The sequence below is a fragment of the Saccharopolyspora indica genome, assembly GCF_027853965.1.
In the GTDB taxonomy this organism is placed as follows: domain Bacteria; phylum Actinomycetota; class Actinomycetes; order Mycobacteriales; family Pseudonocardiaceae; genus Saccharopolyspora; species Saccharopolyspora indica.
The window spans coordinates 167869-223171 of sequence record NZ_JAQGLB010000014.1; the positions used below are offsets into that span (position 1 = coordinate 167869).

General features: G+C 72.0%; 56 protein-coding genes and 1 rRNA gene (1 of these 57 cut by a window edge). 36 read left to right on the top strand and 21 right to left on the bottom strand.

The annotated features are described in order from the left end of the window. Positions 1-116, bottom strand: partial view of an FGGY-family carbohydrate kinase gene (locus OU416_RS27330; protein WP_270929890.1) — the 5' end (the start) only. 1354 nt of this gene lie to the left of the window's left edge; the window shows 116 of its 1470 coding nt (coding positions 1-116); its start codon is at positions 114-116; the stop codon falls past the left edge of the window. A 155-nt stretch (positions 117-271) separates the two neighbouring features. On the opposite strand from OU416_RS27330, the gene OU416_RS27335 reads away from it, so the two are divergent. After that, a complete protein-coding gene (locus tag OU416_RS27335; RefSeq protein WP_270929891.1) occupies positions 272-976 on the top strand; it encodes an HAD family hydrolase in 705 nt (234 codons plus the stop codon). A 31-nt stretch (positions 977-1007) separates the two neighbouring features. Beyond that, positions 1008-2450 carry an FGGY-family carbohydrate kinase gene (locus OU416_RS27340; RefSeq protein ID WP_270929892.1) on the top strand — a complete coding sequence of 481 codons (1443 nt, stop codon included), beginning with the start codon at positions 1008-1010 and terminating at the stop codon, positions 2448-2450. Here OU416_RS27340 and OU416_RS27345 read toward each other — a convergent pair whose 3' ends face one another. After that, on the bottom strand, positions 2451-3239 hold the full coding sequence (locus OU416_RS27345) for a nuclear transport factor 2 family protein (RefSeq protein ID WP_270929893.1): 789 nt from the start codon (positions 3237-3239) through the stop codon (positions 2451-2453). A 62-nt stretch (positions 3240-3301) separates the two neighbouring features. Here OU416_RS27345 and OU416_RS40375 point away from each other — a divergent pair, with 62 nt between their 5' ends. After that, positions 3302-3595: a helix-turn-helix transcriptional regulator gene (locus tag OU416_RS40375; protein ID WP_456300281.1), complete on the top strand. Its 294-nt coding sequence runs from the start codon at positions 3302-3304 to the stop codon at positions 3593-3595. Beyond that, positions 3592-4278: a helix-turn-helix transcriptional regulator gene (locus OU416_RS27350; RefSeq protein ID WP_456300282.1), complete on the top strand. Its 687-nt coding sequence runs from the start codon at positions 3592-3594 to the stop codon at positions 4276-4278. Before OU416_RS40375 ends, OU416_RS27350 begins: the two co-directional genes overlap by 4 nt. Before the next feature lie 6 nt (positions 4279-4284). Here the strand turns inward: OU416_RS27350 and OU416_RS27355 are convergent, their stop codons facing one another. Both OU416_RS27355 and OU416_RS27360 read right to left on the bottom strand, forming a co-directional pair. Next, the gene (locus OU416_RS27355; protein WP_270929894.1) at positions 4285-5073 is read right to left on the bottom strand and encodes a DeoR/GlpR family DNA-binding transcription regulator; all 789 of its coding nucleotides are present in this window, start codon (positions 5071-5073) and stop codon (positions 4285-4287) included. A 105-nt stretch (positions 5074-5178) separates the two neighbouring features. Next, entirely contained in the window at positions 5179-5649 is a 471-nt protein-coding gene (locus OU416_RS27360; RefSeq protein ID WP_270929895.1) for a gamma-glutamylcyclotransferase, read from the bottom strand. Between the two features lie 306 nt (positions 5650-5955). Between OU416_RS27360 and OU416_RS27365 the strand changes: the two genes are divergently transcribed. The 4 genes from OU416_RS27365 (at position 5956) to OU416_RS27380 (ending at position 10244) form a co-directional block, all read left to right on the top strand. Then, positions 5956-7359, top strand: coding sequence for an NAD(P)H-quinone dehydrogenase (locus OU416_RS27365; RefSeq protein ID WP_270929896.1), 1404 nt, complete (start codon positions 5956-5958; stop codon positions 7357-7359). A gap of 222 nt (positions 7360-7581) precedes the next feature. After that, a complete protein-coding gene (locus OU416_RS27370; RefSeq protein WP_270929897.1) occupies positions 7582-7980 on the top strand; it encodes a thiol-disulfide oxidoreductase DCC family protein in 399 nt (132 codons plus the stop codon). Between the two features lie 233 nt (positions 7981-8213). Further along, the gene (locus OU416_RS27375; RefSeq protein ID WP_270929945.1) at positions 8214-9242 is read left to right on the top strand and encodes a tetratricopeptide repeat protein; all 1029 of its coding nucleotides are present in this window, start codon (positions 8214-8216) and stop codon (positions 9240-9242) included. 204 nt (positions 9243-9446) lie between these two features. Beyond that, positions 9447-10244 (top strand): inositol monophosphatase family protein, encoded by a 798-nt coding sequence (locus OU416_RS27380; protein ID WP_270929898.1) that lies wholly within the window; start codon positions 9447-9449, stop codon positions 10242-10244. Between the two features lie 170 nt (positions 10245-10414). Here OU416_RS27380 and OU416_RS27385 read toward each other — a convergent pair whose 3' ends face one another. Then, entirely contained in the window at positions 10415-11101 is a 687-nt protein-coding gene (locus OU416_RS27385) for an MBL fold metallo-hydrolase (protein WP_270929899.1), read from the bottom strand. A gap of 407 nt (positions 11102-11508) precedes the next feature. Here OU416_RS27385 and OU416_RS27390 point away from each other — a divergent pair, with 407 nt between their 5' ends. The 9 genes from OU416_RS27390 to OU416_RS27430 all read left to right on the top strand — a co-directional run bounded on the left by OU416_RS27390 (position 11509) and on the right by OU416_RS27430 (position 19994). Continuing rightward, positions 11509-12690, top strand: a complete 1182-nt coding sequence (locus tag OU416_RS27390; RefSeq protein ID WP_270929900.1) for a macrolide family glycosyltransferase — start codon at positions 11509-11511, stop codon at positions 12688-12690. 204 nt (positions 12691-12894) lie between these two features. Further along, positions 12895-13650: an SDR family oxidoreductase gene (locus OU416_RS27395; RefSeq protein WP_270929901.1), complete on the top strand. Its 756-nt coding sequence runs from the start codon at positions 12895-12897 to the stop codon at positions 13648-13650. 90 nt (positions 13651-13740) lie between these two features. After that, positions 13741-14919 (top strand): low temperature requirement protein A, encoded by a 1179-nt coding sequence (locus OU416_RS27400; protein ID WP_270929902.1) that lies wholly within the window; start codon positions 13741-13743, stop codon positions 14917-14919. A gap of 1 nt (position 14920) precedes the next feature. Then, the gene (locus OU416_RS27405) at positions 14921-15793 is read left to right on the top strand and encodes a LysR family transcriptional regulator (RefSeq protein WP_270929903.1); all 873 of its coding nucleotides are present in this window, start codon (positions 14921-14923) and stop codon (positions 15791-15793) included. Between the two features lie 231 nt (positions 15794-16024). Continuing rightward, positions 16025-16336: an L-rhamnose mutarotase gene (locus OU416_RS27410; protein ID WP_270929904.1), complete on the top strand. Its 312-nt coding sequence runs from the start codon at positions 16025-16027 to the stop codon at positions 16334-16336. After that, positions 16333-17301 carry an aldo/keto reductase gene (locus OU416_RS27415; RefSeq protein WP_270929905.1) on the top strand — a complete coding sequence of 323 codons (969 nt, stop codon included), beginning with the start codon at positions 16333-16335 and terminating at the stop codon, positions 17299-17301. Before OU416_RS27410 ends, OU416_RS27415 begins: the two co-directional genes overlap by 4 nt. 91 nt (positions 17302-17392) lie before the next feature. Further along, positions 17393-18268 (top strand): dihydrodipicolinate synthase family protein, encoded by an 876-nt coding sequence (locus OU416_RS27420; protein ID WP_270929906.1) that lies wholly within the window; start codon positions 17393-17395, stop codon positions 18266-18268. 96 nt (positions 18269-18364) lie between these two features. Beyond that, positions 18365-19195: an NAD(P)H-binding protein gene (locus OU416_RS27425; protein ID WP_270929907.1), complete on the top strand. Its 831-nt coding sequence runs from the start codon at positions 18365-18367 to the stop codon at positions 19193-19195. Positions 19196-19247: 52 nt separating this feature from the next. Continuing rightward, entirely contained in the window at positions 19248-19994 is a 747-nt protein-coding gene (locus OU416_RS27430) for an arginase family protein (protein ID WP_270929908.1), read from the top strand. 215 nt (positions 19995-20209) lie between these two features. Here OU416_RS27430 and OU416_RS27435 read toward each other — a convergent pair whose 3' ends face one another. The 3 genes from OU416_RS27435 to OU416_RS27445 form a co-directional block, all read right to left on the bottom strand. Then, positions 20210-20500: a putative quinol monooxygenase gene (locus OU416_RS27435; RefSeq protein ID WP_270929909.1), complete on the bottom strand. Its 291-nt coding sequence runs from the start codon at positions 20498-20500 to the stop codon at positions 20210-20212. A 182-nt stretch (positions 20501-20682) separates the two neighbouring features. Beyond that, complete coding sequence (glpK, locus tag OU416_RS27440) at positions 20683-22188, bottom strand: glycerol kinase GlpK (protein ID WP_270929910.1); 1506 nt, start codon at positions 22186-22188, stop codon at positions 20683-20685. Positions 22189-22223: 35 nt separating this feature from the next. Continuing rightward, entirely contained in the window at positions 22224-22979 is a 756-nt protein-coding gene (locus OU416_RS27445; protein ID WP_372907264.1) for an MIP/aquaporin family protein, read from the bottom strand. A 301-nt stretch (positions 22980-23280) separates the two neighbouring features. On the opposite strand from OU416_RS27445, the gene OU416_RS27450 reads away from it, so the two are divergent. After that, positions 23281-24108, top strand: coding sequence for a DeoR/GlpR family DNA-binding transcription regulator (locus tag OU416_RS27450; RefSeq protein WP_270929911.1), 828 nt, complete (start codon positions 23281-23283; stop codon positions 24106-24108). Positions 24109-24305: 197 nt separating this feature from the next. Continuing rightward, positions 24306-26042 carry a glycerol-3-phosphate dehydrogenase gene (glpD, locus tag OU416_RS27455; protein WP_270929912.1) on the top strand — a complete coding sequence of 579 codons (1737 nt, stop codon included), beginning with the start codon at positions 24306-24308 and terminating at the stop codon, positions 26040-26042. A 57-nt stretch (positions 26043-26099) separates the two neighbouring features. Here the strand turns inward: glpD and OU416_RS27460 are convergent, their stop codons facing one another. The 8 genes from OU416_RS27460 to OU416_RS27490 all read right to left on the bottom strand — a co-directional run bounded on the left by OU416_RS27460 (position 26100) and on the right by OU416_RS27490 (position 31760). Next, entirely contained in the window at positions 26100-26891 is a 792-nt protein-coding gene (locus OU416_RS27460) for an ESX secretion-associated protein EspG (protein WP_270929913.1), read from the bottom strand. Beyond that, positions 26888-27742: a PPE domain-containing protein gene (locus OU416_RS27465; protein ID WP_270929914.1), complete on the bottom strand. Its 855-nt coding sequence runs from the start codon at positions 27740-27742 to the stop codon at positions 26888-26890. Before OU416_RS27465 ends, OU416_RS27460 begins: the two co-directional genes overlap by 4 nt. Before the next feature lie 7 nt (positions 27743-27749). Then, positions 27750-28121 (bottom strand): hypothetical protein, encoded by a 372-nt coding sequence (locus OU416_RS27470; protein WP_093157164.1) that lies wholly within the window; start codon positions 28119-28121, stop codon positions 27750-27752. A 244-nt stretch (positions 28122-28365) separates the two neighbouring features. Beyond that, a complete protein-coding gene (locus OU416_RS27475) occupies positions 28366-29019 on the bottom strand; it encodes a DUF3558 domain-containing protein (protein WP_270929915.1) in 654 nt (217 codons plus the stop codon). Between the two features lie 27 nt (positions 29020-29046). After that, on the bottom strand, positions 29047-29424 hold the full coding sequence (locus tag OU416_RS27480) for a DUF1707 SHOCT-like domain-containing protein (protein ID WP_270929916.1): 378 nt from the start codon (positions 29422-29424) through the stop codon (positions 29047-29049). A 114-nt stretch (positions 29425-29538) separates the two neighbouring features. Beyond that, positions 29539-30864: a dicarboxylate/amino acid:cation symporter gene (locus OU416_RS27485; protein WP_270929917.1), complete on the bottom strand. Its 1326-nt coding sequence runs from the start codon at positions 30862-30864 to the stop codon at positions 29539-29541. A gap of 90 nt (positions 30865-30954) precedes the next feature. Then, the gene (locus OU416_RS40325; RefSeq protein ID WP_351115210.1) at positions 30955-31044 is read right to left on the bottom strand and encodes a putative leader peptide; all 90 of its coding nucleotides are present in this window, start codon (positions 31042-31044) and stop codon (positions 30955-30957) included. Between the two features lie 80 nt (positions 31045-31124). Continuing rightward, positions 31125-31760: a Maf family protein gene (locus OU416_RS27490; protein WP_270929918.1), complete on the bottom strand. Its 636-nt coding sequence runs from the start codon at positions 31758-31760 to the stop codon at positions 31125-31127. A gap of 472 nt (positions 31761-32232) precedes the next feature. Between OU416_RS27490 and OU416_RS27495 the strand changes: the two genes are divergently transcribed. Beyond that, entirely contained in the window at positions 32233-33378 is a 1146-nt protein-coding gene (locus tag OU416_RS27495) for a S1 family peptidase (protein ID WP_270929919.1), read from the top strand. A 235-nt stretch (positions 33379-33613) separates the two neighbouring features. Then, positions 33614-34306: a heparin lyase I family protein gene (locus OU416_RS27500; RefSeq protein WP_270929920.1), complete on the top strand. Its 693-nt coding sequence runs from the start codon at positions 33614-33616 to the stop codon at positions 34304-34306. 42 nt (positions 34307-34348) lie between these two features. On the opposite strand, the gene OU416_RS27505 is transcribed toward OU416_RS27500, so the two are convergent. Next, entirely contained in the window at positions 34349-36250 is a 1902-nt protein-coding gene (locus OU416_RS27505; protein WP_270929921.1) for a Xaa-Pro dipeptidyl-peptidase, read from the bottom strand. Between the two features lie 317 nt (positions 36251-36567). Between OU416_RS27505 and OU416_RS27510 the strand changes: the two genes are divergently transcribed. The 4 genes from OU416_RS27510 to OU416_RS27525 all read left to right on the top strand — a co-directional run bounded on the left by OU416_RS27510 (position 36568) and on the right by OU416_RS27525 (position 39604). After that, complete coding sequence (locus tag OU416_RS27510; RefSeq protein WP_270929922.1) at positions 36568-37395, top strand: biotin--[acetyl-CoA-carboxylase] ligase; 828 nt, start codon at positions 36568-36570, stop codon at positions 37393-37395. A 64-nt stretch (positions 37396-37459) separates the two neighbouring features. Next, the gene (locus tag OU416_RS27515; protein ID WP_270929923.1) at positions 37460-37981 is read left to right on the top strand and encodes a PH domain-containing protein; all 522 of its coding nucleotides are present in this window, start codon (positions 37460-37462) and stop codon (positions 37979-37981) included. A gap of 34 nt (positions 37982-38015) precedes the next feature. Beyond that, the gene (locus tag OU416_RS27520; RefSeq protein ID WP_270929924.1) at positions 38016-38966 is read left to right on the top strand and encodes a hydroxymethylglutaryl-CoA lyase; all 951 of its coding nucleotides are present in this window, start codon (positions 38016-38018) and stop codon (positions 38964-38966) included. Continuing rightward, a complete protein-coding gene (locus OU416_RS27525) occupies positions 38963-39604 on the top strand; it encodes an adenosylcobinamide amidohydrolase (protein WP_270929925.1) in 642 nt (213 codons plus the stop codon). Before OU416_RS27520 ends, OU416_RS27525 begins: the two co-directional genes overlap by 4 nt. Here OU416_RS27525 and OU416_RS27530 read toward each other — a convergent pair. Continuing rightward, a complete protein-coding gene (locus tag OU416_RS27530; RefSeq protein ID WP_270929926.1) occupies positions 39601-40044 on the bottom strand; it encodes a MaoC family dehydratase in 444 nt (147 codons plus the stop codon). The genes OU416_RS27525 and OU416_RS27530 overlap by 4 nt on opposite strands. Before the next feature lie 249 nt (positions 40045-40293). On the opposite strand from OU416_RS27530, the gene OU416_RS27535 reads away from it, so the two are divergent. From OU416_RS27535 to OU416_RS27555, 5 genes are all read left to right on the top strand, one after another. Then, positions 40294-40752 carry a YbaB/EbfC family nucleoid-associated protein gene (locus OU416_RS27535; RefSeq protein ID WP_270929927.1) on the top strand — a complete coding sequence of 153 codons (459 nt, stop codon included), beginning with the start codon at positions 40294-40296 and terminating at the stop codon, positions 40750-40752. 2 nt (positions 40753-40754) lie between these two features. Further along, positions 40755-41075 (top strand): WXG100 family type VII secretion target, encoded by a 321-nt coding sequence (locus tag OU416_RS27540; RefSeq protein ID WP_270929928.1) that lies wholly within the window; start codon positions 40755-40757, stop codon positions 41073-41075. A gap of 5 nt (positions 41076-41080) precedes the next feature. Beyond that, complete coding sequence (locus OU416_RS27545; RefSeq protein ID WP_270929929.1) at positions 41081-43486, top strand: TNT domain-containing protein; 2406 nt, start codon at positions 41081-41083, stop codon at positions 43484-43486. After that, a complete protein-coding gene (locus OU416_RS27550) occupies positions 43483-43788 on the top strand; it encodes a hypothetical protein (RefSeq protein WP_270929930.1) in 306 nt (101 codons plus the stop codon). Before OU416_RS27545 ends, OU416_RS27550 begins: the two co-directional genes overlap by 4 nt. Positions 43789-43886: 98 nt before the next feature. Then, positions 43887-45737 (top strand): DUF2339 domain-containing protein, encoded by a 1851-nt coding sequence (locus OU416_RS27555; protein ID WP_270929931.1) that lies wholly within the window; start codon positions 43887-43889, stop codon positions 45735-45737. Positions 45738-45940: 203 nt separating this feature from the next. On the opposite strand, the gene hisN is transcribed toward OU416_RS27555, so the two are convergent. Further along, positions 45941-46714, bottom strand: coding sequence for a histidinol-phosphatase (gene hisN / locus OU416_RS27560; RefSeq protein ID WP_372907109.1), 774 nt, complete (start codon positions 46712-46714; stop codon positions 45941-45943). Between the two features lie 114 nt (positions 46715-46828). Between hisN and OU416_RS27565 the strand changes: the two genes are divergently transcribed. Beyond that, positions 46829-47503: a response regulator transcription factor gene (locus OU416_RS27565; protein WP_093157139.1), complete on the top strand. Its 675-nt coding sequence runs from the start codon at positions 46829-46831 to the stop codon at positions 47501-47503. 6 nt (positions 47504-47509) lie between these two features. Continuing rightward, positions 47510-48784: an ATP-binding protein gene (locus OU416_RS27570; RefSeq protein WP_270929933.1), complete on the top strand. Its 1275-nt coding sequence runs from the start codon at positions 47510-47512 to the stop codon at positions 48782-48784. A gap of 98 nt (positions 48785-48882) precedes the next feature. Here OU416_RS27570 and OU416_RS27575 read toward each other — a convergent pair whose 3' ends face one another. Together OU416_RS27575 and OU416_RS27580 are read right to left on the bottom strand one after the other, a co-directional pair. Further along, positions 48883-49410: a GtrA family protein gene (locus tag OU416_RS27575; protein ID WP_270929934.1), complete on the bottom strand. Its 528-nt coding sequence runs from the start codon at positions 49408-49410 to the stop codon at positions 48883-48885. A 62-nt stretch (positions 49411-49472) separates the two neighbouring features. Continuing rightward, entirely contained in the window at positions 49473-51869 is a 2397-nt protein-coding gene (locus OU416_RS27580; RefSeq protein ID WP_270929935.1) for a sigma-70 family RNA polymerase sigma factor, read from the bottom strand. Positions 51870-52158: 289 nt separating this feature from the next. Between OU416_RS27580 and OU416_RS27585 the strand changes: the two genes are divergently transcribed. The 4 genes from OU416_RS27585 to OU416_RS27600 all read left to right on the top strand — a co-directional run. Further along, the gene (locus OU416_RS27585) at positions 52159-52857 is read left to right on the top strand and encodes a hypothetical protein (RefSeq protein WP_270929936.1); all 699 of its coding nucleotides are present in this window, start codon (positions 52159-52161) and stop codon (positions 52855-52857) included. 62 nt (positions 52858-52919) lie between these two features. Then, entirely contained in the window at positions 52920-54104 is a 1185-nt protein-coding gene (locus tag OU416_RS27590) for a 5-(carboxyamino)imidazole ribonucleotide synthase (RefSeq protein ID WP_270929937.1), read from the top strand. A 51-nt stretch (positions 54105-54155) separates the two neighbouring features. Further along, positions 54156-54644 (top strand): 5-(carboxyamino)imidazole ribonucleotide mutase, encoded by a 489-nt coding sequence (purE, locus tag OU416_RS27595; RefSeq protein WP_093157346.1) that lies wholly within the window; start codon positions 54156-54158, stop codon positions 54642-54644. Between the two features lie 566 nt (positions 54645-55210). Next, positions 55211-55303 (top strand): 16S ribosomal RNA (locus OU416_RS27600); the annotation flags it as partial.

Here is a 55303-nt window from a genome sequence, read left to right on the forward strand (position 1 = left end):
GGCCGGGGGTGCTCGACCCGGGTCGGGCGGCGGGCGACCGCCAGCTCGGTCCCGTCCGCCGCGTAGGCGACGCTCTTCACCACCGAGGTGCCGGCGTCGATGCCGATGGTGATCACGGGCGTTCCCTCCAGATCCCGCCTGCCGGGTCGGCCGGTGCGCGACCCGAGAACATCACAGCATTGAGTGTTAAAAATTTCAAGATAGGTGTTATGTTTGCGATGGGATGTGACACCACGATCCCGGTAGTGGACCACCACCGGAAGGACGCGCCGTGCCGCCTGAACCCACCACCGGCCGCATCGACCTCGTGCTGCTCGACGTCGGCGGCCCGGTCTACGACGACAGCGCCTACCGCGACGCGCTGCTGCGCGCCACGCGCGAACTCGCCGCCGAGGACGGCCGCGGTGCGGTCGGCGAAGCCGAGTTCCAGCAGGTCTACGACGAACGCCGGCAGGCGCAGGGCGGCTCGCTGCGGACCGCGGTCGCCGAGCGGTTCCTGACCGCGGGCGACCGCCAGCGGCTGTCCGATCGCGCTGAGCAGTACTGGGAGTACCCGCCGTCGGCGCTGCACGACGACGTGCTGCCGACGCTGCGGCAGCTCGCCGGGCGCTACAAGATCGCGATCGTGGCGAACCAGCGCGCGGTGGTCGTGGACGCCCTGCGCCGGGACGGCGTGTCCGACTTCGTGGACGTCTGGGCGATCTCCGAGGTCGTCGGGGCGGAGAAGCCGGACCCGCGGATCTTCCAGCACGCGCTGCGCGAAGCCGGTGTCGAAGCGGCGAACGCGGTGCACGTCGGCAACCGGCTGGACACCGATGTGCGCGGTGCCAAGCGGGTCGGCCTGCGGACGGTGTGGGTGGTGCGCGGCGAGGCCCCGCCGGAGCCGACGCCCGAGCAGCTCGCCGAGCCGGACGTCGCGGTGCTCTCGATGGCCGAGCTGCCGGAAGCGCTGGAGAAGCTGCAGGCCGCTGGGTGACCAGCGGTTCACGCTCCGGGGAGGGGTGCTGATGGGAGAGCTCGTCGCAGGAGTGGACATCGCGACCGCGAACGTGCGGGTGCAGGTCCACGACCGGGCCGGTGCCGTGGTGGCCTCGGCCTCCCGGCCGCTGCCGCAGCCGGTGCGCTCGTCGGGCGGCCGTTCCGAGCAGGACGCGAGCACGTGGTGGCCCGCCGTCCGGGACTGCCTGGCCGAGTGCACGACCGCGCTGGGCGCGCGCCGCACCGAGATCACCTCGCTGGCGATCTCGGCGACCTCGGGCACCGTGGTCCCGGTCGACGGCGACGGAGACCCGCTCGGCCCGGCGCTGATGTACGACGACCGGCGCGCCGGGGCCGAGGCCCGCACCGCGGTCGAGGTCGGCGCGGCGCGCTGGGAGCGAACCGGCATCACGCCGTCGGCCGGATCGGGCCTGGCCAGGATCGCCTGGCTGGCGCGCCACCTCCCGGCGGGGACCGAGCTGGTCTGCCACACCCCGGACGTCATCGCCCGGAAGCTGGTCGGGCGGCCGGTCGCGACCGACACCAGCCACGCGCTGAAGAGCGGTTACGACGCGGTGGCCGGGGAATGGGCCACCGAGGTCTTCGACGCCCTGGAGGTGCCGTCCCGGCTGCTCCCGGAGGTCGTGCGGCCGACGGTCGTCCTGGGCGCGGTCGACGCCGCGGCCGCGGCGGAGACGGGGCTGCCCGCGGGCTGCGAGGTGCGAGCCGGGATGACCGACGGCTGCGCGGGCCAGCTGGCGTGCGGGGCCGTCGACATCGGCCAGTTCGTGACCGTGCTGGGCACGACGCTGGTCCTCAAGGGCGTGTCGGAGGAGCTCGTGCACGACCCGGCCGGGGCGGTGTACAGCCACCTGCACCCGGACGGCGTGTGGCTGCCCGGCGGGGCGGCCAACATCGGTGGCTCCGCCCTGTCCGATGTGGACCCCGCAGAGCTGGCCGAACTGGACCGCGCGGCCACCGGCCGCGGCCCGGCGAGCGTGGTCGGCTACCCGCTGCGCGGTACGGGCGAGCGGTTCCCGTTCCTGGCCGAGCGGGCCACCCGGTTCGTCCTCGGCGCGCCGCAGGACAGGGTGGACGAGTACCGCTCCCGGCTGGAAGGCGTCGCCTTCTGCGAGCGGCTCGCGCTGGAGCGCCTGGCCGAGATCGGCGCCCCGGCGGCAGGGCCGGTGCGCACGGCAGGTGGCGGTGCCCGAAGCCTCGCCTGGTGCCGGATCAGAGCATCGGTCATGGACCGCCCGGTCCTGCGCGTCCAAGGCGCGGGCACGGCGCTCGGCGCGGCACTGCTGGCGGCCAGCGGTTCGATCCACCCGGACCTGAGCACCGCGGCGGCGGCGATGGTGCCCGAGGGCGAACTGGTCGAACCGGTGCGCTCGGAGGTGTCCCAACTGGACAGCAGCTACCAGCGCTTCCTCGGCGAACTCCGCACCCGCGGCTGGCTCGCAGCAGCCTGATCAGGAGCCGCCGAGGGCTTCGGCGATGCTGAGGCTGTCCTCGTACACGGCGTACCGGGTGATCAAGCCGTCCGCGAAGGTCAGGTGCAACGCGCACAGCGCGGTGTACGACCTGCGGGTGGCCCGCACAGTCTGCCGGATGTCGCCGAGCACGACCGCGTCCGCGCCGTCGACGAGGACCCGGGACGCCGATCCCGCTGCCTCCTCGGGCAGGTGGAAGTCGGCGAGCGCGCGGAAGTGGTCGGCGACCTCCGCCCTGGTCGAGCGCGGCCGGATCCACGGCACCGCCGGGTGGCCGCCGCTCGGCCAGTCCAGCACCCAGTCGACCTCCTCGGCGAACAGGTCGGCGATCCGGTCCGGGTCGCCCTCGGCGAGCCTGCGGAGGAACTCCTCCGCACCGGCGCGGGTGCTCCCGCCGATGGCGGGCACGGTGAACTGGTGCTCGGACCGGATGCGCCCGTCGGCTCCGAGCACCGCGCACACCCGGCCGGTCCAGGTGCTCTCGCCGCCGTCGACCGGCACCAGGTGGGTGGTGAAGGCGACCGCACCGTGGTGCCCGGTCACGTCGTCGGCGGGCCGGAAGACCAACCCCGTGCCGCGCACGAACTCGGCGTGGGCTGCAGCGATGCGGGCTTCGATCTCGTCGTGGCCCCGGTGCTCGGCCGACTCGGTGAACTCGATGCCGTCCTCGGCCCACAGGGCGGCGACGGCGCTGCGCCGCGCCACCGGATCGGCTTCGTTCCACACCGCGGCGTACCGGTCCGCGAACTCCTCGATGTCGATGTTCATGGGCGGACGCTAAACAGTCGTCCCTGCCATCTCCTGTCAGTGGATCCCGGCAGACTCCGGCCATGCGCGCGAGCCGCCTGCTGACGATCCTCCTGCTGCTGCAGACGAGGGAGCGGATGACCGCGCAGGAGCTGGCCGACGAGCTCGAGGTGTCCGTGCGGACCGTCTACCGCGACGTGGAGTCCTTGAGCGAGGCGGGAATCCCGCTGTACGGCGAACCGGGGCACCGGGGCGGGTACCGGCTGCTCGACGGTTTCCGCACCCGGCTGACCGGGCTGACCACCGGTGAAGCGGAATCGCTGTTCCTGACCGGGCTGCCCGCGGCCGCCGCCGAGCTCGGGCTGACGAGGTCGTGACCGCGGCCCACCTCAAGCTCATGGCCGCGCTCCCCGCGGATCTGCGGGACCGGTCCGGGCGCATCGCCGACCGGTTCCACCTGGACACCCCGGCTTGGTACGACGACGCCGATCGCACACCGCACCTGACCGAGGTCGCCGACGCCGTGTGGCACGACCGGACCGTCCGGATGAGGTACCTGCGCTGGGCCGAGCCGCACGAGACGAGCCGCACCGTGCAGCCGTACGGGCTGGTCCTGAAGGCCGGTCACTGGTACCTGGTGGCGGGTGCCGGCGAGCGGATCCGCACGTACCGCATCTCCCGGATCGTCGACCTGCACGTCCTCGACGAGCGCTTCACCCGGCCCGCCGGATTCGACCTGGCCGGTCACTGGGAGACCTACCTGGAGAGCTTCGACGCCCGGCGGCACAGCGGCGAAGCCGCGGTCAAGCTCTCGCCGCGCGCCTTCGACCGCCTGCCCCACCTGGTGGAACCGGTCGTGGCGCGAGCAGCGCGGAGAACCGCCCGAGCCCCCGACGAACGGGGCTGGATCCAGGTGAGGGTCCCGATCGAATCCGTCGACCAGGCGCTCCCGGAGTTCCTCAAGCTCGGCGCCGACGCCGAAGTCCTCGCGCCGGTGGAGCTGCGCGACCGGCTCACCGCGACGCTGGGCGAGTTGACCCGCCTGTACGGCGCGGGTTGAGCGAGGTCAGCGCTCGGCGACTTCCAGCGCCACGCCCGCCGACCGCAGCTCGTCGAGCAGTCGAGCCGGCGTGCCCGCGTCCACCACGACCAGGTCGAACTCGGTCAGCGGGGCGAGCTCGTGCACCGCGCGCCGGTCGAACTTGGAGTGGTCCAGCAGCAGCACCCGCTTGCCGGTGGTCTCCATCAGCGCCCGCTTGACCTGGATCGTCTCCTGCGAGCGGTGCAGGCAGTGCCCGCCGACCACGGCGGTGGTGGACATGAACAGCACGTCCGAGCGCGTGGTGCGGGCGGTGGTGGCGGTGTGCAGCCCGAGGAAGGCGTCGTAGGACGGCTGGTAGTCGCCGCCGAGCCCGATCAGGTGCAGGCCGGGCTCGCCGCTGAGCAGGTTGATCACCGACAGGAAGTTCGTCACGACGGTCAGCGGGGCCAGCGCGGGCAACCGCTCGGCGACCGCGAGCGCGCTGGTGCTGTCGTCCAGGGCCACGACCTGGCCGGGAGTCACGAGCCGCACGGCGTGCTCGGCGATGCGCGCTTTGTCCTCGGCGGCGTCGGCGATCCTGGCCCGCACCGAGGTCTCCAGTAGCGCGGTCGGCGTCGAGGTCGCCCCGCCTCGGACCTTGCGCAGCCAGCCCTGCTGCTCCAGCACGTCCAGATCGCGGTGGATCGTCATGCCGCTGACCCCGTGCGCGGCGGCGAGCTCCTCGATGCGCACGAACCCGCTGGCCAGCACTTCCTGGCGGATCTCCTCGCGCCGGTCCTGCTGGCTGACCGGTGTGCCGCCTGCCTCGGCCACGCCACAACCCCTCACCTCAGGGCCCGCCGCAGTCCCACCAGGCGCACAGCGGACGACCACGTGTGCAATCGGAGTGATTGTCACACGTGCGGCGTGATGTTCGGGTCAGATGTCACGTGCGGAGCCGGGCCCGACGTTGTGGCAGGGCCGCTTCCGCAGCTTCTCGACGTAGTCCTCGGGCGCTCCGGCGGCCTCGGCCGCATCGGCCATCACACCGAGGTAGCGCGCCGACGGCAGCCCGCCCTCGTAGGCGTCGAGCACGTACAGCCAGGCCAGCACCGGCCCGTCCAGCGTCTGCACCCGCAGCCGGAGCTTCTTGTGCATGCCCAGCTCGGCGCCCTCCCAGTTGTCGAGCTGCCGCTCGTCCTCCGGGCTGACGTCGTAGAGCACCGTGAAGACCTGCTCCCCGGGGTGTTCGACGATGGTGGCGAGGGCGCCTTCCCAGCCGTAGTCCTCGCCGCCGAAGGTCAACCGCCAGTCCACCAGCCAGCCCGAACCCGCCAGCGGCGAATGCGGAGCTCGCTTCAACATCTGGGCCGGATCCATGTTGGACCCGTACGCGGCGTACAGAGGCACGCCCAACAGGGTAGCGATCGACAGGCCGCGCGGCGGAGCGGACCGCGTCACAAAAGTGGGTACTCACGACCGTCTTCGGCCGTCGAGTCCGGTTTGCGCGGTACCGGGGCGGTCCTTCCGCGGCGACGCGGCCGCGGCCACCGATCAGAATGGAGGCGACCCGGCGCGTCGGTGACCCTCGGTCGCCGCTGCGCTGTGGGGCGCGCCACGGTGGTCAATTCGGGCGACACCACCCGAATTGACCGGACTACGCGCAGCGTACGGTGAGTCTGGCGCCCACACGGCAGGCATCGGGAGGAACGCGAAGTGACCCGCATCGTGATCATGGGAGGCGGCCCGGCTGGCTACGAGGCAGCACTGGTCGCCGCGTCGAACGGGGCGGACGTCACGCTGGTCGAGCCGGAGGGCCTCGGTGGGGCTTGCGTGCTCTACGACTGCGTGCCGTCGAAGACCTTCATCGCCTCCGCGGGCGCGCGCTCGGCGTACCGGGACGCCCGCGAGCTCGGCATCCGCGCGAAGACCGAGGACTCCGACGTCGACGTGGCGGTCGTGCACGGCCGGGTGAAGGGCCTCGCGCTCGCCCAGTCCGCCGACATCCGCTCCCGGGTCCGCCGCGAAGGTGTGAAGATCCTGCCCGGTCGCGCGCGCTTCACCAACCCGGCCAAGGGCATGGCCGTGCACCAGGTCGGCGTCGACCTCGCCGACGGCACCTACCAGGAGCTGACCGCCGACGTGGTGCTGATCGCCACCGGCGCCACGCCGCGTGTCCTCAAGGGCGCCGAGCCGGACGGGGAGCGGATCCTCACCTGGCGGCAGCTCTTCGACCTGCCCGAACTGCCCGAGCACCTGGCGGTGATCGGGTCCGGCGTCACCGGTGTGGAGTTCGCCTCCGCCTACACCGAGATGGGCGTCAAGGTCACCATGATCTCCAGCCGCGACCGGGTGCTGCCGCACGAGGACGCCGACGCGGCCGCGGTGCTGGAAGAGGTGTTCGCCGAGCGCGGCACCGAGGTCGTCAAGCACGCCCGCGCGGAGAAGGTGGAGCGCACCGACTCCGGAGTGCTGATCCACCTGGCCGACGGTCGCCAGGTCGAGGCCAGCCACGCGCTGATGACGGTGGGCTCGGTCCCCAACACCGACGACATCGGGCTGGAGCGGATCGGCGTCGAGACCGACCGCGGCGGCTACATCCCGGTCGACCGGGTGTCGCGGACCTGCGTGCCGGGCGTCTACGCGGCGGGCGACTGCACCGGTCTGCTGCTGCTGGCCTCGGTGGCGGGCATGCAGGGCCGGATCGCGATGTGGCACGCCCTCGGCGAGGGCGTCACGCCGATCAAGCTCAAGACGGTCGCCGCGAACGTCTTCACCCACCCGGAGATCGCCACCGTCGGCATCAGCCAGCAGGCGATCGACAGCGGCGAGGTGCCCGCGCGGACCGTGATGATGCCGCTGGCCACCAACCCGCGCGCGAAGATGGAGGGGCTGCGCCGCGGTTTCCTCAAGGTCTTCTGCCGCCCGCAGACCGGCGTGGTGGTGGGCGGTGTCGTGGTGTCGCCGAACGCCAGCGAGCTGATCCTGCCGATCGCCCTCGCGGTGCAGAACCAGGTGACGGTGGACAACCTGGCCAACACGTTCTCGGTGTACCCGTCGCTGTCGGGTTCGCTGACCGAGGCCGGCCGGCTGCTGATGCGCCACGACGACCTGGACTGACGCGGACTTCCCGGTCGGCTGCTGATGTGGCACGACGACGTGGACCGAGGCGCGTTTCCCTGCCCGGAAGGAGCGGTCGGGACATCCCTCGTGCCAACCTGGGTCCTGCTCAACCGCACCTCAGGGGACCGTGATGCAACCCAGCCACGAGCAACCGCAAAACGCGAGAACAATCCCCAGCGCAACCACCACTGAGAATCGCGGAGAGGCGGGACAGCGCGCGTGGCCGAACTTCCGGTGCTGATCTACGACGGGGACTGCGGCTTCTGCACCCGCAGCGTCCGGTGGGCTGAGCGGCTGCCGGTGCGGATGCGCGTGCTGGCCTGGCAGGAGGCCGACCTCGCGGCCTACCGGACGACTCCGGACCGGGCGCGGCACGAGGTGCTGTGGGTGGCGTCGTCCGGGCGGGTCTTCGGCGGGGCGGCCGCGGTCGCCGAGCTGCTCAAGAGCTGCCGCCTGCCGTGGCCGGTCGCGGGCCTGGTGCTGTCCGCGCCGGTGGTGCGCACGCTGGCCGAGCTCGCCTACCGCGGGATCGCCGCGAACCGCTACCGGCTGCCCGGCGGCACTCCGGCGTGCCGGCTGCCGGAGGCGGAGCGCCCCGGCCGGTCGACCCGTCCCTGACCTTTTCGGCCTCGGCCGAAAGTACGAGGCGAGCCCTCCGCTTCCTGGCCGATCGGTCGACTCCGCCTGACAGATCGGCTGATCCGCTGAACCCCCGCCGCGCCATAGCTTGGACGTCGTCGGGGGTCGACAAGGGCCGGTTCTCCCGTTCCAGGGGATCGACGGGTGAACCGGCCCGCAGCGAGATTGGTGCGTCTTGGCACCAAGCGGTTGGGAAGCACGAGGTGGCCGAGATGTACGGCAAGGCGTTCGCACCGGAGTTCCAGGGGGCGCTCCGGAACCTGTCGGTGAACACGAACTACGAGGACGCGCTGGCGCAGGCCCGCGCGGAGGTGGAACGCGCGACGGAGGAGGACAACGGTCTGGCGCTCGCCCAGGCGCGGCTGGTCGAGTCCGAGGCGTGCCGGCGGTTGGGCCGGATCGCCGAGGCCGACGCGGCCTGGCGCGCCAGCTTCCGGGCGGCCAAGGCGGCGGACGAACCGGGTGCGATGGCGTGGGCGCTGTGGAACGGCGGCACCCTGGCCCGGCAGCGCGGGCAGATGACGGCCGCGCTGCGCTGGCTCGGCCTCGCCCGCGATGCGGCGACCCGGGCCGGTGACATCGTGGCGCTGGGGTACTCGGTGGCGGGGATCGCCGAGACGCTGCGGATCCGCGGTGACTACGCGGAAGCCCGCGACCTGCACGAGAAGCTGCTGGCCGAGGCGCGCAAGCGCGGGGAGACCAGGCACACGGTGTGGGCGCTGGAAGGGCTGGCGCAGCTCGACCGGAACGCGGGCGACCTGGACGCGGCGTGGGAGCGCTTCTCCGAGGCCGCGCAGATCGCCGAGGGCGGCGGCGACGAGCGGGGGCTCGCCTGGGCGCTGCGCGGTATGGCCGACGTGCTGTCGTTGCGCGGGGAGCACGACGAGGCGTTGCGCCTGCTGGCAGAGGGCGAGAAGATCTGCCGCCGCATGGATCTGTCCAGCGCGCTGGCCTACAACCGGAAGATGCGCGGCAACATCCTGTTCCGCGCCTGCTGGTACGGCGAGGCGACTCGCACCTACGAGGAGGCGCAGAAGATGTTCCGCGCCATCAACGAACCGCGCGGTGCGGCGCTGGCCGAGCTGGGCTTGTTGAAGAGCCGCGACAAGCTGGGCCGGCCACGGCCGGCCACCGAGCGCGACCTGATCGCCCTCCGGGACACATTGGACACCCGGGAGCTGCGGCACACCAGGAAGATGGTGCAGGACGCGCTGGACGAGCTGTTGGAGCTGGTTGCATGACACGAGACCGGTCCGACCGCTGACCACGATCGGCGATCGGTCCGCAGAACGGGGCTGCGGATCGATCGCACCGGTCGTGAACGTGGGCGCGACGACGAACAGGCCACGCTGCGAAGGCGCCGCATGCGGTGTGGGAGCCGAGCTGGTGCTGTTGAGCGGGAAGGTTCGCCGGGGAGAAGATTCCTGCCCGATAGCCTGCAAGACGTGATCAACGCACCTGGGGTTTCCGGCGATGTGGACGTTGCGATCGCTGGGGCGCGTGCCGGCGCGGACGTGGTTCGCAGCATGTGCGGTCAGCGGCTCGACCACATCGACAAGGGCGCCGGGGACTTCGCCACCACCGCCGATGTGGAGGCAGAGAGGGCGATCCTCGACGTCATCGGTGCTGCGCGGCCCGACGACGCGGTGCTCGGTGAGGAAAGCGGTCGGCGGGGCGCCGTCGACGCCGGGCGGCAGTGGCTGGTGGATCCCTTGTGCGGCACGCTGAACTACGCCGTCGGCACCATGCTGGTGGCCGTCAACGTGGCGCTGCGCGATGGGGCGGCGGCGGTGGCCGACCCGTTCAGCGGTGAGGTCTTCTTCACCGACGGTGCGACCTCCTGGGTGCGCAACGCCGGGAGCGATGCGAGGCTGACGCCCACGCCCGCCACGCGGTTGGTGGACGTCAACCTGGATCCGCCGTTCCCGAGCGCACCCGGATTCCGGGCCGTGGATCTGCTGTCGAACCCCGACTTCGTCGAGCACTTCCGGCCGCGGGTGGTGTCGACGACGCTCGCGCTGGCCTGGGTCGCAGCGGGCAAGCGAGCCGCGTACGTCACCGATGGCGGCGACCTGTCCAGGAGCGTGCACTTCGCCGCCGGTATCGCGTTGTGCCGGGCTGCGGGCTGCACCGTCACCGGGGTGGACGGTGCCCCGGTCGGCGAGACGGGCCGCGGGCTCGTGGTCGCTGCCGACGACGAGACCCACGGGCTGCTGATGTCGATGATCCGCAGCCGAAGTTAGGGCACGGCTTCCGCTCGGCTCGGTCATCCCGCGAATCGGGTGGACCTGCCGTCCCAGCCTCGTCGCTGACCCGTGCATGCTCACAGCGTCGGGGCGCGAGCGCGCCCGGATGACGGGAGTTGCGGCTCGGCAGCTGCACCGCTGTGGAGAGCCTGATGCTTCCGGAATGGTCAACCGGTGATTTTCGCCGCTGCCGCGCGGAGTTTCGCGCCCGCGTCGCCGATCAGCGGGTCGCCGTGGCCGAAGCAGGCGATCTCGGTGCCGAGTTCGGCGAGGCGGCGGAACGACTCGATCGCCTTCGCGCGGTCCACGTTGAACACGCCGAGCATGAGCTCGTCGACGTTGGCGATGGTGTCCCCTGCGAACAGGACTTCGCTCCTCGGCAGGTGAATCGCGACGCTCCCGTCGGTGTGCCCGGGGATGGAGAGCACGCGGGCACCGCCGCCGAAGTCGAGCACGTCGCCTTCGGCGATCTCCTGGTCGACGGGGCAGGGCGGGTTCGGCGGCACGTTCGAGGCGATGCTGTCGAACAGCGGCCTCTCCCAGTCGAGCAGCACCGGGGGCGGCATGGGGCGCTCGCCCCGGATGGCGGCGGCGTCGCCGGCGTGCGCCAGCACCGGTGCACCGGTGGCCGCGCGGAGTTCCGCAGCGGATCCCGCGTGGTCTTGGTGGCCGTGGGTGATGACGATCCGGTCGAGGTCGGCGTCGAGCTCGGTCAGCAGGGCGGTGATGGCCGGGCCGGAGCCGACGATGCCGGTGTCGACGAGGGTCGCGGAACGTCCGTCCAGCCACAGGTAGGCCTGGCCGAATTCGGGTCGAAGGCAGTACAGGCCGGGTACGACGAGGTCGACGTCCATTCCCACACGCTAGGCGCGAATCGGGTTGTGGTGGGTCCGTTTCGTCGCGGGCGAACGGATCGCCGCCGGGCTCGCGGAAAAGGGTGCGACAACGAGTCGTGGGATGCGTTAGCCTGACCGCATGATGCAGACGCCGCTCTACCTCTGATCTCGCTCGCGATGCCGGCACCGCGCGGCGGATTCGTCCCGCCCGCTCAGCCGCGCATTCTCGCGCGCCCACATCGATCCGGCTCGACGGTGTTCTCCGTCGGCTGATCCACACCTCCGTGCTGTGCTCGCACGCCGCGAGCAGGCTCCGGCTGCTCGAAGCCGGAGCGACGTGAGGTTCTCGCCTGGGCGCGATCACCGACATCGTTGAGCCGTCCCTCGTTGCGGCGAGGGCATTTTCGATCAGGAGCAGTCAGCAGATGGCCAATTCTGCCCAGCACGCGCACCGCGCCGAGCCCGCGCACATCGGGTTCTTCACCATTCCGGCGCACGGGCACATCAATCCGACGCTCGGCCTGGTCACCGAGTTGGTGAACCGCGGTCACCACGTGTCCTACGCGGTGACCGACCCGTTGGCCGAGCTGGTCGCCGAGGCCGGGGCCACGCCGGTCCGCTACACCTCGACGCTGCCCGGCTCTCCCACCGCCACCCGCCAGGAGTGGCCGGACGAGGAGGTCGAGGCGAGGTTGATGTTCCTGGAGGAGACGAAGACGGTCCTGCCGCAGCTCGAACAGGCATACGCGGCGAACCGGCCCGACCTCGTCGTCTACGACCTCCCGGACTTCCTCGCGCTGGCCGAGAAGTGGGGCGCTCCGGAACTCCAGCTGTGCCCGACGCACGTCTACACCCCGGGGCTGGAGTCCGTCCTGGACATGACCCCGACCCCCGAGAAGGCAGCGGTGGTGGACGCTTATGACGCGTACTTCGCCGAGCAGGGCCTGACCTTGCGGGAGAAGGACTTCATGCACCCGCGCCGCTGCATCGTGACCCTTCCGCGGAGCTTCCAGTACTTCGGGGACCAGGCGGCGGACGCTTACACGTTCGTCGGTCCGATGCTGACCGACCGGGCCTTCCAGGGGGACTGGCAGGCACCGGACGACCGGCCGGTCCTGGTGATCTCGCTGGGTTCGGCCTACAACGACCGCCTGGACTTCTACCGCACGTGCCTGCGCGCGTTCGCCGATCTCGACTGGCACGTGGTGCTGTCGGTCGGGAAGGCGGTCGACCCGGCGGAGCTCGGTGAGGTTCCGGCGAACTTCGAGGTGCACCAGTGGATTCCGCAGGTCCGGGTGCTGTCCCAGGCCAGCGCGTTCATCACGCACGCCGGGATGGGCGGCACGATGGAGGGACTGCACCACGGGGTCCCGCTGATCGCGGTGCCGCAGGCCGTCGACCAGTTCATGAACGCGGCCCGGATCGAGGAACTCGGCCTGGGCGTGCAGCTGGACGGTGCGACGGCCACCCCGGAGCAGCTGCGCGCCGCGCTGGAGAAGGTCACCTCGGATGAGGCGATCCAGAACCGGGTGGCTGACATGCAGCGCGAGATCGAGGAGGCCGGCGGTCTGGCGCGGGCCGTCGAGATCGTCGAAGCGCTGCTGTGACCGCACTGCGGTCCACCCGCCGGTTCACTCCGGCGGGTGGACCGCGCGGACCGGTGCGACCGCTCTCAGCTGGGGGTATCCACTGCGGTTGTGACCGCACGCGGATGTTCTGTTTCCCGCCGCCCCCGGCAGCCGCTTACGGTCGGAGCACGACCTCAACCAGGTCGTCTGACCAGCAGTGATGCCGGAAGGGGCGGGAGAACCATGACGGAGCGGAGCCTGCGGGGCAAGGTCGCGGTCATCGGCGGCGGGGGCAAGAACCTGGGCGGCCTGCTGTCCAAGGCCTTCGCGGACGAGGGCGCGAAGGTCGTCGTGCACTACAACAGCGACGCGTCCGCCGCCGAGGCGGAGAAGACCGTCAACGCGGTGCGGGAGGCCGGCTCCGAGGCGATCCCGGTGCAGGGCGACCTGACGCAGGTCGGCGAGGTGCGACGGCTGTTCGACGCCGCGGTGGACACCTTCGGCGGGGTCGACGTCGCGGTGAACACGACCGGGATGGTGCTGCGCAAACCGATCCTGGAGACCTCCGAGGAGGAGTTCGACCGCATGTTCGCGGTCAACGCGAAGGCGGCGTACTTCTTCATCCAGGAGGCGGGGCGCCGGCTCAACGACGACGGCAAGATCATCAGCCTGGGCACTTCGCTGCTCGCGGCGTTCACCGACGGCTACTCCACCTACGCCGGGGGCAAGGCGCCGCTGGAGCACTTCACCCGCGCCGCGGCCAAGGAGTTCGCCGACCGCCGGATCTCGGTGAACGTGGTAGCGCCGGGGCCGATGGACACGCCGTTCTTCTACCCGCAGGAGACCCCGGAACGGGTCGAGTTCCACCGGTCCCAGGGCATGGGCAACCAGCTCACCCGCATCGAGGACATCGTCCCGGTGATCAAGTTCCTGGCCACCGACGGCTGGTGGTTCACCGGGCAGACGATGTTCCCGAACGGCGGCTACACCACCCGGTGACCGGCTTGGGTGCGGCAGGCGGCCCGGGGGAGGAGGCCGCCTGCCGCACCGGATGTCCGAGCACGATCGGGTGGCGCGGAGGAGGTACTGGTGGTGAACCCGGCGAAGATCCGGTGGCGGGCGATGCGGGGGCGGGACCCGGACGAGGAGCACCGCGTCTCGACGCCGCTGGAGCTGTTCTTCGACCTGTGCTTCGTGGTGGCGGTGGGGCAGGCGGCCGCCCAGCTGCACCACGCGCTGGACGAGGGGCATCTCGGCAGCGGGCTCGTCGGGTACCTGGCGGTGTTCTTCGCGATCTGGTGGGCGTGGATGAACTTCACCTGGTTCGCCTCGGCCTACGACACCGACGACGTGCTCTACCGGCTGCTCACGCTGTTGCAGATGGCCGGGGTGCTGGTGCTGGCGGCCGGGGTGCCCGCCGCGTTCGAGCACTACGACTTCACCGTCGTGGTCATCGGCTACGTGCTGATGCGGATCGGGATGATCTGCCAGTGGTTGCGGGCCGCCGTCGAACACCCGGAGGGCCGGGCCACCACGCTGCGCTACGCGGCCGGGATCGCCGTGGTCCAGGTGGGGTGGATCGCGCGGCTGTGGGCACCGGGCACCTGGGCCTACCTCACCTTCGTGGTGCTGGTGGCCGCCGAACTGGCGGTCCCGGCCTGGGCCGAGGCCCGCGGCCGGGCCACTCCCTGGCACCCGGAGCACATCGCGGAGCGGTACGGCCTGTTCACCATCATCGTGTTCGGCGAGGTCGTGCTCGGTTCGCTCGCCGCCGTGCAGTCGGCGTTGACCGAGTTCGGGGTGTCGGCTTCGCTGATCCTGATCGCGGCCGGTGGCCTCGTCATCGTCTTCGTCCTGTGGTGGATCTACTTCACCGGCGGGGAGGCGCGCTTGAAGAACCTGCGCGTCGCGTTGACCTGGGGCTACGGTCACGTCGTGGTGTTCGCTTCGATCGCGGCGCTCGGGTCCGGCATCGAGGTGGCCGTGGACACCGCCGGGCACCGCTCGCACGTCGGAGAGCAGGCTGCCGCGTTCGCCGTCGCGGTGCCGGTCGCCCTGGTCCTGATCGCGCTGGGCGCGCTGCACCGCCTGGCGAACACGGGCGCGGTGCGGAGCTCGGCGTTCGTCGCGGCCGGTGCGGTCGTGGTGCTCGCGCTGCCGTTCAGCACGCCGCTGCTCGGTCTGGGCGGAGCGGTGGTGGGAATGGCGGTGGCGACCGCTGCGACCCTGGTCGTCAACCACACCGGCGCCGTGGAAAGCAGGTCGTGACGTGGGACTGGACCTGCACAAGCTCGGGCATCTCGTCGCGGTGGCGGAGGAGGGCAGCTTCACCCGCGCCGCGGCGCGCCTGCACCTGTCCCAGCAGGCGCTGTCCACCTCGATCCGCGCGCTCGAACGCGAAGTCGGCGTCGACCTGCTCGAACGCACCACCACCGGCGTGACCGTGCTGCCCGCCGGTGAGGCGCTGCTCGCCGATGCGCGCGTGCTAGAGGGCGTGGCCCGTTCGGCGCTGCAACGGGCGCGGCGGATCGGTCGTGGTGAGTCGGAGGTGTTGTGCATCGGGCACACGCCTGCCGTCACCGGCGACGAGGTCACCGCGCTGCTCCGCCGAGCGCACGCCGATCACCCGGATCTGGCCACCGACGTCAACCAGCGGTACCCGGCCGAGCTCGCGGAGCAGCTGCTCGCCGGCGAGCTCGACCTGGGGCTGTGCCGCGCGATGACCCCGGCCCACGGCCTGAACCGCGTCACGCTCGTCCACCAGCGGCTCCAGATCGCGGTTTCCGCGGAGCACCGCTTCGCCGACCGGGACGTGGTGGAGCTGACCGAGCTGGCCGACGAGACGATCGTCGTGTGGGGCCATCCCGGTCGTTCCGGCTACACCGACCTGCTCGTCGAGCACTGCAGGCAGGCCGGGTTCGAGCCGCGCACGCACCGCAACCCCATCCAGGGCACTCCGCCGGTCACGGCGGTCCTCGGCACCGGTGACATCGCGTTCGTGACCGCCGAGCCCGGCCCGGCAGCCAACGGGAAGGTCCAGGTCGTCGCGCTCCGGCCGCTGATCGAGGTGCCGCTGCACGCCCTGTGGCCCGCGCACACGACCTCCGACGCTCGCCACGCCTTCCTGAACACCTTCAGCTGAGCACCGGCGATCTTGGCTTTCCGCGCACCGGCCGCTATACCTGTGGTCGGCGTGCGCGGAAGCGAGGTGCCCGATGACAGCGCTGCGGATACCGGACCGGAGAGCCGCGGGTCCAGCGGCGCGCAGGCCACCGCTACCGGCACTCCGGCGTCCTGTGTGGCCGCTCGGCGCCCGACCGCGCTGGACGTGTCGCGAGCACTGCGATCAGGACGGGATGGCGGAGGAGCCCGGATGCAGCGAATAGCCTTGCGCACCAAGCTGGAACCCGGCCGCGAAGCCGAGTACGAGCAGGTCCACGCGGTGATCCCCGCCGAGCTGGACGCGGCGCTGCGCGAAGCGGGAGTGCGCAGCTGGCGGATCTGGCGCGACGGCCTGGACCTGTTCCACGTGGTGGAGGTCGAGGACTACCAGGCGATGCGGCGGGCGTTGCGCGACCACCCGGCGAACGTGGCCTGGCAGGCCCGGATGTCCGAGCTGCTGGCGGTGGCGGACGACTACTCGGGCGGGGACACCGGTCTCCGGCAGGTGTGGGAGCTGCCGTGAAGCTCGGCCGCTCGGACGTGGTGGTCTCCCCGCTGGGGTTCGGCGGCGCGGTGATCGGGAACCTCTACCGTGCGGTCGACGAGGAAACCGCGCTCGGCGCGGTGGACGCGGCCTGGGACGCCGGGATCAGGTACTTCGACACGGCGCCGCACTACGGGCTCGGGCTGGCCGAACGCCGCCTCGGTGCGGCGCTCGCCGGACGGCCCAGGTCGGAGCTGGTCGTGTCGACGAAGGTCGGCAGGCTGCTGGTGCCGAGCCCGGCGACCGCGGACGCGCGCGATGCCGCGGGTTTCGACGTGCCCGCCGACCAGGAGCGGGTGTGGGACTTCAGCGCGGACGGGGTGCGGCGATCGCTGGAGGCCAGCCTGCGGCGGCTCGGCATGGACCGGGTCGACCTGGTGCTGATCCACGATCCGGACGAGCACTGGCAGCAGGCGGTCGACGAGGCCTACCCGGCCCTGCACGAGCTGCGCGCGCAGGGCGTGATCGGCGCGATCGGTGCCGGGATGAACCAGTGGCCGATGCTGGAGCGGTTCGCGACCGAGACCGATGTGGACGCGGTGATGCTCGCCGGCCGCTACACGCTGCTCGAGCAGTCCGCGGCGGAGACCATGCTCCCGGCGTGCCTGCGGCGGAACGTGTCGGTGCTGGCCGCCGGGGTGTTCAACGGCGGTGTCCTGGCCACCGACGAACTCGGCCCGGAAGCGATGTTCGACTACTCGCCCGCCGCGCCGGAGCTGCGCGCGAGGGTGGCCGGGATCGCGGCGGTGGTCCACCGGCACGGTGCGAGCCTTCCGCAGGTGGCGATGGCTTTCGCCGGTGCCCACCCGGCCGTCGCCAGCGTCGTCGTGGGCGCGCGATCCGCGGCGGAGGTCCGCCGCAACGCCGAGCTGTTCGAGCGACCGGTGCCCGCCGAGGTGTGGGCGGAGCTGGCCGAGGCCGGGCTGCCGGTTCCCGGGGCGTAGGCGACCACCGGACGCGAATTGGACTTGGCCGGAGATCACCCGCGGACGGACGATGGGGTGGACGGACACGCACCGAACAGGGAGGAAGTGCATGTTCACCGGCCTCAGCGCCTTCCCGCTCACCCCGACGAGCGAAACCGGGATCGACGAACGGGGATTCCGGAAGCTCGTCGCGCGCTTGGCCGCGGCGGGCGTCGATTCGATCGGCGCGCTCGGCTCGACCGGCGGCTACGCCTACCTCACCCGCGAGGAGCGCTTCCGGGCCGCCCGGATCGCCGTGGACGCGGCAGGCGATGTCCCGGTCATGGTGGGCATCGGCGCGCTGCGCACCTCCGAGGTCCTGGCCCTGGCCGAAGACGCCCAGAACGCGGGCGCGTCCGCGGTGCTGCTCGCTCCGGTGTCCTACCAGCAGCTCACCGATGACGAGGTCTTCGGGCTGTACGAGGACGTCACCGCGGGGCTGTCCGTTCTGCTGTGCGTGTACGACAACCCCGGCACCACGCACTTCCACTTCAGCGACGAGCTGCACGGGCGCATCGCGGCCCTGCCCGACGTCGGTGCGGTGAAGATCCCGGGCATTCCCGAAGAGCAGGCGCCGACCAGGGTCGCCGCGCTGCGGAGCGCGCTGCCCGAAGGGGTCGCTCTCGGCGTCAGCGGCGACCAGTTCGCCGCCGGCGGGCTCAACGCCGGTGCCGACGTGTGGTTCAGCGTCATCGGTGGCCTCCTCCCCGAGGAGTGCCTGGCGATCACCCGCGCCGACGCCGACCGAGCGGTGGAGCTGTCCCAGCGCATGACACCGCTGTGGGAGCTGTTCGGGCGCTACGGCAGCCTGCGCGTCACCTCCGCCGCGGCCGAGCACCTCGGGCTCATCGGCTCCCCGAACCTGCCCCGGCCGCTCCGCGGCCTCCCGGCCGGGGCCCGGCGCGAAGTCGCCGACGTGCTCGAATCCCTGGGCGTGCGCGCGTGAACGGCTCGCCGCCGGGCGGGCCGCGAAAGCCGTTTGACCTCGAGTGCGCTCGAAGTCCTAGTGTGGAGCCGATTCCGATCGGTTGAGGAGATCTCGATGACGGTGCTGGTGACCGGGGCGACGGGAAACGTCGGACGCTGCGTGGTCGACCGCCTGCTGGCCTCCGGTGCGGAGGTGCGGGCGCTGACCAGGGATCCGGGCTCGGCGGGCCTGCCCGCCGAGGTGGAGCTGTTCGCCGGTGGGCTGGGCGATGCGGAGCCGCTGGCGGAGGCGCTGGCCGGGGTCGACCGGGTTTTCCTGTTCCCGGTACCGGAAAGCACGGCCACCTTCGTGGCGCGGGCAGCGGCCGCGGGCGTCCGGCGCGTCGTGGTGCTGTCGTCGATGGCGGTGGAGTTCGGCGCCGGCAACGCGATCGGGCAGCGTCACCGGCTGGTCGAGCAGGCGGTCGCCGGCGGTGGTTTCGAGTGGACGTTCCTGCGACCGGGTGCGTTCGCCACCAACACGCTGGCCTGGGCGGAGCCGATCCGCGCGGAAGGCGTGGTCCGGGAGCCGTTCCCGGATGCGCAGCAGACGTCGATCCACGAGGACGACATCGCCGCGGTGGCGGTCGCCGCGCTGCTGGAGGACGGGCACGCCGGGAAGTCGTACGTGCTGACCGGCCCGGAGCGGGTCAGCACGGCCGACCAGGTGCGCGCGATCGGCGCGGCGATCGGCCGCGAGGTGCGCCTCGAAGCGGAGCCGCTGGAGCAGGCGAAGGCGCGCATGGTGGCCGGGGGAGTACCGGCAGCCGTCGTGGACACCCTGTTGGACCTGCGCGGAGCGGACCAGGACCTCGACGAGCCGGTGCCGACGGTCGAGCAGGTGACCGGGCGTCCGGCCCGCACCTTCGCCCAGTGGGCTGCCGACCACGCCGACGACTTCCGCTGAGCAGCGCGGAAATCGGTCGCCCGCAGGACGGTTCGGCGGCTAATCTCCCGCCATGACCGCCATTTCCGTGCCCTACCACCTCGATGAACTGCTCCCCGAATCCGCTCTGGGGGTGCGCACCACGACCCAGGTGGTGCGCCGGTTGCCGGACGGGGACGTGTGGCAGCGCCTCGGCGCGCTGTACCCGGACGTCGCCGACGAGGTGGCGGCCGCGGTGCGCCGGGGCGAGCTGCCGTCGGTGATCTCCGGGGACTGCACGGTCTCGCTGGCGGTGCTCGCCGGACTGCAGCGGGCGGAGGTGCAGCCGTCGATCGTCTGGTTCGACGCGCACGGCGACGTGCAGCGCCCGGAGACCACGGAATCCGGCTACCCGGGCGGAATGCCGCTGCGCATGGCGGTCGGCGACCACCCGGAACTGCTGGCCGGGGCCATCGGCCTGCGCCCGCTGCCGGAGTCCCGGGTGCTGCTGGTCGGCGCGCGCGATCTGGACCGGGCCGAGGTCGAGTACCTGGAGAGCTCGGAGATCGCCCGGTCCGAGGTCGAGCGGGCCGCCGAGGAACTCCCCGACGGGCCGCTCCTGCTGCACATCGACCTCGACGTGATCGACGCGGCCGAGCTGTCCGACCTCCGCTTCCCGGTGACCGGCGGGCCGTCGGCGGCCGCGGTGCTGGACGCCGCCCGGCGGATCCTGGCGACCGGCCGGGTCCGGGCCCTCGACATCGCTTGCACCTGGTACCCGGAAGGCCCGATGGCCAACCGCACCCGGATCGTCGAGGAGCTGCTGGCCGCGGCCGACTAGCGCCGGAGGCAACCTCACGTCCGGTCGCGCGTCCCATCAGCAGGAGCGAGATCGGACCGCACCGGTCTCGCGGCAGCGGAACGACCTCCTGGCGGCGGGGAATCCCTCGGCCCGCCGCCCACCGCTGCCGAGGGCGGGCAGCGCGGGGCAGGGCTGTCCGCCCGCTCCCTCGAGCGTGGTTCCCCGGCCCGCACCGGGGAACCACGCCGGGTCGCTCAGTCGAACGGCGGGCGCATGTCGGTCACGCTGAACTTCATCACGGCGTCGCTGATGACGGCGATCCCGGTGTCCGGTGCGTCGGCGACAGCCCGCCACGCTTCGAGTGCTTCCTCGGATTCCCACCGCTCGAAGTTGTTCACCCGCGCCGGGTCCACGGGATCGGCCGTGATGGCCACGTCGAGGCATCCGGGAGCTCGTCGAGCCCGGCGGACGAGGTCGCGGAGCTCGGCGACGAACGCATCGCGCTGAGCGGGGTCCACCTCCAGGTGACCGGCAATGATCAGCATGTTCCCTCCAAGTTTCGCGGCATGCGTAGAGGTGGACGGTGCGATGCCGCGAAACCCATCGGTCCGGCGCCAGTGTTCCCGGGTCGAATCGGGCGCGGGTTGAGAAGGTGACCTAGGAATCCACAGTGGACGCGAAGCGGCCCGCCCCCCGCAAGAGGGGACGGGCCGCTGTTCTCAGGTGCTCAGTCGACCCAGTCGAGGGTCTTGGACACCGCCTTCTGCCACTGCGCGTACTCCTTCTCGCGCAGCTCGGTCGGCATCTTCGGGTCCCACTGCTTGTCCTTGGCCCAGTTGGAGCGGATGTCCTCCTCGCTCTCCCAGAAGCCCACCGCCAGCCCGGCCGCGTAGGCCGCGCCCAGCGCCGTGGTCTCCGCGACCACCGGGCGGATCACCGGCACGCCGAGGATGTCGGCCTGGAACTGCATCAGCAGCTCGTTGCCGACCATGCCGCCGTCGACCTTCAGCGACTTCAGCGGCACGCCGGAGTCGGCGTTCATCGCCTCGATGACCTCGCGGGTCTGGAACGCCGTGGCCTCCAGCACCGCGCGGGCCAGGTGACCGCGGTTGACGTAGCGGGTCAGCCCGACGATCGCGCCGCGCGCGTCGGAGCGCCAGTGCGGTGCGAACAGCCCGGAGAACGCCGGCACGAAGTAGGCGCCGCCGTTGTCCTCCACGCTGCTGGCGACCTGCTCGATCTCCGGGGCGCTGGCGATCAGCCCGAGGTTGTCCCGCAGCCACTGCACCAGCGAACCGGTGACCGCGATCGAACCCTCCAGGCAGTACACCGTGTCGTTGCCGCCGATCTTGTACCCGACGGTGGTGAGCAGCCCGTTCTCGCTGATCACCCGCTCGGTGCCGGTGTTGAGCAGCACGAAGTTGCCGGTGCCGTAGGTGTTCTTGGCCTCGCCGGGCGACAGGCAGGCCTGGCCGAAGGTGGCCGCCTGCTGGTCGCCGAGGATGCCGGAGATCGGGATGCCCGCGAACACGCCGCGCTCCCGGAACTTGCCGTAGACCTCCGAGGAGGAGCGGATCTCCGGCAGCATCGCCATCGGAATGCCGAGCTCGGCGCAGATGTCGGCGTCCCACGCCAGCCGCTCGAGGTCCATCAGCATGGTGCGGGAGGCGTTGGTCGGGTCGGTGACGTGCAGTCCGCCGTCCGGGCCACCGGTGCAGTTCCACAGCACCCAGGTGTCCATGTTGCCGAACAGCAGCTCGCCGCGCTCGGCGCGCTCGCGGGTGCCCTCGACGTTGTCCAGGATCCACTTCACCTTGGGACCGGAGAAGTAGGTCGCCAGCGGCAGCCCGGTCTTGCGCTGGTACCGGTTCTGCCCGTCCTCGCCCGCGGCGAGGGCGTTGACGATCTCGTCGGTGCGGGTGTCCTGCCAGACGATCGCGTTGTACACCGGCTTGCCGGTGGCCTTCTCCCAGACCACGGTGGTTTCCCGCTGGTTGGTGATCCCGACGGCGACGACGTCGGAGGACACCAGGTCGGCCTTGGCGAGCGCGCCCGCGCACACCTGCCGGGTGTTGGTCCAGATCTCGACCGGGTCGTGCTCGACCCAGCCGGCCTTCGGGAAGATCTGGCGGTGCTCGACCTGGTCGACCGAGACGACCCGACCGGAGTGGTCGAAGATCATGCACCGGGTCGAGGTCGTGCCCTGGTCGATGGCGGCGACATAAGAGGCCATCTGTCGTTCTACCTTCCTATGTGGACTGGGTCTGGTCAGCTGGCGATGGGCAGTGCGAGGGCCAGCGCACCCGCCAGCACACCACCGAGGATCGGGCCGGCGATCGGCACCCAGGAGTATCCCCAGTCCGCCGAGCCCTTGCCGCGGATGGGCAGGATCGCGTAGGCGATGCGCGGGCCGAGGTCGCGAGCCGGGTTGATGGCGTAGCCGGTCGGGCCGCCGAGCGAGTTGCCGATGCCGATCACGATGAAGGCGACCGCGGCGTAACCCAGCGCGGAGTTGCCGAAGGTCGGCACGCCGTCCGCGCCGCCGGGGCCGGCCTGCGGGCTGAGGATGATCCAGAAGACCAGCACGAAGGTGCCGATGGTCTCGGTCACGAGGTTCCACGGGGCGTTCCGCACCGTCGGGGCGGTGGAGAAGATGCCGAGCGTGTTGCGCGGGTCGTCGTGGGTGTCGAACTGCAGCTTGTAGACGGCCCAGCACAGCACGGCGCCCAGGGTGCCGCCGACGAGCTGCGCGATGATGTAGACCGGCACGTCCGACCACGCGGTCTGGCCGTTGATCGCCAGCCCCAGGGTGACCGCCGGGTTGATGTGCGCGCCGGTGGGCTCGGCGATGCTGGCGCCCGCGAAGACCGCGAAGCCCCAGCCGAAGTTGACCATCAGGAAACCGGTGTCGTGCCCGCCGGTCTTGCGCAGGACGTTGTTGGCCACGACGCCGCAGCCCATCAACGTCAGTACCGCCGTCCCCATCATCTCCCAGAGGAAGATCTCCCCGAGACTGATCGTCATTGCGTTCCCCTCTTCATGCCGCCGTTGGCACAGGCGGGACTTCACTGTCCGACATGGAGTGAGTCGGGACGGTACTGCCGCATGTCAACACGTGTCCATGCATGCCGCCAGTCGTGGGTACCGGGTTGCTCCGTACCGCCCAGTGCCCCGGCTCGGCCCCGCGGGCCGGATTCCGCCCGCAGCGCGACCCGACGTCGCTCCATACTGTGCGGTAACATTAGACTTGGGGAAAACAACGCTGCAAGACGCCTCCGATGGTGTTTTTATCGAGTTGGCTGGTTCGGGAGTGAGGGGGACGATGATGTCCGCTCGGCGTCCGTCCGAGAAGCAGCAGGACCGCAGGCGCAAGATCACCGAGCTGGTGATGGCCGAGGGCACGCTGCGCATCGACGACCTCGTCACGACCATCGGCGCCAGCGCGATGACCGTCTACCGCGATCTCGCCGACCTGGAGTCGCAGGGACTGGTGCACCGCAACCGCGGCAACGTCTCCGCGGCGTCGTCGCTGCTGTACGAGGCGGCGTCGGAATTCCGCCTGCCGCAGAACAAAGCGGAGAAGGAAGAGCTCGCCCGCGCCGCCGCCGAACTGGTCGAACCCGGCCAGGCGCTGGTGCTGGACGACTCGACGACCGGCGTCTACCTGGCCCGGCTGCTGCCGGAGCGGGCCCCGCTGACCGTGGTCACCAACCACCGCGGGGTGTTCGACGAACTGCGCAACGCACCGGGGATCAGCCTGATCTGCGTGGGCGGCGACTACCTGCCGTGGGCGGACGCCTTCGTCGGCGGCATGGCGCTGGACGCGCTGCGCAACCTGCGGGTGGACCTGGCGATCATGTCGGTCTCCGCGGTCACCGACGGGATCTGCTGCTACCCGCAGCAGGAGATGGTGCAGATAAAGAAGGCCATGCTCGCCTCCGCGCGGCGCCGCGTGCTCTACGTCGACCACACCAAGTTCCAGCGGCGGGCGCTGCACGCGGTGGCACCGGTGGAGGACTTCGACATCGTCATCGTCGATTCGAAGACCACCAGCGCGGACGTCGAGGTGCTGCGCGAGCGCGGCGCGCTGGTCGAGCAGGCGGGGAGAACGCGCGGTGTCGCGGCGGGCACGCAGCGTGCTGGTCGGGCATGATGACCATTCGTCGAGGCCCGGTTCCCGCGTGGGCGGTGGTGCGGGGCGGCCTGCGCGATCACCTTCGGCGGCCCGGGGGCGTCCTCGCGCGAAGGCCGAGCGCGCGCAGCGGGGAAAGCTGAGTCCCACCCCGCGAGCGGCTGCCGCCGCTGTTGGAAGACCTGATGGTGGGACGCGATTCGAGCGAGGAGGACGCGGTGTCCGAAGACAAGACCGAGAACCGGTTGAAGGGCACGTTGGGCCCGGCCGAGCGGGCCGAGGACTGGCGGCGGCTGGGCGCCGAGGAGTTCGACGTGGTGGTGATCGGCGGTGGCGTGACCGGCGCCGGTGCTGCGCTGGACGCGGCGACCCGCGGTCTGAAGGTGGCGCTGGTCGAGGCCCGCGACCTCGCTTCGGGAACCTCCAGCCGCTCCAGCAAGCTGTTCCACGGCGGCCTGCGCTACCTGGAGCAGCTGGAGTTCTCGCTGGTCCGCGAGGCGCTGCGGGAGCGCGAGCTGATGCTCACCCGGATCGCGCCGCACCTGGTGAAGCCGGTTCCGTTCCTGTACCCGCTGACCCGCCGGGTGGTGGAGCGCCCGTACACCGCGGCCGGGCTGTTCCTCTACGACACGATGGGCGGTGCCCGCTCGGTGCCGGGCCAGAAGCACCTCTCCCGCGCCGGTGCGCTCCGGATGGTGCCCGCGCTCAAGCGCAGCGCGCTGATCGGCGGCATCCGCTACTACGACGCGCAGGCCGATGACGCCCGCCACACCATGACCGTCGCCCGCACCGCGGCCCGATACGGCGCGGTGGTGATGAACTCGACGCAGGTCACCGGGTTCCTCCGGGAGGCCGACCGGATCGCCGGGGTCCGGGTGCGCGACGTGGAGACCGGCGCCGAGACCGAGGTCCGCGCGCAGGCCGTGATCAACGCGACCGGGGTGTGGACCGACGAGCTGCAGAAGCTCTCCGGCGGCCGCGGCCGGTTCCGGGTGCGCGCCAGCAAGGGCGTGCACATCGTGGTGCCGCGCGACCGGATCGTCGCCGAGACCGGGATGATCCTGCGCACCGAGAAGTCGGTGCTGTTCGTCATCCCGTGGGGCAACCACTGGATCGTCGGCACCACCGACACCGACTGGAACCTCGACCTGGCGCACCCGGCCGCGACGAAGTCGGACATCGACTACATCCTCAAGCACGTCAACACGGTGCTGGCCACCCCGCTGAAGCACGACGACATCGAGGGCGTCTACGCGGGGCTGCGCCCGCTGCTGGCCGGGGAGAGCGAGGAGACCTCGAAGCTGTCCCGCGAGCACGCGGTGGCGCGGGTCGCCCCGGGCCTGGTGGCGATCGCCGGCGGCAAGTACACGACGTACCGGGTGATGGCCGCCGACGCGGTGGACGCCGTCGCCCCGGACATCAACGGCCGGGTGGCCTCCTCGTGCACCGACCAGGTCCCGCTGGTCGGCGCCGACGGCTACCACGCGCTGATCAACCAGGCCGACCAGCTCGCCACCGCGCACGGCCTGCACCCGTACCGGATCCGGCACCTGCTGGACCGCTACGGCTCGGAGATCCACGACGTGCTGGCGCTCGCCGCGGACCGGCCGGAACTGCTCAAGCCGATCCCGGCCGCGCCGAACTACCTGCAGGCCGAGGCGGTTTACGCGTGCACGGCCGAAGGCGCCCTGCACCTGGAGGACGTGCTCACCCGCCGCACCCGCATCTCGATCGAGTACCCGCACCGCGGCGTGGACTGCGCCGAACCGGTGGCGCGCCTGATGGCCGGTGTCCTCGGTTGGGACGAAGAGCAGATCGAGCGCGAGGTCGAGGTCTACACGCAGCGCGTGGAAGCGGAGCGCGACTCCCAGACCCAGCCCGACGACCAGGCGGCGGACGCCAAGCGCTCGGCGGCCCCGGAAGCCCGCACCCGCCTGGAAGAACCCCTGGTCTGAGACCGGTTCTCGCTGTCGGCGCGCCAACTTCGGCGCGCCGACAGCGCTTTTCGGCGATCAGTCGTCGGTGGTGATCTCGGTGAGGAGTTCTTCGAGGTGGCCGGTCAGGCGGCGGGCGTCGGCCGGGGCGACCGTGCTCCACACGTCGCCGGACGGTGACTCCCGGCGCAGCTGGGCGTAGCGGCCGTGCGCCGTGTCGAAGAACCCCACCACCCGGTCGGCCCGCACGCGGCGGCCGAACCGGTCGCGGGCGGCGGCGCCGAACTGCCCGCGGGCGGCCACTCCGGCGACCATGCCGGTCAGCGTTTCCGCGTCGTCCGCGCGGACTCCCCGGCGCTGCAGGGCGGCGACCAGCTGCTCGACGTTGTTCCCGGCCTCCTCCGCCGCGGCGTCCAGATCGCCGCTGCGCAGCGAGACCGATCGGCCGGGGCCGGGCGGCAACTGCGGCAGCACCGAGATCGCTTCGCGCGGCAAGCCGCTCGCCGACGCCGACCGCAGGCTCAGCTCGTCGCCGTCCTTGACGACCAGCACCGCTTCTTCGCCGACCGACGCGGCGAGCACCCGCACGCTGCGCTCCAGCCAGAGCCGGCCGTCGACCTCGCGGTCGGGGTGGGACAGCAGCCGCAGCACCCGCTCCAGCTCCGGGTCGACCGCGGTGGGCCGCCCGAGCCCGCGCGTGCCCAGCGAACGCCACGCCGACTCGACCAGCTGCGCGCGTTCGGCGTGGGTGCGCCCGGGGGAGGGGACCTTGAGCACCAGCGGCATCGTCTCGAGCCCGAGGTGCTCGACGAGCACGTCGAGTTCCAGCGCGGACAGGCCGATCCGCTGGGCGGTGGCGGGGAACGTCATTGCCCGGGCTCGCCGCCGATCACCGGCCGCGACGGCGATTCCACCAGGTCGAAGAACCCGCCCCGGTTGCCGGTCTGCTCGGTGACCTTCCGGTCCACGGACTCGTCGCGGTCCCGCTTGACCCGGCTGCCGCCGCCACCGGAGCGGACCTCGCCGCCGCGCACCGGGGCGCCGCCGGGCCTGGTGGTCCGCTGCGCGGTGCGCTGCGCCACGCTCGCCGAACCGGAGCCGCGCGGTGCGGGCACGCTGGTGGGGCCCCAGCTGATGGTCACGTTCTGCTGACCACCGGAGACGGTCGAACCGCCCCGGACCGGCGCGTCCACCACGACCTGCGGCGGCGGTGCGAACGAGGCCAGCGATGTCGTGTTCTCCTGCGTGGAAGCCTCGTAGGTGCGCATCACGTCGAACGCGCGCTGCTCGGCCGCGTGCTGCTCGGCCTCCTGCACCTCGTAGTCGGTCTGCCCGCCGAAGAGGTGCGTCAGCAGGGTCTGCGCTGCGCCCGGTTCCTCGGCGGTGACCTGCACCGGAGGCGGCATGTCGCGGCGCGCCTTGCTGATGAACTCCGCCTGCTGCTCGGCCCGCTCCCGCATCACGGTGGTGGCCTCCTGGGCCAGCGCGGCCCAGTTGCCCAGCGGCCGCAGCCCGTCGTGGGCGCTGTCGGCGGCGATGCCGCTCCAGCCGCCCATCGCCGAGGTCACCGCGGAGGCCAGCCCGGCGTCGATGTCACCCAGCGCGCGGGTCAACTCGCTCCAGCGCCGGACGCTGTCGGTCGAACCGTCCGGGCCCGGGCCCTCGTTGATCTGGGCGTACAGCTCGGGGTGTCGGTAACCCTGCCATCGGTGTTCGCTCATGGCCTTCTCAGCAGCCCCCGATGCCCATCGCGCTCTCGCCGTCGATGCGCGAGTACTGGCGGTTGGCGCGCTCCAGCGACTCGGCGGCGGCCTGCAGCTGGTCGCGGTAACCGCACAGCGCGGTCAGCGCGTCCTCACCACCGCCGAGGGAGCGCCGGTTGAACTCCTCGGCGGCATCGGCGCTGATCGGGTCGCCGGCCCACGGCCGGATGCGGAGTTCGGTGATGGCGTGCTCGATCTGCAGGCCGACCGCGTCCAGCGATTCCTGCAGCGCGTTGACCAGCCTCGGAATGGCGGCGGGCTCGACCTGCATCGAGCCGCCGGACACACCCGGCAGGGCTTCGGTCGAGCTGTCGCCCCACGGAGCAGTAAGCGGCACGTTTTCCCCTCCCACAGGTAAGGGCCCAGATCATGGGTGCAGGCCCTCGTGCTCGAACGCGCGGTTGCGGCGGGGCCGCCCACGAGCCAGGTGCGTGCGGGACACCTGACCGAGCGCGGAGCACCCGCGCGCTCAAGCTACTAAACGTCCAGCGAACACTGTAGTCACCAGAAGTCACGCTGGGGAGTGCTCCATAAGCGGTGAGTATCACTCCTCGCCCGGGTTTTCCGGTCGCTCTGCGTGATCAACCGGGCTGCGAGGTCTGGGTCCGGGTCTCCGACGTCGGTTCCGGATCGGCCAGCGTCGCCACCGCGTCCTCGGCGACCCGCTGGGCTCCGGCGCACAGCTGGTCCACCGGGGACGGCGGCTGCGCGCCGTCATCGCGGTAGAGCACGTCGAGGTGCTGGCCCTCGGCCACGTCCACCGCCACGTTGCAGGACAGGTCCAGCCCCGGGGTCTTGATGACCAGCGCGGGGAACTCGCCGACCATCACCGGGGTGGCCTCCACCTGCGCGGTGTCGTCGGTCCACACGCCCATGCCCTCGGTGGTGATCAGCGCGAGCCGGGCGCCCACCTTGGCGGTGGTGTTGCGGTAGCTGCAGGTCGCCGCGTTGCCGAAGCCCGCTTCGGAGTCGGGCATCGGGTCGCGGTCGAAGCCGAGCTGGTTGCGCTGGGAGGTGGTGAGCAGCGAGCACGCGGACACACCGTCGAGGCCGAGCTCGTAGGGCCGCGGCGGCGGTGGCGGCGGCGTGCTCGTCGTGGGCAGCGGCATCGGCGGCGGGGCCGCGGTGTCCGCGGTCGGGTGCGACTGCCACAGGCTGCATCCGGTGAGGGCTAACGCGCCGACGGCGAGCAGCGCGCTCAACCGCCGAGCCCCGGTGATCCGCGAACGGTGCATGTCAACACCGTAACGAAGTGTCGGCGTTCACCGGCGCCAGCTGAACCAGAGCACGGCGATCAGCGGGATCAGCAGGAGCAGCGCGGCCTGCCGGGCGACGACCAGCAGCAGCACCGCCAGCACGGCAACCCCGACCGCGAGCGCGACCTTCGCAGGCACCGGTCGCGTGCGGCTCGCGGGCGGCTGCGCCGCCGGGACCGCGCGTTCGGGCCGGGGCGCGGGCAGGTCGTCGAACAGCCCCTCCAGCTCGGACCGGAACCGGGCGGTGGCGACCAGCCTGCAGCGCTCGTCGTACTCGCCGACGTCGAGGCGCCCGACGGCGAAGTGCTCGCCGAGCAGCCGCATCGCGAGTTCGCGCTCGGGATCGCCGATCCGGAGATCTCTGCCCCGCCGTCCCTTCTCCACCCCACCATCCTACGGTCGGCGGACCCCCGGACGAGCCAGCTCAACCAAGGGTTCAGGTAAACGTCAGAGGGCGCCGCCGACTCGTGCCGGCGACGCCCTCCGCTCAGGGGATGGTCAGGCGTTGGCGAGCTCGCGGTCGCCGAGCGGGGTGCTCGGGCGGGCCAGCACCTCGTCGTCGAGGATGCCCTCGCTGCGGGCCACCACGGTGGGCACCACGATCTGGCCTGCGACGTTGGTGGCGGTGCGCATCATGTCCAGGATCGGGTCCACCGCGTAGGCGATGGCGATGCCGGTGGCCACCACCTCGGCCGGGAAGCCGAGCGCGGCGGTGGTCAGCGTCAGCATGGTGAACCAGCCGGTCACGCCGGCGGTGGCGAAGGAGCCGAACACCGCGACCGCGACGATCGTCAGGTACTGCACCGGGCCGAGGCTGATGCCGAAGAGGTTCGCGATGAAGATCGAGCCGACCGCCGGGTAGATCGCGGCGCAGCCGTCCATCTTGGTGGTGGTGGCCAGCGGCACCGCGAAGTTCGCGTAGGACGCGGGCACGCCCAGGTCCTCGGTGGTCTGGCGGGTCATCGGCAGGCTGGCACCGGAGGAGCGGGAGACGAAGGCGAACTGCAGCACGTTCCACGACTTGGCGAAGAACCGGATCGGGCTGACCTTGGCCACCAGGCCGAGCAGCAGCGGGTAGACCACGAACAGCACCAGCGCGCAGGCCACGTAGGTGGAGCCGATCAGCTTCAGCAGCGGCGCGAAGAACTCGTTGCCGTAGCTGGCGACGGCGTTGCCGATCAGGCCGAGGGTGCCGATCGGGGCGAGCCGGATGATCCAGCCGAGGACGCGCTGGATGACCTCGAAGGCCGCCTTGTTGAAGTCGACGAACGGCGCCGCCTTCTCACCCAGGCTGTAGGTGGCCGCACCGATGATCAGCGCGACGAACACCACCTGCAGCGTCTCGCCCTCGGCGAAGGCGCTGATCAGGTTGCTGGGCACCAGGCCGGTGATCAGGTCGAGCCAGGAGCCCTGGGTCTTCTCGCCGATGGACTGCAGCTTCTCCGGGTCGGGTTCGATGATCAGGCCGCGGCCGGGCTGGAACAGCGAGCCGACGGCGAGGCCGATCAGCACCGCGATCAGCGAGGTGATGCCGAACCACAGCGCGGTCTTGCCGCCCAGCCGCGCCGCGGCCCGGCCGCCGCCGAGACCGCGGAGGCTGTTGATGCCCACCACGATGGCGGTGAAGATCAGCGGCAGCACGGTGAAGGTGAGCAGCTTGGTGAAGGTCGAGCCGATGGTCTTCAGCGTGGTGGCGAGCCATTCGGCATCGGTCTGCTTGGCGACGTAGCCGAGCAGGGCGCCGAGCACCAGCGACGCGAGGACGGCTACGGCGAACAGCTTGGGGTTGAAGCGCAGGCGCGATCGCCCAGCAGTGGTGGACACAGGGGTCTCCCGGAGTGAGGTTCGAAGGCAGTGCGGTTCGAGCGGCGCGCGACGATGCGCGAACTCATGAAGCGGCGGTGCCGCGCTCGATCACAGACAGACGGAGCTGGCCTGCCGTCGAAGATCGACGTGCAGGCGCGAAGTCAGATACAGCCGTCGGGTGGTGCCCATCGCGAACATTTGTAACCAGCCGCGCGGGGAAAACCATCCGGGGGTAACCGAATTGTGTTCGTATTCACTCGGGTGCCCGGAACCCGGTGTCACTCCGCGGTCGGCGCGCTCCACAGCGTCACCACGCTGACGCCGACCTCGGCGAGCAGCTTGCGGGTCAGCGGCAGGCTGATCCCGAGCACGCTCGACGGATCGCCGTCGACGCCCTCGATGAACCAGCCGCCGAAGCCTTCGAGGGTGAACCCGCCCGCCACCTGCAGCGGCTCACCGGTCGCGATGTAGGCCTCCAGCTCGGCCTCGCTCGGCTCGCCGAAGCGCACGGTGGTGCCCAGGTGCCCGTTGGCGCGCGCGGTGACCTCGCCGCCCTGCAAGCGGACGATCGCGTGCCCGGTCAGCAGCTCGCCGCTGCTGCCCGCGTTCTGCGCCCACCGCTTGGCGGCGGCCTCGCGGGTGCCGGGCTTCCCGGCGATCTCGCCGTGGGCCATCAGCAGCATCGAGTCGCAGCCGACGATCACCGCGTCGGGCTCCTCGGCGCCGATCTCCGCGGCCACCGCGTCGGCCTTGGCCTGCGCCAGCGCGCTGACCAGCTCGGCGGGCGCGGGATCGCCCAGCGAAGCGGTCACCGCGTCCTCGTCGACGCCGGAAACCCGCACCAGCGGCTCGATCCCGGCCGAGCGCAGCACGGACAGGCGAGCGGGCGAAGCGGAAGCAAGCACGAAGCGCACGCCGCCGATGGTAGAGCCGCCCCGGACCGGCGCCCGCTCGGGCTGTGCGCAACGGCCCGGCGCGGCGGTGTCTTCCGCGATCTCGATGGGGAATCAGACGCCTGATTTCCGTCGAAGTTGCGCTCCGGTGAAGCGGAGGTGTCCTCGCCGGTTGCGCGGGGGTCGTCCGCTCGGCGTACCCGGAGTGCTGCCGTTGGCCGCGTCGAAGATGAAAGTTCTTGGCATGGCGGGGTTTTCGCGCCCCAGGATGCTCCGAAAGGTGGTGTCCGGTTCGGGTACCGGCTCCTTAATGTCCTTCTACGCGAACCGCCGCGGTGCGGTTCACCCCCTCCTACTCCTCGCCGCCACGGGACCCGGGCGGCACCACCTCATCCCCGGCATGCGGGTGCCGGGGATCCAGCTCCCGCGCAACGCGGCCGGATCGGCCGTGCGCGGGTGATCCCTGCCCAATTTCGGATCGAGGGAGACGACCATGAGTCGGAGCAGAACCATCCGGTTGCTGGGTGCAGCCGTGCTGGCGGCGGGCACGCTCGCCGCGGTGGCGGTGCCGTCCACCGCCGCACCGGCACCGGATCAGGCGGCCCCGGAGCTGCTCGCCGCGATGCAGCGGGACTTCGGCCTGACCGCGCAGCAGGCGCAGGACCGGCTGGCGAAGGAAGCCGGCGCGATCCAGCTCGACGAGGAGCTGCGCGGGAGCGCGGGCGAGGCCTTCGCCGGTTCCTACTTCGACGCGGCGAGCGGGAAGCTCGTCCTCGCGGTCACCGACGGGCGCGCGGCGCAGGCGGCGCGCGACGCCGGTGCGGACGCCGTGGTGGTGTCCAACTCCGCGCGCGAGCTGGACGCGACGAAGTCCACTTTGGATGGAATGGAAGCGGCTGCGCCGCAGTCGATCACCGGTTGGTACGTGGACGTGCGGTCCAATTCGGTCGTGGTGTCGGTAGACCGCACCAAGGCGGACGCCGCCACCGAGGACTTCCTCGCGCAGGCCCGCGGCCTCAGCGACGCGGTGCGGGTGGAAGAGGTCGCCGAATCGCCGCGGACCTTCTACGACCTCCGCGGCGGAGACGCCTACTACATGGGCGGGCGCTGCTCGGTGGGCTTCTCGGTGCGCACCTCCTCCGGCGCCGCGGGCATGGTCACCGCCGGGCACTGCGGTCGCCCGGGCACCGCGGTCTCCGGGTACAACCAGGTCGCGATGGGCACGTTCCAGGGCTCGTCGTTCCCCGGCAACGACTACGCGTGGGTCTCGGCCAACTCCAACTGGACGCCCCGCGCGCTGGTGAACATGTACAACGGCAGCACCCGCGCGGTGTCCGGCGCGACCGCGGCCCCGGTCGGCTCGTCGATCTGCCGCTCCGGTTCGACGACCGGCTGGCGCTGCGGATCGGTGCAGGCCCTGAACCAGACCGTGCGCTACGCCGAGGGCACGGTCACCGGGCTCACCCGCACCAACGCGTGCGCCGAGCCGGGTGACTCGGGCGGCTCGTTCATCAGCGGCACCCAGGCGCAGGGCATGACCTCGGGCGGTTCGGGCAACTGCAGCTCCGGCGGGACGACCTTCTTCCAGCCGGTGCAGGAGGCGCTCAGCGCCTACGGCCTGCGCCTGGTCACGGGCTGATCTGAGCTCCGTCACCCGGGCTGGTGTCAATTTCGCACGAAATTGACCATCACCCGGGTGACGGTCAATTTCGTGCGAAATTGACGCCCAGCTGCCCGGACGCTCCGCCTGTTGGTCCACTGTGGAGTGAGGGTGCTGCGGTTCGGGTGAATGCCCTGGACGGCGGGCCGCGGGTTCCGGTACATCTGGGTCTCCGCCGCCGGAAGGGAAGATCATGGTCGGGAGAACTCCCGCCGTGGCCCTGTTGGCGGCGATGCTGCTCGTGGCATCGGCTCCTTCGGCCTCCGCGGCGGTCATGTGGGACGGCGACGCCTCCAACGGCACCGGCGTGTTCGCGCACATCGGTTCGGAGTGCGCGGATCCGGGCGGCGTCACGGCGGTCGACGATCCGGAGCAGGGCGCGGTGTGGCGCTACGACAAGCCGGCCGGGCTGCGGCGGTGCGAGAGCCGCGGCATCAAGGTCGACGGCCAGGAGTACGACTTCCAGAACGGCTCCACCTACTACCTGGGCTGGCGCAGCAGGTTGTCCAGCACCGTGGACAACAACGCGACCTTCCAGTGGAAGTCCTACGGCAGCCACATCCAGAACTACCCGGTCGTGCTCAAGGTGATCGACGGCAAGCTCTCGCTGCTGCAGCGCCAGCCGGACGAGACCCGGGTCATCTGGGACCAGCCGATCCAGGCCGGGCAGTGGCACAGCATCGTGCTCGGCCTGCACCTGTCCGACGAGACCACCGGCGGCTGGGTCGAGCTCTGGTTCAACGGCGAGCAGCAGACCTTCAGCGACGGCTCGCAGCGCTGGGCGTGCCGCACGTTCGACAGCGAGAACCACCCGAAGTGGGGCGTCTACGGCGCCGAGGGCGATGACGTGGTCAACGAGATCGACGCGTTGAAGATCGGCAGCGAGTACGCCGACGTCGCGCCCTGACCAGCAGGGGGCGGTCCGGCGCGGGACCGCCCCCTGCGCACGTCAGCTGCCCGGCAGGACGTCCCGGTTGAGCTGGACGTCCGGTCGCGCCGGAACGCGGTCCGGCCGGACGCTCGGCTTGTCCGGCCCGGCCGCGGTCAGCGGCGGGAGTTCGCCGACGACCGGCAGCGCCACCGAGGTGGCGGCCAGGTCCAGGCCGATCTCGCCGGGCTGGCGCGGCGCGACGATGAACGCGCTGTCGGTGCCGCCGATGATCAGCGCCAGCCGGTGGCCCGCGGGCACCACGTGGTCGGTGGTGGCCAGCCGGAAGGTCATCGTCCGCGGCTCGCCCGGCGCCAGCGGCCGCTCCTCCGACAGCGACTCGTGGTTGGCCAGGTCGGCCCAGCCGCGCGCGATGATCTCGAAGTCCACGTCGGCCGTGGTCGCTTCGGTGTCGAAGTAGCAGGCGTCGTCGCCGGGGCGGTTCTCGCCCCAGCAGGACTCGGTCTGCAGGGTGCGGATGCCCTCGCCCCGGCCCAGGTAGTCGCGGGTGGTGGCGGGCCCGTAGTCGACGAGCATCGCGGACAGGTGCGCCGTCGGCGTGCTCGGCGTGGCGGTGACGGTGACCGAACCGGTTCCGGCGATGCGGACGTCGCTGGTCAGCGGCGCGGTGCTGAACAGCGCGCGGGCCGGTGACGGCTGATCGGGGTTGGCGGCCCAGTCGTACTCGTCGAGCGACGGGTCGTCGGTGAACGACGCGGTGCCGCTGCCGGGCTGCGTGCCGAGGCCGTCCTCGCGCGGGTTCAGCACGGTGTCCTTCGCGAGCTCGCCGGACCAGGTCGGCTCGTCGGACCAGACGTCCGGCGCGCGTTCGATGCTGGCCGCGGGCTCTTCGGTGATCCCGTTGTCCACGCCGAGCAGCCAGTGGTCGAACCAGGCGTGCAGGGTTTCGACCCATTCCGCGCGGCGGAAGTCGAACGGGTCGACGTGCCCGGTCTGGCTCAGCCACAGCTTGCGCGGCACGTCGCGCTCGGCCAGCGCGTCCCACCACTGCCCGAGGTGCAGGGTCTTGACGTTGAGGTCGCCGAGCCCGTGCACCGCGAACACGCTCGCGGTGACCCGGTCGGCGTTCGGCACGTAGTCCCGATCGGTCCACATCGGAGTGACGTCGCCGTTGGCCGGGGAACCGGCGTCGAGCTGCTGCTTGGCCGGGCCGCAGTCCGGGCGGCCGCCCTCCTCGACGGTCCGCGCCAGCCCGGACGGGTTGAAGCCGAAGGACACGCCGTCCGAGCGGTAGTAGTCGTACCAGGAGCTGATCGCGCCGATCGGCACGATGGTGCGCAGGCCCTCCACGCCGGTGGCGGCCACGCCGTTGGCGATCGTGCCGTCGTAGGACTTGCCGATCATGCCGACGTCGCCGGTCGACCAGCCCGCCTCGACCGGCCCGCCGCCCGACGGCGCGTCGAAGCCGGGCGCGCGGCCGTTGAGCCAGTCCACCACGGCCTTCGCCGAGGTGATGTCGGACGCGCCGCCGACGTCCACGCAGCCCTCGGAGCGGTTGGTGCCCGACAGGTCGACCAGCACGGTGGCGTACCCGCGCGGCACGAAGTAGTTGTCGTAGAACTGCGGGAAGCCGACCGGCCTGCCCTGCTCGTCGTAGGTCTTCAGCTCGCTCTCGTTGCCGCGCCCGCAGCACGAGTAGTACGGGCTGGCGTCCATGATCACCGGAACCGGCTGGTCGGCGGACGGCCGCACGATGTCCGCGGCGACCCGGTCGACGACGCCGTCGCCGTCACCGTCCAGCCCGGTCTCCACCCACACCGTCTCCCGCACCGGATCGGCGGTGAAGACGGGCTGGCTGCGCCCGCCCTCGACCTGCACCGGCGCCTGCTCGGCCGCCGCACCGGGCGCGATCCCGGTCAGCACGAGCGCCGCGCACGGCAGCGCCCACCAACGTCTCCGCAACGTGCCCACCTCCGAGAAGTCTCGGAGGCACGATACGAACCAAGATCACCAACCGGACACAGCCGAAAGTGGGGAGAGGATCGCGCAGTGGCAGCACGGCGTCACCGTCAGAGCGGTGCCGAACCTCCGCGATTTCACTTGAAATCGGCTCACCGCGGCACGGGAGTTCTCGTCGAAACGTCGCGATTTCACTTGAAATCGCTACACCCGCAAGGTGACCACCTGCCGCTTTGAACCCGACGCGACCCCGTGCGACATCTCGCCAGGTTCGGCCGGTACCACCGCGATGGTCGTGAGTCGCGGCTTAGGCTTGGGGGGTGAATCCTGTGCTGCTGGATGGTGGACGGCTGCGGGCTCGGCTGGTCGACGGCGGGCCGTACAACGCGCTCGACGTGGTGACCGTGACCGGTTCGACGAACACCGACCTGGCCGCCGCCGCGAGCCGGGGCGCTGCCGACCGGACCGTGCTGATCGCGGAGGAGCAGCAGGCCGGGCGCGGCCGGATGCAGCGCCAGTGGACCTCGCCGCGCGGCCGCGGGCTCTTCGTGAGCGTCCTGCTGCGGCCCGACGTGCCGCAGTCCGCGGTGTCCTGGGTGCCGCTGATCGCCGGCGTCGCGCTCGCCGAGACCGTGCAGCGCACCACCGGCGTGCGGGCCTCGCTGAAGTGGCCGAACGACCTGCTGCTCGGCAGCGGCGACGAGTGGCTGAAGGCCGCCGGGATCCTGGGCGAGGCGGTGGCCGGGCCGGACGGGCTGGCGCTCGTCCTCGGCATGGGCATCAACATCCTGCAGCAGCGCGACGAGCTGCCCCGCGGCGCGGGCGGGCTGCCCGCGACCTCGCTGGCCGCGGAGGGCGCGGAGGTCGACCGCGAGGAGTTCGCAGTGGCGTTGCTCACGGCGTTCGCCGAGGCCGACGACCGCTGGCGGGCCGCTTCCGGCGACGTGCTGAGCAGCGGGCTGCTCGACCGGTACCGGCAGCTGTGCAGCACCGTGGGGCAGCAGGTGCGCGTCGAGCTCGGGCCCGATGAGCAGCTGCGGGGCGTCGCGACCGGCATCGACGTCGAGGGCCGGCTCATGGTGCGCGCCGAGAGCGGGCTGACGACCGCGGTCTCGGCGGGCGACGTCGTGCACGTGCGGCGGGCTTGATCGCGGGCGCGGGTGACCGCGAGCGGTACCGTGATCGGCGACGCGGTTAGAGGAGGGGGAACCGGTGGCCTACCCAGACGACCTGCTCGGCGAGGACGAGTTCGTGGTCGTGCACAAGCACCCGCACTGGAAGATGCTGCTCGCCCCGGTGCTGATCCTCTTCGTGGTCGTCGGCGGCGGGTCCTACGCGGCGGCGCTGCTCGCCCCGTTCTCCTGGCACCTGCCCGCGTGGATCGCGCTGGCGGTGGTGGGCGCGGTCCTGGTCATCTGGTTCACCGTCGCGCCGCTGGTGCGCTGGCGCACCACGCACTTCGTGGTCACCACGCACCGGCTGATGGTCCGCGAGGGCGTGTTCACCCGCAGCGGCATCGACATCCCGATGTCCCGGATCAACTCGGTGCGCTTCCGGCACGGCCTGATCGACCGGATGCTGGGCTGCGGCACGCTGATCGTCGAATCCGCCTCGGACGAGCCGCTGGAGTTCGACGACATCCCGCAGGTGGAGAGGGTCCACACGCTGCTGTACCGCGAGGTGAACGACGACCCGCGGGACGATCGGGGCTACCGCGGACCGGTGGGTCGATGAGCCGGTCGGGTGCCCGCTGGACACGGGAGGGCTGATGGGACCGCGTGAACTGGGGCTGCCGATGCAGGTGGCCGCGCCGGAGCCGGGCGAGCTGCCCGCGGCGGTGACGATCTGGGAGGTCGGGCCGCGCGACGGGCTGCAGAACGAGAAGCAGGCCGTCCCGGTGGAGGTGAAGCTGGAGTTCCTGGACCGGCTGGCCGACGCCGGGCTGCCGGTGCTGGAGGCGACCAGCTTCGTGCGGCCGGAGTGGGTTCCGCAGCTGGCCGACGCCGCCGAGCTGCTGGCCGGCCTGCGGCGCGTGCCCGGCATCCGCTACCCGGTGCTGGTGCCCAACGCGAAGGGCCTGGACCGGGCGCTGGAGTCGCAGGTCCGCGACATCGCGATCTTCGCCTCCGCCACCGAGACCTTCACCCGGCGCAACCTCAACCGCGGCCTCGACGAGCAGTTCGCGATGTTCGACCCGGTGGTGCGGCGCGCGGTCGGCGAGGGCCTGTCGGTGCGCGGGTACATCTCGATGTGCTTCGGCGATCCGTGGGAAGGCGCGGTGCCGGTCGAGCAGGTCGTCTCGGTGGGCAAGCGGCTGCTGGAGATGGGCTGCGACCAGCTGTCGCTGGGCGACACCATCGGCGTGGCCACGCCCGGGCACGTCTCGGCGCTGCTGCGCGGGTTCGTCGCGGCCGGGATCGGGGTGGACCGGCTGGCGGTGCACTTCCACGACACCTACGGCCAGGCGCTGTCCAACACCTTCGCCGCCCTGCGGCACGGCGTGTCCACTGTGGACTCCTCTGCCGGTGGGCTCGGCGGCTGCCCGTACGCGAAGTCGGCCACCGGCAACCTCGCCACCGAGGACCTGGTGTGGATGCTCGAAGGACTGGGCATCAAGCACGGCGTCGACCTCGGCAAGCTCGTGGCGACCAGCGTCTGGATGGCCGAGCGGCTCGGGCGTCCGAGCCCGTCCCGGGTGGTCAAGGCGCTGAGCTCGTGACCGCGCCGCGTCCGGTCCTGCACTCGGTGCAGGACCGGCCGGTGCTGGTCTGGCGGTGCGAGCGGCCGTGGCTGGCGATCTCCTCGGCGCCCCGCGGCGGCGGCATCGGCCTGCGGAACTGGGTGTTCAACGCGACGGTGGTGACCGACTACGACCACCCCGACCCGACGGCGCACGCCGGTGAGATGGCCGCTGGACTGGGCCTGCCCGGTGACGGCATCGGCCTGCTGACCGCCGTGGACGTGCGCCACGAGGTCACCGCGACCGACAGCGGGGTCCGCGCGAGCGTGACCACCGGGGCCAACGTGCCGGTCTGGGCCGCGGCACCGGAGCGCGCGCAGGCGTGGGCGGCGGGCACGATCAACGCGGTCTGCTGGTCACCGGTGCGCCTGAGCGAAGCGGCGCTGGTGAACGCGGTGGCGACGGTGGCGGAGGCGAAGGCCCAGGCCCTGCTGGAATCCGGCGTCGCGGGCACCGGAACGGTCACCGACGCGACGGCGGTCCTCTGCCCGGCCGACGGCGACCCGGAGCTCTACGGCGGCCCCCGCTCCCGCATCGGCTCGGCCCTGGCCCGAGCGGTCCACGCGGCGGTGACGGCCGGCCTGCGAGTCGACGACCCGCGCCACGACCCGGTCTAGCCCCGGGTGCCGAACATCGCGACGAAGGTGAAGCGCAGGACGCGCTCGCCGTCGCGGTCGGCCGTGCCGGTGATCTCGACCAGGCCCAGGTTCGGCTTGCTGTGCGACCGGCGCTGGCTGTTGATCTCCATCCCGAGCTGCAGCACGTCGCCCGGGAACACCGGGGCCAGCCAGGCCAGCTCGTTGCCGCCCGGCGAGCCCTGCGACGTCGAGTCGGCCAGCACGTGGTCGACGTAGCCGCGCATCCACAGCGACGCGGTGAACCAGCCGGAGGCGCACAGCCCGCCGAGCACCGAGTTCCGGCCCGCCTCCTCGTCGAGGTGGAACGGCTGCGGGTCGAAGCGCTCGGCGAAGGCCAGCATCTCCGCGCGGTCCACCTTCACCTCGCCCAGGTCGAACGTCCGGCCGGGTGTCAGGTCCTCGTACGCGATCGTCGGCATCGGTCCATGGTCCCAGCCGCGTCGGCGGCCGGACGCCGAGAGGGTGCTCACACCGGGTTCGGACATTCCGGTGCGAATGGCAGGTCTGGCGGCGAAAAGCCGGTGCCGACGTGGAACCATCTGCGCTGCGGGGCACGTCCAAACCAGGACGTGCGGTCCGCGGTTCACCGGGCCGCCGACCGCTGTGCCGTGCCGGACTCCGCCGCGCCAGCTGCGGGGCCCGCCCAGCGACCAGGGGAGGGAGCGGCCGTGCCGACCGATCACCGGGCCCAGGTGGCCGAGCTGATGGCCGACTACCAGCGCAGCCGGGAACGCCTTGCCGAAACCCACCACGAGCTCGCCACCATCACCGAGACCGCCGGCACCGCCGACGGCCGGGTGCGGGTCGCGGTCGGCCCGCAGGGCACGCTCCGCGAGGTGGCGCTGGCCGACGACGTCTACGAGAAGCTGCGCCCCGCCCAGCTCGCCGCGACCATCGCCGAGCTGAGCGCGGCAGCGGCGCAGGCCGCCGCCCGGCGCGCCGCCGACGTGCTCGCCGAGGTGCTGCCCACGGGCACCGACCCGGATGTGCTGCTGGGCGGACACGCCGACGGTGAGTCGGCATCGGTGCTGCGCAACGAACCCGGACCCATCGACGATGATGTTGCCGAGGACGAGGACTTCTCGGCCGGGAGCTGGTTGCAGCAGAGCCCGACGAAACGGATGTGACCATGAGTGGTTTCCGCAGCGACCTCGGGCAGTTGGGCAAGCACGCGGGCGAGTTCGACGACCTCGCGGGGCAGGCGCAGCAGATCGCCGACACCCTGCGCCGGGCGGTGGAGTCGGCCGGTGATTGCTGGGGCGGTGACGAGATCGGCGCCAGCTTCGCCCAAGCGCACTGCGGCCGGGCGGAGCAGGCGCTGTCCGACCTCGGCGAGATGTCGTCGCGGCTGCGCGGCATGGGATCGAAGTTCGCCGCGGCGGCGGCCACGACGCAGCAGGTCGACGCGGACAACGCCGAAGAGCTCGGACGAATCGCCGGACGGGGGTGAGCGCGGTGGGCATCGAACTTCCCGCCGAACTCCGCGACGTCGCCGCGCGCGCGGGCGCCCGGTGGCCGGAGGCGGACGAGGACGCCATGCGCGAGTCCGCGACGGCGTGGCGCGACGCCGCGGACGCGATCGACGGCCTGGCGGGCAACGCGGACAGCGCCGCGCAGGGCGCGCTGCGGGCTTTCGACGGCGAAGCGGCGGAGGCGGCGACCCGGGAGTGGGACGGGTTCGTGGCGGCCGACGGCGTCCTGCCCGGCTCGGTGCAGCAGTGCCGCGCGGCGGCGGACCGCCTGGACCACGCGGCCGAGCAGGTCGGCGCGGCGAAGGTCCAGCTGGTGCGCGAGCTGGTGACGCTGGCCAAGCAGACCGACGCGGCCGAACAAGCGGCGGCCGCAGGACATCCGCAGGCCCTCGCCGCCCTGGACTCCGCGGTGCAGGGCGCGGCGGCGAACGTGGCGCAGCTGCACAGCACCCTGGCGGCGGCGGTGGATCCGGCCAGCGGCGTTCGGGTGGACCCGGATGCGCCGCCGGCGGCGCTCGGCGGCGTGCTGAACGCGGGCACCGACCTCGCTGCGTCCACAGTGGATGCGGCGGGTGGTGCGGCCGGAGCTCTGGGTGATGCAGCTGGAGGCGCGGTCGCGGGTGCGGGCCACGCCGCTGGCGACATCGGCCGTGCCGCGGGCGATGCGGTCAGCGGCGCCGCTGGGGCCGTCGGTGACGTGGTCGGGGGAGTCGGCCGAACCGCAGGGGAGGCGGTCGGTGCTGCGGGCGATGTGGCGGGTGGTGCCGCTGAGCACGTCCGGGGCGCCGCCGACGAGGTCGGCCGGGCCGGTCGGGAGGTCGCCGGTGGCGTTGCGGAAGATGGTGGCAGCGCGGCGGAGCACATCGGCCGCGGAACCGTCGGGGGTGTGGCAGCAGATGCGCAGGACGAGGTCTCGGCGGCGGCTCGATCCGCCACCGGCTGGCAGGCGGACGCCGAGCACACCGGCCCGGTCAAGATCGACCCGGGTCGCTGGGCCCCCGGCCTCGCCGACGCGGGCACCGGCCCGATCCCGGTGAGCACCGACGACGCCCGCCCGGGCTGGACACCGCCCGGCGAGGACCCCGCCTCCAGCACCGCTCCGCACGCGGTGCGCTCCGCCTGGGCTTCGCCGCAGGCTCCGCAGCCGCCGCTGCCGCCGGGCGCTGCCGCGCCGCCGCCGGGCTTCGCCCCGGCGGCCCCACCGCCTCCGGCGGCTGCGGGCGGCCACTTCGTGGCGCCGCCCGCAGCGCCTCCGGCTGCGCAGCCTCCGGCCGCGGCTCCGCCGCCCGCCCGGCCGCCGATGGCCGCCCCGCGCCCCGCCTTCGGCGTGGCCCCGGCGCCGCAACCGCAGCAGATCGCTCCGCAGCAACCTGCTCCGCAGCCGGTGAAGGACCCGACGCAGCGCTCTCCGCTGCGCCCGCTCCCGACCCCGCAGCAACCACCCGCGCCACCTGCGGCGGAGCCCACCCAGCGTCCGCTGCGGCAGGCCGGCCGGAACGCGGACGTGGTGGCGTTCGTGCTGCACCAGTTCCCGATCGGCTACATGCCGGTCGCGGCGAGCAGGGCGAGCAGGCAGCTGCCGCCGTCGTCGGAGGAGCCGGACCGGCCGGGGCTGAGCTTCCCGCCGCAGGACCACCCGGAGTCGCACCTGGTCGACGACCGCGATGCGCTGGAGCGGGTGCGCTCGGGCGAGTTCTACGTCGCCGCGCGACGCGACCGCGAGGAGCGCGGTGAGCCGGCGAAGCTGCCCGAGGCGCTCATCGCCGGGCACGACCCGCTGGGTGAGCTGAGCGAGCTCGAATGGGAGCGCCGGTTCGCGGGCGAGCGCGACGAGCACGTCTGGCCGCCCGCCGCCGAGCACCCGGAGGGCGCAGTGGAGCCCGCGGAGCCGGTGGTGCTGGAGCCGGACACCGTGCTCGACTGCACGGGCAGCGGAGCCGGCCGCGTCGCGTTCGCGGTGGCCACGTCCTTCGGGCAGCGGTCGCTGCCGCCGTCGCACGCCGAGCGGGAGTACCGCAGGTACCGGGTGATGCGCCGGTTACCGGTGTGGCAGTCGGTGCCCGCGCCGTGGTTCGCGCAGCCCGGTGGCGGCGTCCGCTACCGCGCGACGTACTCGCTGGACGATCTGGTCGGGCTCGGCTACCTCGTCGAGCTGACCGCGTCGCGGGAGGCCGCCGAGGCGGTGACGCTGCGCATCGAGCGGGCAGGCGCCGAGGTGGTGGAGTCGACCTTCCGCCTCACCTCGTCGGCGGCGGAGCCGGAGGGCCGGGTGGCGGCGACGGAGCGGATCGTCCGCGAGCGCGCGACGGTGCCGCTGGCGCATTCGACCGCGCAGGTCGCACCGGACGAGGTCGAGCAGGACGAGGCGGAGCAGGAGGCCGGGAAGTGAACACCGAGTCCGTGCTGGGCTGGCTGGTGGCGATGGGAGTCCCGGAGGGACTGGTGTCGATCGGCGTGGAGGCCGACGACGCCTGGTGCCTGGTGCGCGACGACCACGACGGCGCCCCGGCGTGGGAGGTCTTCTGGCGGGAGCAGGGCAACCGCTACGACTGGGCCCGGTTCAGCAACGAGCAGGTCGCCTGCTTCTACCTGTTCGGCAGGCTGACCTGGACCCAGGCACTGCGCGGCGTGGTCGGCCCGGTCGACGCCACCAACACGCCGCCGAAGGGAACCCCGGCACAGCGCGGATGAGCAGCTGAATGACCGCGTCACCGGCGGACACCGAGTCGTGATCGTGACTGAGTAGTGCTACTGATGCCCTGACCGGGCGTTTCCCGCAGGGTGGGAGCATGTCGCAACCCTTGCCCGGTGAAACGCTCCAACTGCTGGCCGGTGAGCTGCACGCCATCGGCCAGCGGCTGACCTACCTGGGCACCGTGGTGCAGGCGCAAGCAGCGACGCAGGTCGCCGCCCCCGCACCGCAGGAAACCCAGCCCCAGCAGGACGTTCCGCCCCAGCAGGCTCCGACTCCGCAGAACTACCCGCCGCAGGCGGCGCAGCCGACGAGCGTCCCGCAGGCCGCCCGGCCACCGGTGCTCGGGCAGCCCCAGGTGTCGCCGTACCCGGGACTCGGCCAGCAGCCGGCGCGCCCGCGCAGCCGGATCGGCGCGAACCTGGAGCCGAGCCGCGTGCTCGCCTGGGTCGGTGCCGGCGTGACGTTGCTGGGCGTGGTGTTCCTGCTCGTCCTCGCCGTGCAGCAGGACTGGCTGGGACCGGGCGCCAGGGTCACCGGCGGTGCGGTGCTCGCCGCGCTGCTGGTCGGCGCCGGCTGGTGGATGCACCGCCGCTCCAAGGGGCAGGACGCCGGGCGGATCGCCGCGTTCGCCCTCGCCACAACGGGTTTCGCCGCGCTGTTCCTGGACGTGGTCGCGGCCACCTCGCTCTACGGCTTCGTGTCCGCCCCGGTGGGCTTGGGCGCGGGCCTGCTCGTCAGCATCGGCGGGCTGGCGCTCGCCGACCGCTGGCAGGCGCGGCCGCTGGCGCTCGGCGTGGTGCTGAGCTCGGCGATCTGCGCACCGCTGATCACCCAGCTGCCCAACGCGCTGCTGATCGGCTTCCTGGTCCTGCTGCAGGTCGCGGCGACACCCGTGCAGGTCCGGCGCGGCTGGTCCTCGCTCGCGCTGGCGGCCGGGATCCCCGTGGTGCTGGCGGCGCTGCTGGCGGCGATCTGGGGAATCTTCTTCCACGACCCGGCGCTGGTGATCGCGATCAGCCTGTCGGTGCTGCTGGGCGTGGTGATCGCCGCGATCACCGCGGGCGCGCGCCCGGACGCCGACCGCACCGCGATCGGACTGCTGGTCACCGCACCGACCCCGGCGTTCCTGGCCGGTCCGCTGCTGCTGGAGTCCTCGGCCGCGGGCCTGCTCGGCGCGGGAACCACCGCGCTGCTGCTGGCGATCTGGGCGGTGGCCCGGTTCGTCCCGGCGTTCCGGGACTGGTTGTCGCGCCGGTTCACCGCGGCGCTCGGCGCGATGGCCTCGATCGCGGCCGCGCAGACCACGCTGACCGTGCTGGATTCGTCGAGCTGGGCAACGGCGCTGCTGTGCGAGGCGCTGGTGCTGAGCGTCGGTGCGTTCGTGCTGCGCAGCGCGGGCGTGCTGCTCGGCGCGACCTGCTACGCGACCGCCGGATTCCTGCTCGCGCTGTTCAACGAGGTGCCGCTCACCGCGCTGCTCTGGCACGGCTACGCCCCCGGCATCACGGGACTGCTGTGCGGTCTGCTGATCGCGGCCGCGGCGATCGTGGTGCCCGCTTCGGCGGCCCGGATCGAGAAGTTCCCGAAGTCGCCGCCGCTGTGGACGGCGACCGGCGTGGCGCTGCTGTACGGCACGGCGAGCGCGACGATGGCGGCCTGCCTGCTGGTGTCCGACACCCGGGCCGGCTTCCTCACCGCGCACATCCTGATCACCCTGAGCTGGGTGGTGGCGGCGATCGCGCTGCTGCTGCGCGGAATCCGCGCGAAGCGCCTGCGCATCGCGGGCCTGGTGCTGATCGCGGCGTCGCTGGCGAAGCTACTGCTGTTCGACCTCGCCACCCTGGACGGCGTGGCCCGGGTGATCGCCTTCCTCTGCGCGGGCCTGATCCTGCTGGCCGCGGGTTCCCGCTACGCCCGCCTCCTCAAGAACCAACCCGAGAGCTGAACCGCCCCGACGACGTTCCGGCTCCGCCGCTGATGCCGGAACCTCGGCCTGTGGCCTCGGCTCGGCACGATTTCAATGGAAATCAGACGTCCGATTTCCATTGAAATCGCGGGAAGAACCGGTGCGTCGGTCCACGACACGCCGACTCCCCGCAACTTCCGTTGAAATCGGATGTCCGATTTCAACGGAAGTTGCGGATCGGCTCAGCGCTGCAGGAGGGACAGGGCTTCGGCGTGCAGGTGGCCGTTCGTGGACAGCGCGCTCCCGCCGTCGTAGCGCGGGGCCCCGGTCAGATCCGTGAAGGTGCCGCCCGCCTCGGTCACCAGGACCTGCGCCGCCGCCACGTCCCACGGATTCACGATCGCCTCCGCCGCGATGTCGATCACGCCCTCGGCCACCAGGCAGTGCTGCCAGAAGTCGCCGAACGCGCGGTTCTCCCAGCAGGCGTCGACCAACCGCAGGTAGGCCTCCCGCGAGTGGTGCTCCACCCAGGTGCCGAGGTGCGTGGTCGAGACGTACGCGTCGCCCGGCTCGCGCACCCCGGACACCGAGATCCGCTCCGGCTCCGCATCGCCCGTGCGGCACCACGCGCCCGCCCCGGTCGCCGCCCACCAGCGCTTGCCCAGCGCCGGCGCGCTGACCACGCCGACCTCCGGACGGCCACCGTCCACCAGCGCGATCAACGTCGCCCACACCGGGACGCCGCGCAGGAAGTTCTTCGTGCCGTCGATCGGGTCCAGCACCCACGCGCGGCCGTCGCCCGCCGTGCCGCCGCGCTCCTCGCCGGCGACGACGTCGTCCGGCCGCCGCTCGGCGAGCACCTCGCGCACGGCGTCCTCCACCGCGAGGTCGGCATCGGTGACCGGAGTCCGGTCGGGCTTGCGGTCCACGCTCAGGTCCCTGGCCCGGAACCGGCTGCCGGTGATGCCGTCGGCGACATCGGCCAGGTGCAGGGCGAGATCGAGATCGCTGGTCACGCAACGCACCTTAGTCCGCGGCCGCCGTCGGCGGGCGCGAGCCGCGAGGCGGCCACGCAGCCCACTCGGACCGTTACGCAAAAGGAGTACGGAGGCAGCCTCTAGGCTGGAGGCGTGAGCGTGGTGTTGCTGGCAGAAGACGACCCCGCCATCGCTGTGCCCCTGTCGAGGGCACTGCAACGCGAGGGCTACACCGTCCAGGTGATCGAGGACGGTCCATCGACGCTGCGCGCCGCCGCCTCGGGCGGGATCGACCTGCTGGTGCTGGATCTCGGACTGCCGGAGATGGACGGCCTGGAGGTGTGCCGCAGGCTGCGCGCGCAGGGCCGCGGCCTGCCGGTGCTGATGCTGACCGCCCGCACCGACGAGGTGGACTTCGTGGTCGGCCTCGACGCGGGCGCCGACGACTACGTGGCCAAGCCGTTCCGGCTCGCCGAGCTGATGGCGCGCATCCGCGCCCTGCTCCGCCGCGGCGCCCCGGAAACCCTGGAGGCCTCCGGCGTCCGGCTGGACCTGACGGCCCGCCGCGTGCAGGTCAACGAGCAGGAAGTGCAGCTGGCGAACAAGGAGTACGAGCTGCTCCGGGTGCTCATGCAGCACGCCGGGCAGGTGGTGACCCGCGAGGAGATCCTCGAAGAGGTCTGGCCGGAGTCCGACCGCAAGGGCAGCAAGACGCTGGACATGCACATCTCGTGGCTGCGCCGCAAGCTCAGCGACAGCAACGGCAGGCTGGACGAGACCCGCATCGCAACCGTGCGCGGCGTCGGGTTCCGCTTCAACGCGGACTGACCCGCGATGCGCCGCCGGATCCTGCAAGCCACGCTGCTGGCCGTTGCCGTCACCGCGGTGGTCCTCGGACTGCCGCTGGGGTTCAGCGCGCTGAAGCTCGTCCAGGACATCACCGTCAACGACCTGTCCACCCGCGCGCAGCAGATCGCGACGCGGCTGGACGAGCAGATCGCCGCCCAGAGCCCGGTCGACCTCGGCGCGGTGCGGCTGGCAGTGCCCGAAGGCGCGCGGCTGATCGTCCGCACCCAGGGCCGCGACTACGCCTACGGCCCCGACCCCGGCGAGGAACCGCTGGTGGAGATGGTGCCGATGGTGCAGAGCGGCACCGTGACGCTCGCGGCGCCGAGCGGGCCCGTCCGCACCCAGCAGGTCCAGGTGGCCGGCTTGGTGCTGCTGCTCGTGGTGCTCTCCGCGGGCACCGGCATGATCGTGGCGTCGGTGACCGCGCGACGCCTGTCCGACCCGCTCCGCCACGTCGCGGCTCGCGCGGCGCGCCTCGGCGCGGGCGACTTCCGCGCGGACCCGCAGCGCCACCAGGTGCCGGAGCTGGACCGCGTCGCGGACGCGCTCGACGCCTCCGGCGCGGCGCTGTCGCAGCTCGTGCAGCGCGAACGCGAACTGGTCGGCGACGTGTCGCACCAGCTGCGCAGCCGCCTGACCGCACTGCACCTGCGGCTGGAGACGCTGGCGGCGACCAACGACCCGGACGTCGCGGAGGACGCCGGTGCCGCGCTGGAACAGGCCGAACGGCTCTCCGGAGTCCTCGACGACCTGCTCGCCGCCGCCACCGCGGCGCGCGCCCGCGACGCCGCACCGCTGGACATCTCGACGCTGCTCTCCGACGTGGCGGCCGAGTGGCGAGAACCGCTGAAAGCCGAAGGCCGCTCCATGCGCGTGAAGGTGGGGGAGGAACTGCTGGCCCGCGTCACGCCCACCCGCCTGCGCGAAACGATCGGCGTCCTGCTCGACAACGCGCTGCGGCACGGCGAGGGCACCGTCACCCTCGCGGCGAGGCAGGGCGGCGGCACCGTGGTCGTGGAGGTGAGCGACGCGGGCTCGGGCGTCCCGGACGAACTGGTGCCCTACGTCTTCGACCGCGGCTTCTCCGGCCACGGCTCCACCGGCGTCGGCCTGGCGCTGGCCCGGGCCCTGGTCGAAGCCGACGGCGGCCGCCTCGAACTCAGCCAGGCGAGACCGGCGATGTTCGAGGTCTTCCTCCCGGTGGCCCGCGCCGACGACGTCCTCGGCCTCCCCTGGAAGTCCGAACCCACGCCCAGATGATGTTCAGGTGGTGGTGACCGTTTGGTGGCACCCGGCCCGTGAGCGCTTTGTGGGGCTATAGCACCACAAACCACTCACGGTCTTTGACCTGCGGAGGGTCAGCTGATCCGCGCGTGGTCGCGCTCCGGCGCGTGCTGGCGCGACTGCTCGGTGGGGAACACCCACTTGCGGAACGCCCACCAGCGGAACGCCATGCCCAGCAGCAGGCCGACGATCTGCGCCGCGGTGAAGTCGGCTATCTCCTCCACGAAGCGGCTGGTGTAGGGCGTCTGCAGGTGCAGCAGGTACCGCGAGACCCACAGCGGGGCCGAGTACAGCCCCACCCCGATACCGCTGATCACGAAGTACAGCGTCGCCTCGGAGTGCCGCTGCCGCCCGCCCCGGGTGCGGAACGACCACTCCCGGTTGAGCACGTAGGAGAACAGCGTCGCGACCAGCACCGCGATGACCTTCGACGTCACGGGCTTGGGTGACAGGACGGTCAGCTTCAACGCGTAGAAGATGCCGGTGTCGATCAAGAAGGTGATGCCGCCGACGATGCCGAACTTCAGCAGCTCGCGATGCCGGATCGCGAGTTCCCGGTACCGCTGCGGGATGTGCGCGAGCACCGAATCGACGACGGACACAGCCCGAGTCTACGTAGTTGCGCCGTCCGGGCTGTGCCAGCCGTCGGATCGGGAGACCCGATTCACCTGGGTCGCGGTCCCCCGGGAGAACCCGTCGAACTCGACGTGGGCGGTGCGCTGCTGGTCGGGGGCGCCGAGCTGGACGGCGGCGCGGTGCTGCTCGGCGGTGCCGTCGTCGAAGGCGGAGTGCTCGACGTCGGCGGCGCCGTGGTGGGCGGCGTCGTGCTCGTCGGCGGGACCGCGGTCGGCGGCGTGCCGGTCGGCTCCGGAACACCGGTCGGCGTCGGCGTGGTGGTCGGCTCCGACGTGGAAGCCGGTGGGTCGAGCGGCGAGTGCGCGGGCTCCGGCCACCAGCAGTGCGGCGGCCACCACGGGTGCTCGCCGGTCGCGGGCAGCCACGGCGGGCGCTCGCCCCAGCCCGGCGGCCACCACGGCCACCAGGAGCAGTCCGGCGGAGGCGGCGGCACCGGGAACCACAGCTGCACCGACACCAGCGCCTCGTCGTTCGACGACCCGAGCCGGGCGGTCACCGGGACCGTCACGTGCCGGGAGAGCAGGTCCCCGAGCTGCGGCACGTCCGCGGCCTGCGGGAAGTCCGGCGCGGCGGTCAGCCACACGTCACCGGCGAACCAGCCGCCCGGCGCGAGCTCCTCGGCGCACCGGACCCGGCGCTGGTCCGGCGCGACCTCGCACTGCTCGGGCAGGCTCTGCACCTGCACGCCCTCCGGCAGCTCGGCGACGGTCTCCGCGCGACCGGTGCTGGTCCCGGTGTTGCGGACCAGCATGGTCACCTTGCTCTCCTTCCACGGCGCGTGCGACCAGCCCCAGGCCCGCAGGTCGATCCCGTCCACCGGTGCCGGCGGCCGGACCACGACGGGCACCGCCTCCAGGTGCAGCTCGATCTCCGCACCGGCGGAGATGCTGGCGGTGATCTGGCCGCCCTCGGACGACTCGTCGGCGCGCACGCTGAAGCCGAAGGTGAACGACTCGCCGGGCCGCAGCCCGCGGTCGGTGCTGCAGGAGATCGTGCTCGACCGGTTCTGGCAGCTCACCGAAGGCGAGCCGGGCGGCTGGGCCAGCACCAGCGACCGGCTCTGCGGAACGGTCGAGGCGGGCCCGGCCGACATCGCGCCCGGCAGCTGCGCGGAGACCCCCGGCGGCAGGGCCAGCTCGGCGGTGACCGGCTCGGAGTCGCCCGAACCGCTGTTGCTCACCGTGATCGGCAGGTCGACGGGATCGCCACCGGCGACCAGCTGGAGCGGAGCCCCGGGCCCGGAGGCGTTGAGCACCGGCGTGGCCGCCGGAGGCGGCGTCGGCGCAGGCGGAGACGGCTCCGGCGGCGCCGGGGGCTGCGGAGTCGGGCTCGGCGCGGGCGGCGGGTTCTGCGGGGGCTGCGGCAGCGGTGCCGGTGGTTCCGGAGGCTTCGGCGGTTCCGGTGGCTGCACGACGGCGGCCGGCGGTGCGGCCGCGATCGGAACGGGCTGCTCGGTCCCGGCGGTCATGGCGATGGCGATCGCGGCGGCCAGCACCGCGGTCGCGGCTCCGGCGGTGACCGCCTGGCGCGGCCCGGCGCTCGCGGCGTTCGCCGCCCCGCCCGCCCCGGCCGCGCTGCCCGCGGCCAGCGCGGCGGCCGACGCCCCGCCCGAGGAGGAAACGGCCAGGTAGCCGGTGGCGGAAGCACCGAGCACCAGCGGCGCGATGATGACGCGGAGCGCACCGTTGACGTCGGCGAGCTCCGCCGCCAGCGCGCGGCACCGGTCGCACCCGTCGAGGTGCGACTCCACCTGCGCGGTCTCCCGCTTGGACAGCCCGCGGCGGGTCCACGCGCCGAGCCGGTCCACCGTCGCCCGGCAGTGCTCGACCCCGGACTCGCTGTCGTCCAGCTGCCCGAGGTGCACCTGCAGGTAGGCCTGCCGCAGCCCTTCCCGCGCGCGGTAGGCGAGCGCGGACACCCCGTTCGGCGTCAACCCGAGCAGCGGCGCGACCTGCGCCGGGGTCTGCCCCTCCACCTCGACGTGCCAGAGCACGGTCTGCCAGCGCTCGGGCAGCCGGGCGAACGCCTGCGCGGCGAGCGTGCGCTCGAGCCCGGCGACGGCGGTGTCGGTGAACGGCACGCTGACGTCCGCGCCGGAAACCTCCGTCACGTCGTCGGCGAGCTGCACCTTCCGCTCCCGCCGGGTGCGGTCGTAGGCGGTGTGGCGCAGCGCGGTGAGCAGGTACGCCCGGAAGGCGGTGTTCGGGCCGCGCCCGTCGCGCAGCGTGTCGAGCACCTTGGCGAACGCCTCCGACACCAGGTCGTCGGCCTCGGCCGCGGACTTGGCGACCTGGCGGGCCATGTTGTAGGCCGCACCGACGTGCCGTTCGTAGAGCTGGGCGTAGGCGGCGGACGAACCGCTGCGGACCTCCTCCAGCAGTTCCCCGTCGCTGGGCCCCTGAACTTCCGCCGGAATCGTCGCCACGCCGCACCTTCCTCCCCGCGGGAGACACCAGATCTGCTGACCTAGGGAGTCACAGCCGGTGCCGACCATGACGCTGCCCGACCGATTGTGATCTAGATCCTATTGTTGACGCCATCCCTTGCACCGTCATGGGCGACCCGTTGCTCCGTCCCGATGACAGGGAGTCGAAGGAGGGGCAATGCGGATGAGGGAGTGGCCGCTCAAGTGTGATGCGACGATCGCGCAGGGTCGTCAGCGGGCCCTGCGCTCGCGCTGGCGAACGGCCAGCCTCGCTGCTGGGTGGCCGTTCTTGAGCGATTGGGCCTCGGATGCGGTGGACGCGGTGTGCGCGGCGGTCGTCGAGGACCGGGACCTGGCCGAACCGCTGGCCGACCTCGGGGCGGCGCGGGCCGAGGCCGGAGTCGGACTGGCCGGAACGCTGCAGGACCTGGCGGCGCTGCACGCCGTCGCGACCGGTGCCCACGACGGGCTCGTGTCGGCCGACCCGGACGCGGTGCCCACCGCGCTGGTGCGCACGACCGCGCTGGGCTGGTCGGACGTGATCGCCCGGCTGTCCGTCGGGCGCGAGGTCGAGGACCCGCTGACCGGCCTGACCACGGCCGGCTACCTGCGCACCCGGCTGCACGAGGTGTACCGGGAAGCGCGCGCGGCGGGCCGCTCGGCGAGCGAGGACTACGTCCTGCTCACGGCATCGCTGGACTCCCCGGCCGACGGCTACCCGCGGATGATGGCGATGGTGCTGATGGCGGACGTCCTGCGCACGGCGTTCGACTCGGGCGAGACCATCTCGCTCCTGCGGTCGGCGACCGCGGCGGTGCTCACCAGGCGCAACCCGCAGCTGTCGGCCCGCTGCCTGCACGCGCGCTGCATGATCGAGCACCGGCTGGCCGCGGACCCGGCGCTGCACGCCTGCCAGGAGATCCGGTTCCAGCAGGAACCGCTGCCCGCCGACCACAACGCGGCCTGCGACCTGCTCGCATCGCTGTGACGCCGGTCGCGTTGGGTGGTCCCTCTGCAGGTATGCGGCTTGCACCGCTTTACGCTGGCCGCGTGGACCAGCGGAGCGGAACCCCAGTTGTCGGCATGATCGGTGGCGGCCAACTGGCGAGGATGACCCACCAGGCCGCCATCCCGTTGGGGCAGTCGCTGAAGGTGCTGGCCACCTCGGCGGACGACTCCGCCGCGCTGGTCGCGCCGAACGTGGAGATCGGCCACCACACCGATCTCGAAGCGCTGAAGAACTTCGCGCAGGGCTGCGACGTGATCACCTTCGACCACGAGCACGTCCCCGGCGAGCACCTGCGGGCCCTGGCCGCGGCGGGCGTGTCCGTCCAGCCCGGTGCCGATGCGCTGCTGCACGCCCAGGACAAGCTCGTGATGCGCCGCAAGCTCGCCGAGCTCGGCCTGCCGGTGCCGCCGTTCGCGGAGGTCACCGAGGTCGCCGACGTCCTGGAGTTCGGTGCCGAGCACGGCTGGCCCTGCGTGCTCAAGACCGCGCGCGGCGGGTACGACGGCCGCGGCGTGTGGATGCTCAACACCCCGGACGGCGCGAAGCGCACCGTCGCCGAACTGCTGGAGAGCGGAGCACCGCTGCTCGTCGAGCAGCGCGTGCCGCTGCGCCGGGAACTCGCCGCGCTGGTCGCGCGCTCGCCGTTCGGGCAGGGCGCGGTCTGGCCGCTGGTCGAGACCGTGCAGGAGGACGGGATCTGCGTGGAGGTCCTGGCCCCGGCCCCGAACGCCTCGCCGGAGCTGATCGAGCAGGCCCAGCAGCTCGCGCTGCAGGTCGCCGAATCGCTCGGCGTCACCGGCGTGCTCGCGGTCGAGCTGTTCGAGACCGACGACGGCCTGGTCGTCAACGAGCTGGCGATGCGCCCGCACAACTCCGGCCACTGGACCATCGAAGGAGCCCGGACCTCCCAGTTCGAGCAGCACCTGCGCGCGGTCCTGGACTACCCGCTGGGCGCCACCGAGCTGACCGCGCCCGCGGTGGTCATGACGAACCTGCTCGGTTCGCCGACCGAGCTGAAGATGACGGTCGACGAGCGGCTGCACCACCTGTTCGCCCGCTACCCGCACGCGAAGGTGCACCTGTACGGCAAGAGCGAGCGGCCCGGCCGCAAGCTCGGCCACATCACCGTCCTCGGCGACCGCATGGACGAGGTGCGGGAGCAGGCCCGGCTGGCGGCGCACTGGCTGTCGCACGCCGAGTGGCCGGACGGCTACGAGATCCACTGAAGCAGAGAGAGGTCTGGCGTGGCAGGCGACAACCCGCTGGTCGGCGTGATCATGGGCAGCGATTCCGACTGGCCGGTGATGCAGGCGGCCGGAGACGCGCTCACCGAGTTCGACGTGCCCTTCGAGGTGGGCGTCTACTCGGCGCACCGCACTCCGCAGCGGATGCTGGACTACGCCCGCAGCGCGGCGGACCGCGGCATCCGGGTGATCATCGCCGGTGCGGGCGGGGCCGCCCACCTGCCGGGCATGGTCGCCTCGGCGACGGTGCTGCCGGTGATCGGTGTCCCGGTACCGCTGAAGCACCTCGACGGCATGGACTCGCTGCTGTCGATCGTGCAGATGCCCGCGGGCGTTCCGGTGGCGACGGTGTCGGTCGGCGGTGCGCGCAACGCCGGGCTGCTCGCCGTTCGCACGCTCGCCGCGGACTCCGGGGAGCTCGGCGCCCGGCTGCGCGCGGGCATGGCGAAGTTCCAGGCCGACCTGGAGAGCATGGTGCTGGACAAGGACGCCGCCCTCCAGGAGAAGGCCGCGCGTTCCTGACGCTTTTCCGACAGACCCCGGGCGATGCCGGTTCCAACCGGTCTCACCTGGGGTTTTGTCGTTAAGGGGGGGGTGGTGTTCAGGGGGTGTTCGGGGGTCTGTAAAGTTCTACGAGTCAGAGCGACACGGGCCGGGAAAACCGGAACGGGCCTGGCGCGGGGTCAAAACCGAGTCTCCACGAATGAGTGGTAGAGTAGGCTGGCCTCGAACGGCAAGACTTTGAAAATTGCGATTCGCTTCGCTGTCATAACGCTGGACGGTTCGATATCCGGGAGATAACGAATCGGGTGCGGGAAACGAAAGTGACCCCCCCTGAAACCCCGGAAAAACGGCCTGCTAGAGTTACTGACACACGAAAGCGAACAGAGGAAATGCTCCCCGGAGCTGCGCGGCCCTGAAATGGGGTTGTGGGTGATGGTGTGGGTGTGTTCTTTGAGAACTCAACAGCGGACTGTTTTGGTTAGTGTTCTTTAATGCCCCCGACCAAACTTGGTTTTGGTTGGTGGTTTCTTTGAGTATGACGCTCGCCTTCGGGTTTGAGTGTCTGCTGGGATTGTTCAACAGCATTGTTGGAGAGTTTGATCCTGGCTCAGGACGAACGCTGGCGGCGTGCTTAACACATGCAAGTCGAACGCTGAAGCACTTTCGGGTGTGGATGA

Bases quoted from the DNA above. Each gene is read 5' to 3' on its own strand.
- OU416_RS27340 (WP_270929892.1), top strand. From the start codon at position 1,008: ATGGGAGAGCTCGTCGCAGGAGTGGACATCGCGACCGCGAACGTGCGG.
- OU416_RS27345 (WP_270929893.1), bottom strand. From the start codon at position 3,239: ATGAACATCGACATCGAGGAGTTCGCGGACCGGTACGCCGCGGTGTGG.
- OU416_RS40375 (WP_456300281.1), top strand. From the start codon at position 3,302: ATGCGCGCGAGCCGCCTGCTGACGATCCTCCTGCTGCTGCAGACGAGG.
- OU416_RS27375 (WP_270929945.1), top strand. From the start codon at position 8,214: ATGTACGGCAAGGCGTTCGCACCGGAGTTCCAGGGGGCGCTCCGGAAC.
- OU416_RS27385 (WP_270929899.1), bottom strand. From the start codon at position 11,101: ATGGACGTCGACCTCGTCGTACCCGGCCTGTACTGCCTTCGACCCGAA.
- OU416_RS27390 (WP_270929900.1), top strand. From the start codon at position 11,509: ATGGCCAATTCTGCCCAGCACGCGCACCGCGCCGAGCCCGCGCACATC.
- OU416_RS27395 (WP_270929901.1), top strand. From the start codon at position 12,895: ATGACGGAGCGGAGCCTGCGGGGCAAGGTCGCGGTCATCGGCGGCGGG.
- OU416_RS27410 (WP_270929904.1), top strand. From the start codon at position 16,025: ATGCAGCGAATAGCCTTGCGCACCAAGCTGGAACCCGGCCGCGAAGCC.
- OU416_RS27420 (WP_270929906.1), top strand. From the start codon at position 17,393: ATGTTCACCGGCCTCAGCGCCTTCCCGCTCACCCCGACGAGCGAAACC.
- OU416_RS27425 (WP_270929907.1), top strand. From the start codon at position 18,365: ATGACGGTGCTGGTGACCGGGGCGACGGGAAACGTCGGACGCTGCGTG.
- OU416_RS27430 (WP_270929908.1), top strand. From the start codon at position 19,248: ATGACCGCCATTTCCGTGCCCTACCACCTCGATGAACTGCTCCCCGAA.
- OU416_RS27435 (WP_270929909.1), bottom strand. From the start codon at position 20,500: ATGCTGATCATTGCCGGTCACCTGGAGGTGGACCCCGCTCAGCGCGAT.
- glpK (WP_270929910.1), bottom strand. From the start codon at position 22,188: ATGGCCTCTTATGTCGCCGCCATCGACCAGGGCACGACCTCGACCCGG.
- OU416_RS27445 (WP_372907264.1), bottom strand. From the start codon at position 22,979: ATGACGATCAGTCTCGGGGAGATCTTCCTCTGGGAGATGATGGGGACG.
- OU416_RS27450 (WP_270929911.1), top strand. From the start codon at position 23,281: ATGTCCGCTCGGCGTCCGTCCGAGAAGCAGCAGGACCGCAGGCGCAAG.
- OU416_RS27460 (WP_270929913.1), bottom strand. From the start codon at position 26,891: ATGACGTTCCCCGCCACCGCCCAGCGGATCGGCCTGTCCGCGCTGGAA.
- OU416_RS27465 (WP_270929914.1), bottom strand. From the start codon at position 27,742: ATGAGCGAACACCGATGGCAGGGTTACCGACACCCCGAGCTGTACGCC.
- OU416_RS27475 (WP_270929915.1), bottom strand. From the start codon at position 29,019: ATGCACCGTTCGCGGATCACCGGGGCTCGGCGGTTGAGCGCGCTGCTC.
- OU416_RS40325 (WP_351115210.1), bottom strand. From the start codon at position 31,044: ATGTTCGCGATGGGCACCACCCGACGGCTGTATCTGACTTCGCGCCTG.
- OU416_RS27495 (WP_270929919.1), top strand. From the start codon at position 32,233: ATGAGTCGGAGCAGAACCATCCGGTTGCTGGGTGCAGCCGTGCTGGCG.
- OU416_RS27520 (WP_270929924.1), top strand. From the start codon at position 38,016: ATGGGACCGCGTGAACTGGGGCTGCCGATGCAGGTGGCCGCGCCGGAG.
- OU416_RS27530 (WP_270929926.1), bottom strand. From the start codon at position 40,044: ATGCCGACGATCGCGTACGAGGACCTGACACCCGGCCGGACGTTCGAC.
- OU416_RS27540 (WP_270929928.1), top strand. From the start codon at position 40,755: ATGAGTGGTTTCCGCAGCGACCTCGGGCAGTTGGGCAAGCACGCGGGC.
- OU416_RS27555 (WP_270929931.1), top strand. From the start codon at position 43,887: ATGTCGCAACCCTTGCCCGGTGAAACGCTCCAACTGCTGGCCGGTGAG.
- OU416_RS27570 (WP_270929933.1), top strand. From the start codon at position 47,510: ATGCGCCGCCGGATCCTGCAAGCCACGCTGCTGGCCGTTGCCGTCACC.
- purE (WP_093157346.1), top strand. From the start codon at position 54,156: ATGGGCAGCGATTCCGACTGGCCGGTGATGCAGGCGGCCGGAGACGCG.